This window comes from Aeromonas sobria, assembly GCF_000820145.1.
GTDB lineage: Bacteria > Pseudomonadota > Gammaproteobacteria > Enterobacterales > Aeromonadaceae > Aeromonas > Aeromonas sobria.
Genome location: NZ_CDBW01000018.1, coordinates 1 through 57,671 on the forward strand (window position 1 = coordinate 1; position 57,671 = coordinate 57,671).

Here is a 57,671-nt window from a genome sequence, read left to right on the forward strand (position 1 = left end):
TTTTATGATCAGTTATTTAGTCGCTTGCCGTAGCGCCCAAACGTGAGCCCCTTTTTGCTATGACCCACCAATTCCGCCACGATGTGCTCAGCCACATCGGCCTGTTGCAACTCATCGATAAAGGTATGCCGCAGCCCGTAAATGGTGGGGCGGCCTTTGCCGATGATACCTGCATCATTGAGATGACGCTGAAAGCGACACACAAGGTTATGTGACCAATCGTCATCCTTGCCTGACGGTTTGTCATCGAACAGGAACGTCTGCCCTTGGTGGCGACGATGGGACACATAGTCCAGGAATTGGTGCGCAATCAGCGCATGGTGCAGTGGAATTGTGCGATAGGCGTTGCTGGTCTTGAGGGCTTGACCGACTTCACCGGCCTCCACCACCAGACACCAGATGCCGTCTACCTGTTTGATGTTTTGGGTTTTTAGCTGACAAGCCTCGGAGGGCCGCAGTCCGCCATACAGACACAGCAGCGGCACCCACCAATCCTGGATTTTCAGTCTTTTGCCCTTTTGAGCTTGTTTGCTGCGCAGGCTCGCAAACAGTTGGGCCAGTTGAGGGCGCTGCCAGCGGATGCGCTCCTCATCGGCTCGTCGCGTGACGGGTTTCTTACCGGCGGTGAGTCCGTCGAACGGGTTGCGCGCGCAATATTCTAAGGCCACACACCAGCGGAAGAACTGTTTGAGTGCGGCTAAGTAATCCCCTTTGGTTTTGAAACTGAGCTCAGATTTGCGCAATAGGGCATTACGGTACGTCTGTGCCAATGCGGGCGTCACCTCATCGATTTTGACGCCTTTGGCCCAGGTGACGAAGGCGTTGATCCGAAGTTGGAGCTGGCCCATCGACTTGTGCTGGATCCCCTCACTGGCTTTAGTCTCGATGAATCTCGCCAGTGCATGACTGAGCGTGATCCCACTGCTGGGGCAAGCTGAGGCATCAACAGAAGGTTCACGAGGTGTGGAAGGTGTTTGAGGAGGGATGAACCCCGCAGCCTTGAAAGCGTCAAGATCGGCGCGGATCCAGCGATAGAAACTGCGAGGGGAAGTATCAGCAGGGGTAGCTGCGATAAGTGCGCGAGTACGAGCTGCCACAGCCAGGTTTCGGTCTACAGCGAGCTGCCTATCTTTGGTGCAAAGGGAAGTACGGATAGCGAAGGGCAAGCCACGGTCACGTAATGACTTAGGCAGCGGGAGACGAGTGTAGTAGGTGCCGGAGGCATTTTTGCTCAGATACATGATTGTTCCACCCAGTTGATCCAGGAAAAAAATCACGTAAGTCTAGAAATGAAAAAACCCGTTGAAATTCAACGGGTTATATTTGGCGGTGAGGGAGGGATTCGAACCCTCGATACGTTGCCGTATACACACTTTCCAGGCGTGCTCCTTCAGCCACTCGGACACCTCACCAAATTTTTGCTCACTGCTTTATGTGCTTGAGCTGCACATTCGCTGGCGGGCCATGCCGCGGCGACGGGACGTAATGTAAGGGATACGATGGCTTTTGGTCAATGCAATTTTTTACTTTTTGCGTTCGTTTGCTCAATATCCGAACCAAGTGACCAAAAATATGCCGTTTCGTATCCCTTAAAATCAATTTACTGCCGCTTCGTGCAAATGTTCACCTTTGAGCGCTTCTTCCAGCGAGCCGTAAAACTCCAGCTTGCCGGGCTGCGGCCGCACCTTGGCGCGGGCCAGGGTCTTGAGCGGCTGGAACTGCAATTCGGCCACCCGCAACTCGACACCGGCTTTTGCCATCTGCTTGCCAAACTGCAGGAAGGCAGACAGACCACCCGCATCAAGGATGGAGACCGCCTCCATCTGCAATACCAGCACCTGGTGCCCTTTCACTTGTGCTTCCAGCTCGGCAAAGACCCGTTCGGCCGCAGCAAAGAAGAGCGGGCCGTTGATCTTGTAGAGCAGGCCGTTGTCCGGCACCTCATGGGCATAGCGCTTGTGCTCGGCCAAATCGTGCAGTTTGGTCATCTTGGCGATTTCGCGCATAAAGAGCAGGGACGCCAGGATCACCCCGAAGGTGATAGCGATAACCATGTCGAAGATGACGGTGAGTGACAGGCAGACCAGCAGCACCAGCACATCGGATTTGGGGGCACGACGGATCAGTTCCACCACCTTGTGCGCCTCGCTCATGTTCCAGGCCACGATCAGCAACAACGCTGCCATGGCTGAGAGCGGCAACCAGGAGAGCCAGGGCGCCAGCACCAGAATGGCGGCCAGCACCACCAGCGCATGGACGATCCCCGAGATGGGCGAAGTGGCCCCCGCACGGACGTTGGCGGCAGAGCGGGCGATGGCGGCGGTGGCAGTAATGCCGCCAAAGAAGGGGGCGAAGATGTTGCCAAGCCCCTGCCCCACCAGCTCGGCGTTGGAGCTGTGTTTGCGACCGGTCATGCCATCAAGCACCACGGCGCAGAGCAGCGACTCGATCGCCCCCAGCATCGCCATGGAGAAGGCGGCAGGCAGCAGCCGCTCAAGGGCGGCCAGATCCCACGCCACAGGGGCGCCATCCGGTCCGGGCAAGGCCCAGGGCATCACCAGGGTCGGCGCGATGGGCGGGATCCCCATCCCCTGGCTGCCATCGGCCAGGGTATAGCTGAACTTGCTGCCGATAGTGGCCACATCCACTCCAAAGTAATGGAGGCCAAAACCCAAGCCCACCCCGACCAGCACGGCAGGCAGGTGGCCGGGCACCGGCAGACGCAGCCGCGGCCAGAGCAGCAGCACGGCCAGCGTTGCGACCCCCACCAGGGTATCGCCCCACTGCCAGCTTGGCAGGGCGGCGGCCAGCGCCTCGACCTTGCCCAGATAGGTTTCCGGCATCTCGGGCACGCTCAGGCCAAAGAAGTCCTTGATCTGCAAGGTGGCGATCACGATGGCGATACCACCGGTAAAGCCCAGCGTCACTGACGGCGGAATGTACTCGATCAGGCGGCCAAGACGGGCCATCCCCATCGCCACCAGAAAGAGGCCTGAGATGAGCGTCGCCATCAACAGGCCACCGACCCCGAACTGCTGGGCGACCGGATAGAGGATCACCACAAAAGCAGCGGTCGGGCCGGAGATGGAGTAACGGGAGCCACCGGTCACGGCGATCACGATACCGGCGATGATGGCGGTATAGAGACCGTGTTGCGGCGGCACACCGCTGGCGATGGCCAGCGCCATGGCGAGCGGGATGGCGATGATGCCCACCGTCACACCGGCGATAAGATCACGGCCGAAGCGGGCCATGCTGTAGGGTTCATCAATACAGGACTGGCGTAAGGCTATGGCGAGCTTCACGCTATTTAAAGAGGCTTGCTTGTGCATGTATATCGTAATACCAGAAGAGGGAGATAAAGGCCGGAGAGATCCGGCGCCCGATCATCATCAAGGGCCGGCAGGGCTGTCGACACGGCGATGGTATCCTGCGTAACCTTACTCCAGATCGGCCATTTTTTCGATGGGCAGGATCAATGAAACGCGCACTCACCCCTTATTTGGCCTATTTGTCGCCAAATTGGCGATCTTTCCCGCTACGACGGCTCTTTTAACTGCAAAGATAACCATTTGAGCCTTTATTTATAACTGGCACGTTCGAGGCAACAAGTCGCATTTTCAGGCAAACGCCAATATGGCACAGCGGCGTGACACCGGTTGCCGTGAGGGATGACAAGAGACTGATTGTGCTGAAAATAAACCGTAAAGCGCAAGTTTTGGGCAAACAGTCTGAAAATAGGGTTTTCAACGAGATAGCAGGTTGACACCCGCCCCCTGGGTCATTAATATTCGCCCCGTCTCAACGAGACAGGCAATTCCTCCTTAGTTCAGTCGGTAGAACGGCGGACTGTTAATCCGTATGTCACTGGTTCAAGTCCAGTAGGAGGAGCCAATTCCCTCGTAGTTCAGTCGGTAGAACGGCGGACTGTTAATCCGTATGTCACAGGTTCAAGTCCTGTCGAGGGAGCCATCTTCTAAAGCCCAGCCTTTTGGCTGGGCTTTTTCACATCTGTCACTTTCTCGTTACCAGCCGATTAAGCCCAGGCCAACACGGTTCGCTCACTCCTTGCACAATGAGAATGACTCCCGGCGCAGCAGGGCTTCCCACTGGTCAATGATGCCTTGATAGGTATCAGCGGCTTTGTAATGGGTTGCCGCATGCGCCCGAGCATTGCGCCCCAGTGTCGCGACCACATCGGGCATGGTATTTAACGTCCCCAATACCCGGGCAAGATCGTCCGGATCATCGGGCTGATACTTACAACACTCCACCCCATCGTGCAGGCGTTGATCCCACCAGGCGCCATCGGCGGGGATCACCACACACAATCCCGCTGCCATCGCCTCCAGAATCGAGAGTCCAAAAGGCTCTTGCTGGCTGGTCGATACAAAAATGCCGCACTCAGACCTGATCTCATCGAGGTTCACCGGATTTGCATGCCAGCGGGTGCTTGGAAGCTCAGGCGCAATGTGGCTGCAGGGTTGCAAACTGTTTTTCGGCTGCAGATAGCACACCACCAGCTCGGGGCGCTCGCCACGCATCTGTTGATGAGCGGCCAGCATGGTGTCCAATCCCTTCCAGCGCAGCAGTGAGGCTGCCCACAAGATATCGGTGCCACCGGCGGTAGCGGTCGGCCAGGACTGGGAGCTCAAGCCATTGGTAAATGATTGCCAATGGGGCGGGAAATGGGATTGACCGAGCCGGGTCAGGATCGTCGTCAACGAGGCGCGGCAACTGTCTAGGTAAAACACCGCGCGCGCGCGCCACAAGGCGCGAGCAGATAACCCCGAGCAGCCGACAGGACCATGAATAAATTGCACCACCGGGATCCCCAGTAACTGGCCAGCCCAGTAACAACAGAGATCGACCCCGGGGCCAGACGCTGCGACGAGGCAGCTGACGCCCCCCAAGCGCCACACTTGCCACAGGATCAACAAGGTCTGCCACCCTTGCTTGAGCAGATAGCGCCAACCAGACTCCCGCCCTCGCACGATGGCGGGGATCCACAACCGATGATGTGGGCAATGGGGCCAGGAGTCGGCATCTTCGGTCATCACATGACACGCCATCGCAGGCATCCGCTTGCTCAGCTCCGCAAGCACCACCTCGGTGGCCACCTTGGATCCCCCCCGAAACGCGATAGGATCCACAATCAGCACCTTCTCTGCGCCCATCTGGCTGCTCATCGCTGTTTATCTCCCATTAACTTACCGCCACGTCCGGCTATGAGGGTCGATAACCTGGCCAGCATGGCCTGCCCTTGCGCCGCGACTCGCTGCCACAGCCAACCGGCGATAACCCGGTAAGGTTGGCGTCCCTCCCCCGCCCATCGCCCCGCCAGCGCATCAGACCACACCTCGGTCACCTTGCTGACATAACGGGCCACGGTGAAATGCCGCGCCGCCCGTTGCTGCCCTGCTCGCCCCATCGCACACCTTATTTGCGGATTGCTCAAACGCTGCCAATGGCAAGCCATCTGACGCCAGTCTCCCGGCTCGGCCAGCAGCCCGCTCACCCCATCTTCGACCACCTCAGGGATACCGCCCACCCGATAGGCACTGACCGCAAGCCCCAGCATCCCGGCTTCCGCCAGAGTCAGACCAAACACCTCCTCGCGGGCACCGGATACCAGCACATCAACGCCACCGCGCAAGATGGCTGCGCTGTCAGCCCGCTCCCCCAAGAAGTGCACCCGCGCGGCGATGCCCAGTTCACTGGCCAAGCTGGCTAATGCCTGCTGCTCGGGGCCACTGCCGATCACCAGCAGTTGCGCCTCCTCGCCCAACCGGGTCAGTTCTGCAAGGGAACGGAGCAGCAGGTCCACCCCCTTGCGTTTGATCAGTGAACCGACGGTCGCGATGATCAACTCCCCCGGTGGCAAACCCAGCATACCCATGACAGGCCACTGGGGGCCCTCGTTCAGCCTGGCGGCATCCACACCGTTGGGTATCCTGATCAGCCGCTCTGTACCACAACCATCTTGCTGCCAACCGGTCAACACAGGTTCGCTCACCCCGATCAGCACGCTTGCCTGGTGCACCCTCAGGGTGAATCTGTCTCTGGGTTGATAACGGGCATGCAGATGGCACACCAGAGGAACCTGCACATCGCGACATACACCAGCCAGCCACTGGCAAGGGGCCGCGCTATTGGCATGTACCAGTGCAATCCGGTGTTGCTGGATCAAGCTGGCGGCACGCCGTTGCAAATGGCGATATGCCGCTACATCAAAGCGGGGGGCCTGCCAGCCGAGCAACAGAGAAAAAGGCTCGACCAGCGCCTTCACTCCCAGCAGCGCGACCTCATCTGCCAGCCGCTGGCTATTGCACCAGAGCAAGGGGGTAAAGCGGTCGCGATCAAGATGGGCCAGCAGATCCAGCAAGCAACGCTCGCTACCGCGGATCCAGTTCTCACCGTAGTGCACTAACAGGACCGGAATTGCGCTCATGATTGTGCTCCTGCATTGCGGGTTCTGACCGATCTGACGCCTCATCAGTGGCAACGCGGGCTTGCTGCACATACTTGATGGCCGCGACCGCCAGTGCCAACTCCAGATAGATGGGCCAGGTAAAACCCTGGGTTAAAAATGAGCCCGAGATGACAAACCCGACCATGCTGGCCATCACCCCTTGCATAGCGGTGATCACTGCAGGGGGCATGCCAACTAGCTGACACTGCCAGCAACGGCGTAACGTCAGCGCCACCATGCCGATAAACAGTGCCAGGCCCACGAACCCTGTCTCTGCCAGCACCCCGAACCAGGTCGAATGGACGGCATGATTAAGCCCGTCCCAATGGGGGCTGTAGAAGAAGTAGTTGTAGTAAAAATTGGATAACCCCACCCCCACCAGCGGATGGCCCAGCGCCATCCCCCACGCCGCTTGCCAGGCATAGATGCGGCCCATGGCCGAGGCATCGACCCCGCTCTCGGCGGCGCCGCCAGATGCCCGGTCGCTGATCCCGGCAGCCACAAACAACACGCCAAGTGCCAACCCGCCCGCCATCATCAGCACGGCTTTGGACTTCACCCGCTGCCAGGCAAACAGGCCACTGACCGCACAGACACCCAGCAAGCCACCCCGACTTTGAGTGGCAATAATGGCGGCGGCGGTCAAGGCAAAGCCGAGCCCCCCCAACAAGCGCCACCCGCCCCCATTGCCCTGATTGAGCAGCAAGCTAAGGGAAAAACCGGCAGGAAAGAGCAGTACTAATGCCAGATCGTTGGGATCCCCCAGCACAGAGCCCAGCTCGCGCCCTATGGTCACCCGGGTTTCCTCCACCAGCCCGATACCGCTCGCCTTGTTGTAGAGGGCCACCAGCGCCACCAGGCAGCCCGCCACCACAAAGGTCCGCACCGCCAAGGCAAAATCAGCGGGAGTGCGCACCAGCCAGGCGGTGGCGAGGGTCATCAGGTAGATCTTGCTGTAGCTGCCGGTCCAGGTGGCGATCGCCTCCCCCCGGTTGCTGGCAAACAGCACGCCGATGGAGACCATCAGGAAAAAGGCGCTCAGCCAGCTCAGAGCCGGGTGCCAGTAGGGCTTGATCCGGCCAGTCAGCAGGATGTGCCAAGCCAGGGCGCCAATGGCCGCCAGTGAGAACAGCAATGGGATTTTGAGGGGATAGAGCTGGGGAAACACCTCGTGCAAGCGGAAAAACGAGAAGGTGACAAAGCCCAATACCATCAGAAATGGCCAGCGCAGGGCAAACCAGATGGCGGGGATCGCCAGCCCAATCACCGGCAGCAGTAACGGATGGGGTAATCGCCACCACAGCAGGGCAACGACGAGGCAAATCGCCAATGCCCACAGGGCATGACTCAGGCGACCCATTGCCCACCCCACACCATGGCCAAGGCACAACCTGAGCTGGCCCAAAGGGGGGTCAACCGATAGGGCAACGGCAATAACCGTTGGCTCACCAGATAAAACGCCAGCGCCCGTACCAGATAGACCAGCAGCAAAGTCCAGATCACCCCATCCACCCCAAACCGGGGGATGGCAAGCAAAAAGCCAACGACCCCGAGCAAACTGCATCCCAGATTGATAACCATCTGCGCCTTGCTCTCTTCGCCGCTAAAACAGCCGACATTGAGCAGATCGGAGACGTTGCGCACCGCCATCCCCATTACCAACAGCGGGATATAGGCAATCGCCCCGTGATAGCTTTCCGGCGTGAGCAGCCGGATCAACAGGGGGGCGGTGAGCCCGACCACCCCGGCAGTGGCAAAGCCCAGCACCGAACCCAACACGCTGTAGTGGGCATTGAGGCGCAGACCATCGGGCTCTTGGAGCAGCATAAAACGACGGGGATACCACCACAGGGCAAAAGGTTGCAGCAACAGACCCACCGCCAGCGCCAGCTTGCCCGCCACCGCGTAATAGGCCAGCAGCGCCTCGCCCACCACATCGGCCAGCAGCAGACGATCAAGGCCACTTAAAGAGAACCCCGCCAGCCCGCTCACCACCAGCGGCAAACCATAGCGCAGCACCGGCCGATAATGCTGCCAATCAAAGCGGATCCCGCTATCACGCCATTGCCACAGGCTCAGCAGCAGAGCCAGGGCGATGCAGGTCAGGGTACCGGAGGCCAGCACCCCGCTCACCCCCCAGCCGAGCCAGAGCCACCAGCCGGTCAGCAGCGACTGGATCAGCGCCTTGCCTGCGGTCGCCACGAAAAAGAGCTTGGCCTGATTGCGCATCCGCAGCCACGCCAGCGGCACCCCGATCACCCCTTCAAATGGCAGGGCGCAGAGTACCCAGCGCACATCCGCAAGACGGGTTTCAACCGGCAGCCAGGCTTGCACCACAGGCGCCAGCACCCAGAGCAGCACCAGACTGGCCAGCGCAATGATCCAGACCAGACCGAACATCCGCGCGACCACCTGCTGGCGAGCCTGCTCATCGGTAGCCAGTCCGGCAAAGCGATAGAGCGCATCCACCAGCCCGAACCCGAGGATCAATGAGCCCAGATTAATCAAGGTCAGTAACACCTCCAGCTGACCATATTCACGAGGAACCAGCAGATGAGTCAGCACCGGCAGCATCAACAAAGAGATCCCCTTCATCAACAGCAAGCCCGCGGCATAATAGACAATGGCAATTTGGTTCACACCCAGTCTCATAAGGCCTCCCAGCCACCCTGGTGGCTTAGCCGCCGGGCATCATTGCTTATCTCACTGCTGCAATGATGCAAAGGGCACGCCAGTTAACCCGAATGAGACAGATCCCCGCCCCCTTGCCTCTGCGCCTCATTGCGCCTCAGTACGGCGCCTCAGTACGGCGCCTCAGTACGGCGCCTCAGTACGCTGCGACCAGCCAGCCCAGCCAGCTAGCCCACAATGAGACTGCATATTGGGTGAACGATTGCGTTTTGCACAACCACCGATGCAAATTGCACCCTGCTACGGGATCATCGCCAGCAATCCCTGTTTCACCGCCCCCCTTGACCACGAAAGGACGATGCGCGCGGTTGGCCCGATCCCTGCTAGTACCTCGCAGCACCAGATAAACAGGGAGATATCATCATGCACACCCTCAGTCTGTACCGGGTCAAAGCGTGGGCCAAACAAGGGGAAACCCCGCTGGCCCGCAGAGTGTGGCGACTCGCCAAAGGGGCTCGCAGCTGGTCTTTGCCACTGATCCCGCCACTTCATCGCCTGCTCTATCGCCTCTATCTGGTGAGTAGCCATGGCATCGCCACCCTGATGCGCACCCTCTGGTGGACTCCCCTGTTTCAATCTCGCCTGACAGCACCCGCCCCCCGCCTCTATCTCTATGGCGGCATCCCCTATATCAGCGGCCCCATCGCCATAGCAATAGGGGCCGATTGTCGCCTGAGCGCCGCCATGACCATTAGCGGCCGCACGGCGAGCAAGGCCCCAAGCCTGGTGATCGGCAATAATGTCGGGATTGGCTGGCAGACCACCCTGGCGGTGGGCAGCAAAATAGTGCTGGGAGATAACGTCAGGATTGCCGGGCGCGCCTTTTTGGCTGGCTATCCCGGCCATCCGCTGGATGCCCACGCCCGTGCCCGGGGACTACCGGATGCTGATGAACAGGTCGGCGAGATCGTGCTCGAACGGGATGTCTGGCTGGGCACCGGCGCCATGGTGATGGCCGGTGTCACTATCGGTGCGGGCACTGTGGTTGCCGCAGGCAGCATAGTCACCCGCAGTCTGCCTGCCGGGGTACTGGCGGGTGGCGTGCCTGCCCGGGTGATCCGGCAGTTGGGGAGTCAGGATGACAGGGAAACCCTGTGCAGCGATAGCGAGGAGAGCCCGCAATGACGCAGCATCATAGCAAACCGCAATTGGTGGTATTAGGGGAAGACTGGGGCCAACACCCCTCCAGTACCCAGCATCTGATCAAACGCCTGCTGCCCGATTATCAGGTACTGTGGGTCAACTCCATCGGGCTGCGCCGTCCTCGCTTTAACTTGCGTGACATCACCCGCATCGTGCGCAAGCTGGGCGCCGTGGTGCAGCGCGCCGCCCCCGCCAGTCAACTCGCCCCAAGCCAGAGCCAGAGCCAGAGCCAGGGCCAGCATCAGGTGCAAGCTCAACAGATGCCCGAGATACTGCCGCCGCTGGCGCTGCCACTGCCCGGCAGTCGGCTTGCAGGCAAGATCAATGGCCACTGGCTGGCCGCCCAGATCCGCCGGCGCTTACCCAAACTGGATCGTCCGCTGCTGTGGATCTCCTTGCCAAGCGCGGTGGATCTGATTGGCAAACTGGGTGAGCGGGCGGTGATCTACTACTGCGGTGATGATTTCTCTGCGCTGGCGGGGGTCGATCACCAAGCCATTGCCCGCTGTGAAGCCAGACTGGTGGCACAAGCCGATTTGATCCTGGTGGCCAGCCCGGCACTGGCCAGTCGCTTCCCCCCCCACAAAACCCGCCTGCTGAGCCACGGGGTGGATCTGGATCTGTTTATGCCGCCACAGCCTCGTCCGGCAGATCTCCCCAGCGGTCGGCCGATTGCCGGATTTTATGGCAGCCTGAGCGAATGGATCGATGTGCCGCTGCTGGCTGACACGGCCCGCGCCCTGCCCCACTGGGATCTGGTATTGATTGGCCCCAAGCAGACTGATCTCAGCGCGCTGGAGGGGATCCCCAACATCCATCTGCTGGGGCCCAGACCACACCATACCCTGGCGGCCTATGCCCAGCACTGGCAGGTCAGCCTGCTACCCTTTGTCGACAATGCGCAAATTCGTGCCTGTAACCCGCTGAAATTGCGCGAGTATCTGGCGGTCGGCCGCCCTATCGTCAGCACGGATTTCCCGGCACTGGCGGGTTACCGTGAACTGGTGCACCTGCCGCGAGCCGGTGACAATCTGGCCCACGCCATCAATCAGGCCGCCTGCGATGGCCCTCGCCAAAATTGGTTTCAAGCCAACGAATGGGAAGCCCTGACGGAGCAGGGCGGGCGTCAGGGTCGGCAACAGCGGGTCGCGGGCCAGAGCTGGGATGACAAGGCCGCTGATCTTAAATCCTGGTTGGCAGCGATCTACTGATGGGCCGCGCCACATTCGGGAGACGACATGGGCACAGGGGAAGCTTGGCCACCCTGCTCTGCGGCTGTTCGCTGCTCTATTGCGCATCATTGTTCAGCGCCACGCAGCTGCCTGCCCCCATCCCGCTACCCCTCACTGGCACCCTGACACCCCAGCGCCTCAATCTGACCCATGTGCCCTGGCCTGTGGGCAGCGACGATGAGCTGGTGATCGAGGGTCATAATCCGGGCACACAACCGCAAACGCTGATTTTACGGGTCGATGACAAAGCCTCGGTCAACTACCGCAGCCGGGTCAATCAGGAACGGATGGTCGCCCCGGGCCCCTTCACCCTGCGCTTTGCCTTAAGTGATTGGCGCACCAGCCAACCACGGCCACTGGCCCTTGATGAGATAACCAAGATCTACCTGTTTATGGCCGATAACGCGCCCCCACTGACCATTAAGCGCTGGTACTGGGAACCCGGCTTGACCCTGCCCGAGGGCTCTATTGCACTGGATCTGGGGGCGGCCGCAGCTCCCCGCTTTACCGGCTTTGAGGCCCTGAGCCCGGGGGATCCCCGATTGCTCGGCCACCCCACTCCGGTGTTGCGCCCCTCCGGCGATGCCCTTGTGCGCGATGGCCTGCGCAATCTCGACGGGGTGCGGCTGGACCTAGCCAAGGGGCGCTACCAGCTCACCCTCTGGCTCGATGACCCCGGCGAGTGGGAGTATCTGCCCCACCCCTTCGAGCGCAGCGTGCTGGTCAATGGCGAGCCCATCTGGGCCGAGCAGTGGCAACCGCAAGAATGGCTAACGCAGCGCTATCTGGCGGGGCAGTCCCGCGAGGCGCTGCCAAATCCGGATCCCTGGCGGCTGTTTGGGGCACGTCAGGGGGGGCCAGTTCATATCACCCTGAACCACCCCGGCGGCCCGCTCACCCTTACTCTGGTGGGCCACTCACCGGATGCAAAATACCTGGCTGGCCTGCTGCTTGCCCCCTACCCAGCCGACACTGGCAAGGCCGCTACCCCGAGTAGTGATAAAGGCCACGCTATGCAAGCCGAGGCTAACGCCCGGAGGCTGGCCGACGCGACCGCAATCGTGCTGACCAAGCAGCGCCAGCTGTTTTCGGAAAAGTGGACCCTGGCCCCCTATTCCCCAACGCCTGTTCCGGCGCAGCTCAGCCTCACGCCGATTGCGGATGCTGCCCCGACCCTGCAGATCGCCCCGGCGTCTGCGGCCGATGCGTTGCTGCACGCCTCCCAACCCGTGCTGGCCGCCCGTGGCAGCCAGCTGCTACTGGAGTTTGCTATCCACGCCGCCACCGACGACCCGGCCCCCTTGCTGGTGATCCAGCCCCCCGAGCGCGCTGGCTCGCCGCTGGCGCTGACCCCCTATTACGGTCAGTGGCATCTGGTTCGCCCGCAGGCGAGCGGCACCTTGCTGGCCCCCTCGGATCAGGAGTTGGTCGAAGGGATCGCCGGGCTCACCCTGCTGGCAGGCGTGCCTCGGCGTCTGGTGCTGCAAATCACAGTCCCCCGCGACGCTCCAGCGGGACGCTATCTGGGCAATATTCAGCTGCTCAGCCAGCAGCAACTGGTGCAGTTGCCGCTGACTATCGAGGTGTTGCCACTGACCCTGCCTGCGGCCAGCAAGCCGGTCGGCATCTATGTCGAAGCCCCCCCTTATCTGAATTGGCTGAGCCCCAACCCCGAGGCACTGCAACAGCAAATCGCCACAGCCAGTCGCTGCGATCTGCAGCGGCTCGCCAAGCTCGGGATCAGCGGTCTCTCGCCCGCCCTGCCACAAGATGAAGCCGGGATGCGGGAGATCATCGGAGAAGCGGCCGGACTCGGCTTTGTGCCGCCTCTGCTGGCCTATACCCCGCTCAAACGCTGGGGGGGCGACCCTGCCAGCCAGCTTGAACAGTGGCAGGCGCGGCAACAGGCGCTGACCGCCAGCGGCTTGCCCCCGCTGGCATGGAGCCTGTTTGATGAGCCGGATCTCGCCACCCTGCCCGCTATCACCACCCTGGCGCGGGAGATGAAACGGCGGGATCCGGCAGTGATCCGCGCGGGCCACTTCAACCACCCGGGTCAGGTTGGTCTGCTGGCAGAGGTGGAGATTGCCCTGATCAACGCAGGCTTTGGCGCCGACAAGGATGATGTGGCGCGGGTGCGCCAGCACAAGGTCACCCCCTGGTTTTACAATCTGGGCACCCCGAGAGCCGCCGGGTTTTACCTGTGGCAAAGCGGCGCCGAGGGCTATTTGCAGTGGCATGGCCGCATGCCCACCGCCCTACCCTATGACCCCACCGACGGGCGGGAGAGCGACTTTATGTTGCTCGGCCCGCAAGCCTGCGAGGCGCACCGCCTCTCCCACGATCTGTTGCTGCTGCAGCAAGCCATCGAGGATCTGCGCTGGCTCGCCTGGCTGGAGCAGGAGGCCCGCTATCAGGTAGAAGCCGCCCTGCTGCTGGAGCGCCTGCGGGATCAGCTGCCGACCCGCTGGCAAGTGGCAGAACAACTGCCTTCGGCCGCCTGGATCCAGTGGCGCCGCGAGATTGAACAACTGGCCAAGCGATTGAAAACATTGCAAACTGGTGCCAACTCCTCCTCCTGAAGTGACTGCGTATGGCCAACCAGACTCCCCGCTCCACCGCCAAAGGCAGCGCCCTGCCTCGGCTGTTACCCCTTTTGCTGCCACTGTTGATCCTCAGCGGTTGCGCCCGTCAGGAGCCGGTCAATGAGACCCTGCCGATCCTCAACCAGTTACGGGAACAACAGTTGACCGAACAGCCCCAGCTGCAACTGCAATACCAGCAAGCGGAGACGCAACTTGCGGCCGATCAGGAGCAGCTGCTGCATCAGTTTTTGGGACGCAAGGATCCGGCCCGGATTGCGCTGGTAAGCGGCCCCGGGCTGCAAACAGACATGCTGGAGAGTGCGCGGATGGCGAGCGTGCGGCTGACTGCCCTCACCCGCTTGCTGGGGTCTCGCGCCATTGAGCTGGAGCCCCGCTATGATCCCATGCTGGCCCCCAATACCTTGCTGATCCGCATTCTGCCAAACGGTGAACCGGGGTCTGTCACCCCAGCGGCGGCGCAATAAAGCCAAGGCAGGAGGTCGGCAAGGCCACCCGATAGAGAGGATAAGGGGCCAGCCCCCACAATTTGCGCCAGCCCTGAGTAAAGCGGTAAGAGAGCAGCGGCGGGCGCTGGTGCAGCTCGCCTAAAAACATCACCCCCTGACTCATCCCCACACCCGCCAGCGTCACTGACATCGCCTCGCTATCCGGTGCCACCAGCATCGCCTGCAACAGGCCATCACAGCGGGGATGGGCCAGCTGATAGCTGACATAGGTGCCGCCCAATACCGGCGTGGCCACCCGCAAGCGCCAACCCTGCTGGACCAGCTCCATCAACATCGGCTTTGCCCCCTCATTAACTGCCCGGTTCTGATAACGCCAGCCCATAGCGGCAGCACTGAGCAGCGCCACCAGCAACAGCAGCAGATATCCCCTAGAGAGTTGCATCATGGCGCCCCCTGACGAAAAGAAGCGTCATCACCAGCAGCATGATGGCCCACTGGTAGAGCTGGGCCCAACTGCCTGTGTGCAGCCAGCCATACCAGCGCAGATCCAGGCTCATCAGCACCAGCCGCAACTGATTGGCCCCGATATAGAGCAGGCAGACCAGCAGCAACATGGGCCACTGCCGGTAGAGGGGGCGCTCCGGCGCCAGCCAGCAACAAGAGACCAGCCAGGAGAGCACCACCAGATAGAGTTGGGAGAAGGAGGAGCACCCCTTGAGCACGATCAGCGCATGGCCCCCCAACCGCTCGATGCGATTGCCATCCAGCCGAATGTCCCAGCCCAGCAGTTGCAACCACTGGCCCACCCCCCAGGCATCGAGCGACAACACAGGGCCAGAGAGCAACGCAAACACCTGCTGCCCCCACAACACCGCCACGGTAAAGGCGAGCACAATCTGCAACACCGCCCGCTCATCACTACCCTGGCCACGGCGCCACAGCGAGGCCACCAGCAGCAGACAGGCCAACGCCTTGCAGCTGGCGCTAGGGATCAGGATCAGCAGGATAAACAGGGCGATCGCCAGCGGATGCGGGCGCCAGCTTGGCGCAACCCGCGATGCAATTTGCCACCAGATAGCAATCAGCAACACCACCAGCAGGTTGAAGTGGCCCATATTGAGCCACACCATGCCCCACTGATTGGCCAAACCAAGCAGCAGCCAGTTGGGTGCCCACTGCCAAGGACGGATCTCCATCGCAACTCCTGCCGGTTATCAGCTCTCTTGACCGCTGTCGCAAGTTCCATGCCTGCCCGGCCTCACCCTGATCAAGCCAAGTCAGAGGATTCAACAAAGCTGGCACGGTTTATTCATTCACCCTGTTGGCACTACAGCCAAGGAAAGGAGTGAGCGATGAAACTCAAACCGTTGGCAGGGCTGCTGGGGATGTTGTTGGTAACCTCCCCCGCATACGCCTTGACCGAAGTCGATACCGAACTGCAACTGCTGATGGATGTGTCTGGCAGCGTCAGTTCATCGGAATTCAATTTGCAGTTACAGGGCTATGTGGACGCCTTTTATAACCAGGATGTGCAGAGCGCCATCCTCAATACCAGCGATGGCAAGCTGGGCTCCATCGCCGTGCAGATGGTGATGTGGAGCAGCAGCAACCAGCAAAGTCTGATGACCGACTGGTTCCACCTCTACGACATGACCTCCATCAACAACTTCGCCGCGACGCTGGACAACCTGGTGCGCCCCTATGCGGGGATGACAGCCCCCGGCTCGGCCATGGCCTTTGGTGCCCAGCAGTTTGATACCAACAACTACACCGCCGCCCGCCAGGTGATGGATGTGTCGGGAGACGGGATCCAGAACAACGGGCTGGATACCTCCACCGTGCGGGATCAACTGCTCGCCTCCGGCATCGACACCATCAACGGCATCACCATCGGTCAGGACTATCCCGATGGCGTGCTGCAAGAGTGGTATGTGGACAATATCGCCGGTGGTCAGGATGCGTTCGTGATCAACGCCACCACCTTCGCCGACTTTGGCAATGCGCTGGAGCTCAAACTGGCGGCCGAAATTGAGGGGGGGATTATCCCGGAAGGGGCACTGGCCGCCCCCCTCGAGGAGATCCCGCTGGCCGCCCAGCTGCTGCTCGGCATGCCGCTACTGCTAGCCTGGCGCTATCAACGCCGAACTCAAGGACGCCTGCAGCCCGCCAACGGGCAACTGGCACCCGCCATCGGCTAATTTGTCACCCCGTGTGGAGCGATGAGGGAGCCATGGCTCCCTGATTTTTTGCCGTAACCATGGCTTTCGGCAGGGGCTGCACCACTTCTGGTTTGAATACCGCCCGTAATCAGTCAGCTAACTCAGCTCATTTTTCGAGGCTGATTGACAGTCTGTTTGCTTCGCCGTAATGACAATCAGTGTCGTCCTACGTCATTCAAGTTTTGGCCCCGCCTATAGCTCATGGCACAATATGCGTTTTGTTTTTGATGTGGTGGATATATGATTCCGGAACAGATAAAGCAATATGGTAAGGGATTGGGCCTGTGATTGATCTTCCGTATTCGTTCCTTAGAACCTTGGCCGAGGGTGCATCTGCCATCGGCAAGCTATCACCATATTCTGATGGCGCAGTCGGTGGCGTGTTGAGTGGAGTGTCTGATGCTATCGAGTAAAGTTAAAACCATCATTCGATGGGCCTCGATTGTAATTGTTGGCCTTGGCTATTATTTCTGGCTCGGCCTAGCCTCTTTACCTTTTGGTCATATATCAGAGAAAGAAAGTGTTTTACTTTCTGGGCCAATTACCTTGGATCAGCATCGAGAAATATTGGAAAGTGTTATGGATGCGACTAATGTAGTCTACAGCGCTGCTGTTTGGGGTTTCTTGGTATGTGTCAGCCTTATATTGCTAATTTTTAGCAAGGTACGATAAAACCTGAAAGGCGACATGATTGCCGCCCAGCCCCCCGCCCGAAACTCACTCTCGAATTGGCAGCCAAAGTCACCTGTCAGGACGTACCTTCTAAATTGGCAAAGAATGTAACCGCGATCGTCCGATTACGCCTACTGGCTAATCGAGCCTACGAGCTTTGTTAGCTCATTCTGCCATGATTTTCTCCCATTTATACTGACAGTAACTGCACTTTCCTTCATTGTATTGATCTTCTAGGCCCAACGGCTCTTCGCACAACTCACAGTGGGTGTATTCCATTTCATAGTCACATGCTACACAACAACCCTCTTCGTGAATGAAAGTACTTTTCCCACACTCATGGCATGCATCATAAGGAGAATCTCCACCATCCATTGCATTTCTAATGGCCTCTCCAGCCAAAGAATCATCGATACATTGTTCGACTACATCATCAAAACAGAAGTCATTCCCACATGATTTGCAATGTAAATTGATAGTTGGGTAGATATCATCCGGATATGGGGCTTGTATCAGTGAAGAATGACATTGGTTACAGCGAAGATTCTTTAGCGCTACTTCAACTGAATGATATTTCCAGTCGATTGCATCAATTGTTTCCTTACAAGCTTTCTCTTCGACCGAGTAAACATCACTCACTTCAAGCAAAATTGCCCAGCAATCGTTACCCAGACTTTCTTGAGGATCTTGATCTAAGTGCTCTGATAAAAAATCCCGAATCAATATAAACGACTTAGCTACGATTTCACGGACAGCATCTGGAGATTCAGAGGTATAGTAATGTTCCAAATCGTTTCTTAGTTTGTTAATTTCATCGAATCGACTCCAGTCTACAGCTACGTTTAGGCTGCTGAATCTTTCTTTTATGGACTGAACATCAACCGTCTTGTGGCCTTTACCTTCAAAAACTATTTCGCCGTTTTCATTTTGCACAGGCCTGACATTTTGCTTAATTAGCAGTTCTTTATTGTCGTCCGGAGATAGTTGGCAGAGTTTTTCTTTGTAAAGTAATAAAATTCCAGCCGCAATGTTTCTTACAGCAGAAACACTACGCCTATCGTCATCATTTTGAAAATCTTCAACACCAATTTGGATTGAGTTGACTGCATTTTTGATAATACTCATTGCCTCTCCTGAGAGCTAACGCTTTGCTCACCAGAAAATAACGAGCGCAGCGAGTAATTTTTACGAGTGCAGCATATTTCTATGTTACTTACCGCCTCGCCCAAAAGTAGTAATTCTATTTTCGGTTTTACTAATTCGAATTCTACTATCTTTATGAATCATTCTCTGATGGCAATCTAGACAAAGACTAATCATGCCCTCAACTGTCGATGGGCCGCCTTTTGCATATTCGAAGATATGGTGGGCTTGAACTCTGTTTGTCGAGGCACACAATTGACAAATTTCAAGATCAAGAAGCCTTCTCTGCTTCTGGGCCTTCCGGTGGTCATAAGGTCTGTTCATCGTCATCCTCAAACCAGTCGTCATCGAATGGAATATCATCATCGTCAAACCATTCCTCTTCAGGTTCGTAAGATGCTTGCGGTGTTACTTCTATTCGTGCAGGAGTTGATTCTTCACTAACACCAAGCGCTAAATTTTCAACTCTACGTTTAAGCATTGGCTGAAGAGAATCAAATGGCCCTTCAATTCCAGTTAGATCTTCAATTTCACCACGATCTTCCAGCTGGCTTAATTTTTTTAAGATTTTCTTTACAGTTTCTTCACTTCCCACAAAGGCTACGTTAGTTGCCCACTTTTCATCATCAGACACAGTTAGAAACCCTCTTTAGCGGGGAGTTGAACACTAATACGGGATTTTGAATCATAAACTTCAAGTTTGCCTATGCCTTTACTAAGCAAAATCACAAATTCATTGTTTAATAATGGGATTTTGTTTTTGAAGCCTTCCACCTTGTAAATAACAAGCTTGCCATCTTTTTCAATAACTATCGCTTGGTCGTTAAACTGACTATCTGAGTGGACGGTTAGTTCTTCAAATTGCTTAGAAAAATTTGGTTCGCCCAGATCAAAACCGAAGATTTTATAAACTCTGAAATTACCGCTCTCTCCTTTGATGATCATCTCATTACCGTTAAATGAATAGAGAACATCACCTTCCTTAAGCATCTTAAATCTATATTCTTTCATGTGACTCCAAAATTAAATTAGTAACATAACAGTAATTATATGGAAGGCTCTATTCATGTGTTAGTAACGCCTTTCATCTAACTCCGCACAACCAATCGTCATCACCACCAAAAAATCATTTTAAAATAGCTGCATTATTAACCAGCATATGATTCATAAGTTTATTATCAATGCCTTACATCGGCTCCACTTGTATCACTGGGTAAAACCACAGTCAAGAATCGGAAATAGAAAATGCAGCCTTTCTCCTGTTTTATGGGCTTGCCGCGATGTTTACTCCGCCAAATGCACGATATAAAAAATGCCTCATCACGAGGCCTTATCAGACATATTCAGGTTCCGGCTGGTAGCCAGCTTTGCGGCAATCAGCCTGGCTCGGGAGCCAAGGGCAGCACCTGGCCATCCAGCGCCTGATAACTGTTGGATGGATAGTCCGACACCGGCTCGCAGTAGGGAATTCGGCTTAGCACTGGCGCTTTGATAAGAGAAGCCAGTCGATCACTGCGGCGCAAGCTGGTATCCGCCAACTCGGTCAGCAGGGCCAACCCGCCGCCCAGCCCCAGCCCGCCAATCACCCCGGCCAGCACAAATAGCCACAGCGGGTAGTTGCTCGGTTTGCTGGGGGCGAACGGCTTGTCGATCACCTTGATCCGCGCAGCTTGTTCAAAGTTACCCAGATCGCCGGTCACTTTGGCCTTCTCATAACGCAGCAACAAGTCCTGATAGAGGGTGCGCTTGACCGCCAGATCCCGCTCCAGCTCGGCGAGCTGACGTTCGGTATCGCCCTGGGAGTCGACCACCTTGTCCAGTCCATCCAGCTGGGTCTTCAAGCCTGTGGCGTTTTGCTGCGCATCGGTCAGCTGCGTCTGGGCCAGCTGCCACTCGGGCCCCTGCGCCATATCCGGCTGGGATTTGAGCTGCTCAAACTCCTGCTGCAACTGCTCAATCTGATAGCGCAGACTCTGCACCTTGCTGTGTTCCTCACTGTAGCGGGCTCGCAGCAACACCAGCTCGGTGCGCATCAATTGCAGCTTCTCATCAAGTTGACGGGCCAGCTGACTCTCCTGCCCCAGCGATAGCTGATCGACCCGGGCCCTGGCCTGCTGCAAGAGGATCAGGCTCTCTGCATAACGCTCTTGCAAACCATAGAGCCGGGCAACGTTGGCACTTTGTTGCTGGGGCAAGGCGCTGGCATGTTCCCGTTTGAAGTCGGCCAGTAGCTGCTCGGCCCCTTGCAATTCGCCACGGCGGCTGTCGAGCTGGCTTTGCAAAAAACGCTCGGAGGATTCCGCCGACTGGCGCCCTTTACTGAGCAAGTTGAAAAAGAAACGCCGTGAGATCGCCTCAAGCAGACCGGCACTGTTGGCGGCCGAATCGGCCCTGACCTTGATTTCAATTACCTCGTCCCCGATCAGCCGCAATGAGACCGCCCCTGACAGCCAGTCCATGATGGCATCGCGCTTGACCGGTGGGGTCTCGTCATTGACCAGGCCGCGATCCCGCGCCACCCCATCGAGCACATAGCGGCTGCGCAGCAGGGCTTCGAGCACCGCAAAGCGATCTTTGAGGCTCTCCTGGGTGATCAGATCCTTGAGGGTCGGGGTCTGGTTGGCATCTTGCGGCACCATAAAGGTGGTGCGACTCTCATACTCCTTGGGAGTGAGCCAGCCAATGGCGCCCCCGACCAGCGGCATCACCAGCACCGGGATCACCAGCAGATAACGACGGCGCCAGGCTGCAAACAAGATGAGGTAGAGGTTGTAATAGAACTGGACTGGCATGACATCACTCCCGATGAAGCAGGTAGGGCTGTCATCACTATGCAAGGCTGGTGCCAGTGCAAGGCCGGTGCCAGTGCAAGGCCGCTGCCAGCACCGTTTAGCTCCCGTGGTTGCCGGGCACTGACTTAGCGAACGGCAAGAGTGGTACAAGATTCGCATTAACCGATGGTCCGGGGCCGCGCCCCCTCCCTGTGCTGGAGTGCTCACCATGCTGCCATCGTCCGACCCCCTAATCCCATCAGAGCGCCAACCGGCGGTGGTGCAAATCGTCCAGCACCTGCAGCCCGGCGGGCTGGAGACCATGGTGCTCAATCTGACCCAGGCCAATGCGGGCCACCAACCGATGCATATCATCTCCCTTGAGGGGGACAAGGCGGCGGTATTGGCTGCATGGCCTGCCCTGCGCCCGTTCGCCACGCGGATCCACTGTCTGGCCAAACCGGCCGGTTGGTCCCTGACCACCCTCGGGCGGCTGACCCGCTTGCTACGGCAACTCAAACCGGGGGCGGTGCATACCCACCATCTTGGCCCCCTGCTCTATGGCGGCTTGGCCAGTCGCTTGGCGCAAGTGACAACTCTGGTGCACACCGAACATGACGCCTGGTATCTCGATGATCCTCATCAACGCACTCTGGCCAGTCTGGGGCTACGCACCTTCAGGCCGACCCTGGTGGCGGATGCGACCCCGGTGGCCAACCAGCTGCAGGCCAAGCTGGGGCAGTTGTCCGCACAGGTGATCCCGAACGGCATCGATGAACAGCGTTTTACCCCGGGCGCCGCCCCCCTCGCCCGTCAGGAGATGGGGCTGCCGCAAGGGGTCAAATTGATTGGGTGCGCCGCGCGCCTCGAAACCGTCAAGGGCCATAACTTGCTGCTGGAGGCGATCAGCACCTTGCCGGAAGAGGTGCATCTTGCATTGGCAGGGGTCGGCAGTTTGCAAAATGCATTGCAGCAGCAGTGCCAAGGGTTAGGCATTGCCCATCGCGTGCACTTCCTCGGGCTGGTTGAGCAGATGCCGCGCTTTTATCAGGGGCTGGATCTGTTCTGCTTGCCGTCACTGGCGGAAGGTATGCCGCTCTGTGTGCTGGAGGCCCAGGCATGCGGCGTCCCTGTGGTGATGAGCGCCGTTGGCGCGGCGGCCGAGATAGTCTGTCCGGCCAGCGGCTATCTGCTCGATAAACGAGACCCGCAGCTGTTGGCGCAACTTCTGGCACAGGGGTTGCTCAACTCCAGTAGCCTGCGCGCAGTCACCCGTGAGTTTGTCTGCCAGCAAGGCAGCCTGAGCCAGATGGCACAGGCCTATCAGGCACTTTACCGCCGTTAAGCAGACGGCTACCGGATTAAAGGAGCATCCCATGGAGTGGTACATGATGGCGTTTTGGCTCTGTGCAGCGCTGGTGGTCTACCACCATGTTGGCTACCCCCTGCTGCTCAAATATTTTGGTCAGCGGGCTCGTCAGATCACCCCGCATCCGCAACCTATGACCCGTGGCCTTAACAACAGCCATGGCGATGGGACGCTCCCCACCATCACCCTGCTGATGCCGGTCTATAACGAGGCGGCGACCATCGCGGCCAAGCTGCAAAACCTCGCCAGCCTCGATTACCCCGCCGACAAGCTGTGGGTACATGTGCATTTCGATGGCTGCAGCGACGATAGCTATCCGATTGCCCTGCTCCAGCTCGGGGATCCGGCCCTGCAGCATTTGCAGATCCGGCTGTTTAATCACGATCTCAATCGCGGCAAGGTCGCGGTACTCAACGATGCCATGGCGCTGGTCAAGAGCGATTTGGTGGCCCTGAGCGATGTCTCTGCCCTGCTCCCCATCGATAGCCTGCTGCTGGCCGCCGCCCATTTTCAAGATCCCAAGGTGGGGGTGGTGGGGGAAGCCTACCGTTTCTGGCAAGCGGGCTCCGAGGGCGAAGAGCACTACTGGCGCTATCAGAGCCAGATCAAGCTGTGCGAGTCGGCCCTCGGCAGCATGCTGGGCGCCCATGGTGCTTTCTATGTGATCCGCAGCCACTGCCTGACTCCGCTGGCGAGCGATACCATCAACGACGATTTCATCCTGCCGATGCAGGCCATCGCCAAGGGTTACAAGGCGGTCTATGACAATCGCTGCGCCGCACTGGAGCTGGAAGTATCTGATGCCGCCCTTGAGGCGGTGCGGCGCAAGCGGATCGGGGCTGGCAATACCCAGCAACTGCTGCGTCTGCTGCCGCTACTGCACCCCAAATTTGGTTGGGTGGCTTTTAATTTTGCCAGTGGCAAAGGGCTACGGGTATTGATGCCCCTGTGCCTGATGCTGCTGTGGCTGTGCGCTATCCCTCTGGCCACTGCGTCTGCCTTTTTTGGCGCCGTACTTGCCGCACAACTACTGGGCTATACCCTGGTGGGAGTGATCCAGCTGACCCCGAATTACCGCTGGCCCGGCCCCCTTCGCACTATCCACTATCTGGTGCTTGGCCACTGGTACAACGGCATTGGCACCCTCCACTACGGCTTGCGCACACTGATCCGTTCCACCACTCAGGAGAGAGCAGTATGAAACACCCTATCCCGACAGTGACCCTGGTGGTCAAACGCATCATGGATCTGGCTGGTGCATCCCTTGGCTTGTTGCTGACGCTGCCGCTGTGGCCCTTGATCATGCTGGCTATCCGCCTCGATAGTCCGGGTCCGGTGTTCTTTCGCCAATTACGGATTGGCCGCAGCCATGCCAGCCATACCGAGCTGTTTTTTATGATCAAGTTTCGCACCATGCGCGCCGACGCCGAAGCGGGGACAGGCCCGGTCTGGTGTGGTAAAGGGGATAGCCGCATCACCCGCAGCGGCGATTTTCTGCGTAAAACCCGGCTCGATGAGCTGCCGCAATTTCTCAATGTGCTCAAGGGAGAGATGTCGCTGATTGGCCCACGGCCAGAACGACCCGGCATCGCCAACCGGCTGGAAGATGCGGTGCCCTTCTTTATCGAACGCACCTATGAAGTGGCCCCCGGCATTACCGGTCTGGCGCAGGTCAATCAGGGCTATGATGAGTCACTCGATGACGTGCGCAGCAAGCTGGCCTTTGATCTGGCCTACTCGGTCGCCCTGCTCCACCCGTGGCGCTGGCTGGTGCAAGACCTCCAGATCATCGGCAAGACCATTGCCATCATGGTCGGCAAGAAGGGCCGCTGACCCCCAACCCACTGGTGGATGCACGATCCCCACCAGCCACCACATCCCAACCAGATAGCGCTGGCCATTGCTGATGCAATGGCCTTTTTCTTGATCCCCTCGCAACCATGTAGCGCTATGGTGTCAGCCCCTTATCAACACAGCGTCCACCAAGGGGCGGATGGCACGCTACCCGGGATGCTGCAGCACAGCCAGCCATCAACCAGCGGCGGTGCAACGCACCCGCCAAGGGAATCCCTAAATAGCCCGCTACCCTCGATACCACAGCACCTTAAATCGGGGGCGTTGTGGAGGCTGTGGGCCTTCGCCACGCTGCGGCGGCACACTTCTGAGGCTGCGCACTTCTTCGGTTTCACACGGCGGATCAAGTGCGATGGCACCTTCCGGTAGCCGTCTTTTACGGCAGGTGACAGCCCGTTAAGACGCCAGCCAATCAAGATCGCTGCGCACGCTCATGGCTCATTACCTATTGCCCATAAAAAAGCGAGTGGCCAGGCCACTCGCATTGGTCAATCTCACGGGCTGGTTAGAGGGGATAGAGCGCCAGAATATCACTCACTCTGTGATTGACGCTGTAACCGCGCGCTATGGTTCTGCGCGCAGCCTGACTCATCCTGCCACGCACCACCTCATCACTGCGCAACCAATAATTGACCAGTTCGGCCATGTCGTGCACATGGCCGGGCTCCACCAGCCAGCCATTGGACTTGTTATCAATCAGCTGCACCAGGCCACCCACCGCAAAGGTACAGACCGGAATACCGTGGGCCATCGCCTCCAGCGCCACCAGCGGCAACCCCTCAAACCGGGAGGTGATACAGAGCAGATCAATATGGTGCCACTCGTTGGCCATTTGCCGAAAACCGTGGAGCTGTACACGGTCACCATATTGCTGCCACAAGTCATCTTTCAATGGCCCATCACCGTAGAGATGAAATTCGCCATCGGGACAGAGCGCCGCCAACTGGCAAAAGCTCGCAGGCCCCTTTTCAGCTGACAGTCTGCCAACAAACGCGATGCGATTGCCTTGCACCGATGCCGGCAACGCAGGCATAGGCACGAAGTTGCTGATCACCGTGCTCGGCACTGGCAATCTGCGAGCAATCGCCTCACTCACTGCAATACAGGTCGCAAAACGCGCCGTGACCCGATCCAGCCAGCTGTAAAACTTCAGTAACCCCTGCCCCTCATCACCACTGTGAAAGGTGGAGACTACTGATTTTCCGCTGCACCAGGCGGTCAGACGACCGAGGATCCCGGCCTTGTAACCATGGGTGTGCACCAGCACATCACCGGATTGGCTCGCCAACGTCTGCACAAAATCACGGCTGTTGCGACAGACCCGATAAGGCAGCCCCTGCTGCTTGAGCAGCGCAATAAAGGGGGTCATCCCGTGGTTGCTCACCAGCACTATGGTCGGGTTGAGGCCCCTGCTCAGCAGATCGCGCGCCAAATGGGTAATGTGAACTTCGATCCCGCCTACTTGACGGGCATCGATAGCGAGCCAGATCGGCTGTGTTGGTAACATAAGCGCCCTCCTTGTGTGGCTCCACGCCATGTGCAACATGGCGACTGCGTACTCCTGCATAGATGCATAGAGCGGGCCAGCAACACCAAGGAAGGGCAGGATCAGGCGGCGGGATAAGCGAGCAGTAACAGGGTCATATCATCCAGCGCGGCCCCCTCGGCACGCTCATCAAACCAGTTGGCAATACGCTGGGCCAGCCGCTCCAGGCTCGGCTCGGGCGTCAGGCACAATGTCCGCAATTGATCTTCCCACTGCTGGCGCTCGCTGGCATCACGGCTATCGAGCAAGCCGTCGGTCCAGAACAGCAAGCGCTCTCCCGGTTTAAGCTGACGCTGATTGGTCACAAAATGGGGATCCGGGCGTAAACCGGGCAAGGGGCCGGTCACCCCGACCTGACGCACCGAGCCCGGCCCGATCAGCCAGGGGGCAGGATGACCGGCACTGGCCCACTGCACCCGCCCCTCGTCACCCAGCTCGATACACAAGGTGGTAAGCAGGGTGGCCCCCAGCAAGGGGTCACTGTGGACCGCGTTGGACAAAATGGTCAGCAAGCGTGCGGGGGCGCGCTCCAGATCGTGCGCGGTCAGCAAACCACGCAAATAACCGGCATAGGCATGGGCAAAAAACTTGGCTTCCGCATCGTGGCCCATCACATCCCCAAGCCACAGCACCCGATCTTTGACCAGTAGAAAGTCCCCGCCCCCCACGGTGGCCGCGCGGGTTTGCAACGCCAGCGGGTATCCGTTTATCGAGGTGGCGGGCAATAACGGACGCAGCGCCGAGGTCATCCGCTGATCAAGCTGCTCGCCCCATTGCGATTTGAGCTGCAGCGAGCGTTGCAGCACCCGCGAAACCGCCATCAACAAGTCCTGCTTGGTGATAGGTTTGACCAGAAAATCGTCGATACCCAAGGCACCGGCACGACTCTGGGTCCATTGATCCTGATGGCCGGTGAGAAAAATAAAGGGAACCCCCTTCATCTTGGGATCTTTCATCAGCTGCTGACGCAGCGCAAAACCGTCGATACCTTCCATCTCGATATCGGACAGCACTATGGCGGGCGGCTGTCTTCCCAATACCTGCAAGGCCGCGTCGGGATCTGCATAGGATTCGACCCGGTAGTGCTCCTGCAGATAAGCAGTGAGCAGGGCGCGCATCACCTTGTCATCATCAATGACGGCAATCACGGGTAACGCCTTGATCACCGCATGAGGGCGCAGGGTGACCCGATTGCGCTCCCCCTCGCGGGCAAAGCACACCTCGGCAAACAGCTGGTGTACCAGGGCGAGTCCATAGCCTCCCTCTTGCAGCTCATCGGGCAACGGCATAGCGCTAAGGATGGGCTGGGGCCCGCCATCGTCCTCCAACAACAGGATCAAGCCCTGCTCGTCTTGTTTCAGGGTGAGCCACAGCTGAGTGGCAGGCGGCATGGCATGGCGGACAATATTGGTCGCCAGTTCACTGAAACAGAGCAGCCAGTTGGCTTGCTCTTGCTGGGACACCTGAAACAGGGACAACCCTTGTGCCAGCCGGTGGCGCAGTTCACGCACCGCTTGCAAGCTGGCAGGGGCAGATCGCAACCAATCATCCATACACGCTATCCATCAGCCATCTCCAGACACACTCGCCACCCGCTCCTACTGCACCCGATCAGATCCGGAAGTTAAGTAGCGAACTGCGACGACACCAGCGTTTAAGCCATTCGGTCACCCGGTTACTGGGCAGCCGGTTGAGTTCCCGCAGGATCTCGCTGGCCAGGCCCGGATTGAGCTTGTCGTTATAAACCGCCCCCACCAGATTGGCGTCGGCCCGCGTAAGTTTATCCACCGCACTCTGCACGGAGCTGGTCGGCGTGACCCCGGCCAACACCACCAGCAACGCCCCGTCACAGGCGCCACACACCTGGTCGGCAGGAATGTTGCCCCGATTGAGGGCATTAAGGGGGGAGGTATCGAAGATCACCACATCATAATGTTCGAACCAGCGCTGCAGCAGTTGGCGCAAGGTATCTTTGTTGCGAAACGCCATCAAATCTTTACCGGGTGCGGGCAACAGTGAGAGCGAACGACCATGCGCTACCGGCTCGGGCACATCGTTGGGCCCCCAGGAGAGCGCCGTCGCACGCCCCGGATGATAAAGATTGAGATCCACCAGCAGGGTGCGAAGTCCATCGGCCTCTGCTCGTCTGGCCAGCGCATCGCAGATAGAACTGACCCCTTCCCCCCCTTCGGCAGAGGTAATGGCCAGCGAGCGTATTCCCCGGGCGAGAGTCGCCGCATAGAGCGACTCCAGCTCGAGATATTGAATGGGGATGCTCATATCAAAGCGTCCCGACCAGCGCCACCACCGAGATCGTGGTGAGAATATCCCGCATCCCATCCATGAAAATCGCCCAGTTGCTGCTCTTGCTGTCAGGGATAAAGACGGTGTCACCTGCGCGCAGCACCGGCAACTGACTAAAGTCGGGCTCCTTGGCAAAGCCATCGAGATCGAAGCTGCGGGCCTGATCCCCCTGCCCGCTGGCGGCCATGTTGATCACCACGATCTTCTTGATATAGGCGGTATTGGTCGGGCCACCGGCCTCAGCCAGTAGATCCAGCAGGGTCATGGAGGAGTCAAAACGGTAGCGACCGGGGCGGGCGATGGCCCCCAGTACCCGAATGGTGTTCTCCTTGGGTTCATCCAGCCAGGGGCGATTCTTCTCTGGCAGGTAAATGGAGTCGCCCGGCATCACCTTGGGCAGCAAGGTTTCATCACCGGTTTCAAAGTACATGGCAAGGTCGAGCTTGCTGACCCGCGCCGTGCTGCCATTGCGGTGAGCAATGCGCACATTGCGCAGATCGGCGGCCGCCGTTGGCCCATCGGCAGCCGACAAGATATCGATGAACCCCAGCTGGTCATTAAAGGCATAACGCCCCGGCGCGCCGACCTGGCCGAAGATATAGATGGAGCTGTCCGGTGACTGGCGCACCCATTGGGATTTGTTATCGCTGGGATCGGTGGGCAGCTCGGGGATCATGATGGTGAACCCGGCACGGATCCGGGGCAGGCTGGCCAGCGCCCCGCCCTGATGGAGAAACTTGTCGAGATCAAACAGGGTCGGCGTGGCCTGGCCCCCCTCGGAGGTGAGGATCTGGACTTTGGCGATATCGGCCCGCTCGCTGGGGCCACCGGCGTGGGCAATCAGATCCAGCAGCGACATCTCATCAGACCATTCATAACGACCCGGGATACGCACCGCCCCCATCACCATCACCGCCCGTCCGGGCGCCACTTTTAACCAGGACTTCTCGTTAATGTCGGTCTTCTCCGGCACAAAGATCGCGTCACCGGGTTTTATTTGTGGCAGCGCCTTTTGCAGGCCCTCGGTATAAGCCTGCAGATCAATGGGCTCCACACTGCCATCGGTGCGCAGCAAGCGGATTTGGCGACTCTCGGCATAGCGGGTCGGGCCACCGGCATTGGCCAGAATATCGAGGAAGGAGTCCCCTTCCCGCCCCTCATAGGCGCCGGGTTTGAACACCTCGCCCATGATGTAGATGGTGCGGGCACCGCGTTTGATCTGCTCTTCATCCTTGGGCACGAAGATGGTGGCGCCCGGTGCCAGATTGGGCAGCAGCTTGTTGTTGCCGGAGTCGAGATAGGCTTTGAGATCGAACAGCTCGGGGGCATCGCCATTGATCACCCGGATCCGCTCCACCCCGGCAAAACGGGTCACACCGCCCGCCCGCATCAGCAGATCCACGATGGAGTTGCCACTTTTGAAACTGAAGGCGCCGGGGCTGTTGACCTCACCAAACACCTTGATCGCCTTGCCGGTATCGCCATCCCCGCCCGCCGCCAGGGTCGCCGCATCAAAATCGATCTGTACGTTGCCAATCAACGGGGAGGCAGGCACGAACACCACATCAAGGGATTGCAGCGGTGGCAACACGCTGGCATCGCCGGTATCGAGGTAACGCTTGTAGTCAAAACTCGAGACCGTGCTGCCACGGCGAACTTGCATATTGTTGAGCTGGGCCCCGGGCACCAGACCGCCAGCGGCATCGAGGGCCATCTGCACGTTGCCATCGGGGGCCAAATCATAACTGCCGGGTTTTTTGACATAGCCCATCACGCTGATCAGCAGCCGCTTCTCCAGCAAGGTGACGGTCAATTGAGAGAGGTTGTTGTAAACCGGTGTGAGGGCGCTGCGGATCAGCTCATCCGCCTGTGGCAGAGTCTTCCCCCCCACTACCACAGTGCCAACTTCAGGTAGCGTAATCTCCCCTTGCTTGTTGATCTGGAAAGGCTGATCAAAGGCAGGCTCGCCGGGTTGCACTATGGCCAGCCGATCACCGGGAGCGAGTAAGGTGGAAGCCAGTAACGGGCTAGTAAATAGCAGCAAGAAAAAACCGATCAATCCTTCGATAGCGCCCCGTTTCATAGACATCCTTTTTGTCTGTTACGTTTGCCCCCATTGTCGCAAGGGGAGCCCTGACCAATCAGTGCTACAGCCCGCAACGGTGGTTTGTTGCAGCCGCAAACGTACTTTTTGTAGTGACTGTGCCAACACAGTCTGACGCCAACCGACCTCAGACCAGAGCCGACCATGCATATCCCGTTCGATATCAATGCGTTGTAATTGTAATTGTTTAAGCTCAGCAGGCATACACTCCCTTAGATGAGATTGCTGTAACTGCACAATCTGCGAATCCAGGGTCTTCTGAGCCTCATCATAACGAGACCAGACTTTTCGTTCATCCTCATTCACCGGAATACGCGTCGGTCTTACCTCGGCCAGTCCGCCGTAACCCGCAGGTGGCCACTGAGTACAACCCGACAGCATGATAGATGACAGCAATAGCCCCCATCGTTTCATGATGCGGCCGCCATCATGTTACGAGCACGCATATAGGTTTTGAGCGTGTCATGACAAGGGATCACCCTGTCTATATGTAACATTTCCAACAGGTCGTGGGGTTGACCTGGCCCACAAACAAGGGCCATCTGATGCCCGTTCATAATCAGTCTTTTATAGAGAAAAACCAATGCCCCGATCCCTGACGAGTCGATAAAATGCACATCGCTGATATCTGCCAACACATTGCCGTGATAGGTAGCCAGCTCCTCGAACAACGGACGCAACGCACTGACCGCCATCGCATCGAACTCATTTTCCAGTACCACAACCTGAGTGTCATTAAGGGTGTAAGTCATACTTTCCATGGTTAACTCCTTGTCTATATCCCGGACTGTTCACTGTCATCGCACCCGCCACGTTGCAGCTGTCGTGTTGCAAGTGTTATGCCGAGTCCAGATTAGTCGACCGGATAGCCCGTCATGCTCTCCATATGGTACTCCCCCCACCCTACTCTTTACACATTCAAACCCAATTTCAGTTACCAATTTGCAACAAGACTGCGTATTACCTTGCAAACTGCAACGACAACTGTCACCAAAGACCACAGATAGACTTAACTCGCCTTAAAAATGCGGTGATACACGTGATATGTAACTCGGCCCGAGTTTTGCTTTCCTCCTGTTACCGGGAGCAACAGTGGTTGTTCTGCGTGTCATCATCGAACAGGTTCAAGGAGGATGTTATGAGACTAGGCCTTTATATCGCACCACTGCTGGGCGCCCTCTGCGGCATCACACAAGCCGCCCCGTCCCTTGAAGATGCGCTACTCAAGGTAGAGGGAGCGATCGAAAGCCCCACTCATCACACGTTTTATCTGTGGGATAGCGCCATGCTGGACCAGTTGCCCCAGTATGAAATCAACACCCATACCCCCTGGTATGACAAGGCCAAGACGTTTCGTGGCCCGCGGCTGCAAGATGTTCTGGCCAAGGTCGGAGCAAATGGCACGCAACTCACCATCACCGCACTCAACGACTACTCGGTGCAGGTGCCCGCCAGTGATGCCGCGCAATACCAGGTGATCCTGGCCCGCACCATCGATGGCAAACCGCTCTCGATCCGAGATAAAGGCCCACTATTTCTCATCTATCCATTCGATCAGTATCCGGAGCTGCGCAACAAGCTCTATTACGGTCGCGCCATCTGGCAGATCAGCCAGATCAAGGTCGAGTAGGTCCCACCATGAGATCCCTGGCGGCAAGTCAGCGTTTTCTGGCGGTGGTGCTGTGCGTATTGCTGCTCGCCTTTGCCGGTATTGGCACGATTCAATATCGGCAATTTCAGGATCTGCAGCGCAGCACCAGCCAGGGTGAAGATAATGTGATGTGGAACTACTTCCAGCTCTACAACGAAGCCCTGCGCTTTCAAAATTCGCTACGCCATGAGCCGCAAGCCAAATATCAACTCAGATACGATATTTTGGTGAGCCGCATGGACCTTATTCTGCAGAGCAAGGATCGCTCGCTGCTACAGCAAACCGCGATCTACCAGCAGGCCAGCACGGGGATCCGCCACTATATTGCACTGGCCGATCGCTGGCTGGGGCCGGAAGGTGCTGAACCGTTAGGGCCTGCCGCCCATCAGCAATTGCACCAGCAACTGGCGCTGTTGCTTCCCTTGTTGCATCAACTGACCCTGGAGGTGAATCAACAGGCCACCCTGTTTGACGTAGCGCGTCGTGACGATGTCAGACAGCAGATCATCACCACCACCCTGATCGCCGCCCTGCAATTTTCCCTGCTGTTCATACTGGCCTTGTTAATCTCGCGGCAGATGAATATCTCGTCGAAGCAACACAAACTGATGCAGCAGCTCAACGATAAGCTGACGCGGGCTACCCGCGAGGCAGAGGCGGGCACCCGAGCCAAAAGCAGCTTTTTGGCCAATATGAGCCATGAGATCCGCACCCCGATGAATGGCATTCTCGGGATGCTTTCTCTGCTGGCCGATCGCGATATGGCCCCCCGGGAACGGGATTACCTTGAGACAGCACGCGAGTCTGCCAACCACTTGCTCGGCCTGCTCAACGACATTCTGGATATCTCAAAACTGGAAGAAGGCAAGATAGAGCTGCAGCTCACCCCCCATCACCTGCCACAACTGCTGGAAGATATTCGCGCATTGCTACAAAGCAGCTGCAATGAAAAAGGGATCACCCTCACCCTCACCATTGCCGACGATACCCCCGAATGGTTGATGATCGACCCGCTCAGAGTACGCCAGATCCTGTTTAATCTGCTCAGTAATGCCATCAAATTCACCCATCAGGGCGCAGTCAACATCCATATTGATAGCACCAGGCTGGAGCAGGAACATTACTCCATACGGGTCGCGATCCAGGATACCGGCATTGGTATGAGCAAGTACCAGCTGCAAAACCTGTTTCAGCGATTTGCTCAGGCAGATGTGTCTATTACTCGCCAATATGGTGGCTCCGGTTTGGGCCTTGAAATATCACGCAACCTGGCACGGCTAATGGGCGGAGATATCTCGGTGGCAAGCCAAGAGGGAAAAGGCAGCCTATTTACCTATATCTGGCCAGCTCAAGCCACCACCCCCTCCATTGTCTGCCTGCCCGCCAAGCCTGCGGATCAAGAGCGCTACCGTATCTTGCTGGTGGATGATAATGCCACCAACCGCAAGGTGATCGGTGCCATGCTCGACTCGGTTGGCCATCAGGTCACCCTTGCCGTACAGGGGGCTGAAGCGCTGGAGAAACTGGCTGACGCTGACTTTGATCTGGTGCTGATGGACGTACAGATGCCCATCATGGATGGCCTGGCGGCAACCACACACATTCGGACTTCCCAGCACCCGTGGGCAACTATCCCCATAATCGCCTTAACCGCCGATGCCATGCCCGAGTCCAAGCAGTACTACTTGTCACACGGCATGAATGGCTACATCACCAAACCGATCAATAAAGAAACCCTGCTCAACGAGATCAACAGACAAGTCTCACGGGGCCTGTATCAGCGCAATCACACCCACCCTCGCCACGGATAGTGCCCAGCGTTGGGGCCAAAACCGTATGCCATGAGCAGGGGCTTAAGTGGATGGTGAATTACCATCACCTGAACCCGTCTGAATCGCCCCCACATCACTATCCCATACTGAATCGGCACACCTTGATCCTTCAGGGCAGATCCCGCGTCATAACGTAAGCTGTGGAAATCTGTATCGATGAGACGCTGGTTGCTAAACCACCATTGCTGTATCAATTTAGGTCCGGCGTGTGCGATACCAAATCACTCCACCTGTGGGAGATAGCCGCTTGTCTACTTCGAAGAGCTGGGAACAATGAATGACCTCCCGCCAACTACTACATCCATACAGCTTTGGAGATAATTCTGGCCACCGTTGACCAATGCTATAAATGGCTTCGTTTAACTGTACCCAGCCGTCCTTGGCTAAGGAATACTCTGCAAATTTCAGCTGCTGGATAATGGTGGTATTTTCCCAATTCTCGACAGGTTCACCCGGGATGATGCCGTAGAAATAGAGACTCTCTCCGACAGGTGAGTTAATAAATTCAAGCAGTCTCTTCTTACTTTCTTCAAAAGCGATCAGGAGGGATTGTAGCGTATCCCTATTGCTCTTGATGGTGCTTGCTGCAGTAGACAGATAACTGATTGCCTCTTGGCAACTGGCCTCCGAGTTCAACGTAAAGCGTGACAGGAAATGATGCACCAGCTCATTTCGCAACTCGACCAATTGTTTGAGCTTTTCGCTCATCCATTCCCCGTCTTCCAGACCAACGCTGATGCTGATGTACGCTCGGTTGTGTAGGGCATCATCAATTTCTTGCTCATCGCCCAGCGTAATTCTCTGGCTCCACTGACCAACCAAATGCCCCAGCGTCTTTCCAACTAAAAACTGGCGATAGCGTTCAATGTTGCCAACCAGCTCATCCGAAAATCCGCTCACCTTCATAGTGGGCAGGGCTGCTTTGAGCATCAATTCAAACTGCTGTAGCTGGAGGAGACATCGCCCGTACTCCAACGCAATTTGCTCTTTCAAGTCATTCAAATCAGATTGTGCCGTGTCAGGCCTATTGTGTTCCAACGGAGCTCTTCCTTGTGCTCATTAGCATCCAGCTAATAGTGGCTATTTGAGTTGAAGTACCTATTAGATGTTCATCAATGTAACGCGTTCATAGTGCAGCTTCGATAGCGGCTTGTAACTTCTCGACTGCTACCCCACACCATATCGGTCATAACTGATCGCTCCGTTGGTATGACCCAAGATCGCGGCAGCAAATTGAAGAGGAATACCTTTATCTTTCAGAATTGTCGCTACCGTATGTCTCAAACTGTGGAAATCTTTAGGCACCGGCCGGTTGCGGCTGAACCACTGCCCCCAAAGGTGGCTGTAGCCGTCTTGGCGATGGGGCAGTTCGACGAAGAGCCTTCCCCCCCCCCTCTCTTGCACAAACGCCAGGAAGCCAGCCTCCAGCACCGCCGAATGGATCGGAATGAGCCGCTTGCTGTTGTCTGTCTTGAGCTTCTGGTCGGGTCTACCAGCCTGCACTTTGATACACCAGATGTTATCCACCAGCACCACATCATCGGCATAGAGCTGGCAGATCTCGTTAGCCCGAGCCCCCGTGTAGAGCCCCAACAGGGCTATCCAGCGGCGATAGGGCTCCTGCCTTTTCGCCCATTGGATGAACCTCTGCCTCTCCTCCATCGTGTAACCACTTCTGGCCTTGGTCTCTTTGACCCGCTGTAACTTGAGCCCAGCGAAGTGGTTGATGACCCCCTCCTGATGGTTAGCCAGCTAAATAACAGGGATAGCTTCTGCAGATACTTGTTGATGGTGGCTGGGCTCTTGCCAGAGTTCAGCAACCCCTCCTTGAACTTGACCACATCAGCCTTGCTGTAGTCTGCCGCTGGCTTGTCGCCGAGTGCCTCGATAAAGGAACCGAGATAGTTTTTCTGGTTCTTTCGCTCTTTCGGTGCCCAGGAGAGGGCCTTCTCTTTCTGATAGCGGTCACACGAGACCGACAACAGCGGAGCAAGCGGTTTGGCCGCCGGAACAGCAGGCTTGATATTCGGCTGAGGTTGAGGGTTCTCTGGCTCGCTTGTGGGTTGCACAACTGGCTTAGCTTTGGAACGCACGCAGGCAAACAGCTGGGTCACCTTGTGGCGTGCACAAAGTTTGTCTCGGGTATGCAGGGATTTTTTGATCTCTTTACGACGACCACAGGGGAGCGTGGTGACTTTCCGGTAATACCAGATGCCGTGGGGGCTGAGCCAGAGATTCATCGATGAGCTCCTTGTCGTCCACACAAAGTGGATGACCAAGGGCTTTAGAAAGGTAACTTATTGAATTGCAGAAACAAGTGGTGGCCCTACCAGCCACATCCCGGCACTCGAGTCCCCCACCTTGGCTGCTACCTTCCGGTCCTGACCAGGTCGACGGGTTATCAATGCGAGAGGACCAATAGGACCACCGGCGAGGAGAATAGGCAAACTGGGCTCTCAATGCAACGGCTTTCTACCTTCCAATTGTTCGTTTGCCTTATTTTTCAACAATCTGCCGAATGAATCAGCTATACAGCATGAACTTGGCCCCCACCAGCAGCATCAACAGGGCAAATGCCTGCTTGAGTCGCTTGGGTGACAGGCGGTGTGCCAGTTTGGCGCCAATGCGGGCGAATTGGGTACTGGTCAGCACAATGCCCAGCAGGGCTGGCAGATAGATGTAGCCAACACTCCACTCGGGCAGGTCGGCATGACCCCAACCGGCATAGAGGTAGCTGAGACTGCCCGCCAGCGCGATGGGCATGCTGCACGCAGCGGACGCAGCCACCGCATTGCGCATCGGCACACTGTTCCAGGTGAGGTAGGGTACGGTCAGTGAGCCGCCACCGATGCCAAACAGTGCCGACATCCAGCCGATAAGTGTGCCAGCAATACCTGTGCCCAGCGGCCCCGGCATATGGCGCTCCGCTTTGGGCTTGAGGTTTAGCCCCATCTGCAGTGCCATGCTCCAGGCAAAGCAACCGATGATGATATTGAGGGTGCTGACACTGAGCAAATTGGCGGTCATGCCACCCAGCCAGCCCCCGATCAACATGCCAGCCCCGAGTCGGCGGATCATCACCCAGTCGACGGCGCCGGCCTCCCGATGGGCCCGCAGCGAGCTGAAACCGGTGAAGATCATGGTAGGTAGCGAGGTACCAAGGGCCAGGTGGGTGATGATGTCAGGGTCGACCCCCTGGGCGCGAAACGTCATGACCAGCACCGGCACTATGATCAGCCCGCCGCCAATGCCAAACAGCCCTGCCAGCATTCCCGCAAAAGCCCCCAGCAGGAGGTATCCCATAAACAGCATAAAAATTCCTGTCATAAACGAAAAATGGCCAAAACGGCCCGGCTACAAAACAAGATCAGCATGAAAAAAGAGATGGCCCTTGGGCCATCTCTTTGGGTGCCTGTCAGTTCAAGGGAATGGTACCGTCCATCACCTTGTAGAAGGCCAGCACGGCGCAACCGAGCAGGGCCGCCGTCATCCCCTGCTCCAGCCGGTTAAGGCCGCGCAGACCATGGTGCTGACGCGCCTTCCAGTAGATGAAGATGCCCGGGCTATAGAGCAACGCCACCAGCAGCAGATACTCGACCCCGGCAGCATAAACCAGCCAGCAGCCGTAAACGGTCGCCACCAGCGCCAGCATGAGATCCCGTTTGCGCTGATGAGGCTGACCCTCATAGGTCTCCCCTTTCAGTGCCAGTTTCAGACCATAGGCGCCAGAGAAGACATACGGCACCAGCGCCGCCGAGGTGGCGATATTGACCAATGCCAGATAGGTACTGCTCTGGAAGTAGATGATGATGAGGAACACTTGCACCAGACAGGTCGAGCACCAGAGCGACACCTGAGGTGAGCCGTTCTTGTTCTCCTTGGCAAACCAGCCCGGGAACACGCCGGTCTTGCCCGCAATGTAAGGTACTTCAGCGGCCAGCACGGTCCAGCTCAGCAAGGCGCCCATCACCGAAATGACCAGACCGATGTTGATAAGCCAGGCGCCCCAGGGGCCAACCACCGCCTCGAGGATCATGGCGGTAGAGGGGTTTTTGAGGGCGGCGAGCTGGGGCTGACTCATGACCCCCAGCGAGAACAGAGTCACCATCACGTAGAGCGCCAGCGCGCCAAGCAGCGCCAGCACGGTGGCACGGCCTACATCCTTGCGATGACGGGCACGGGCAGAGACCACCACGGCCCCCTCAATCCCGATAAAGACCCAGAGTGTCACCTTCATGGTGGACTTGACCTGATCCATCACCGAGCCCAGCTCCATATTGTTCTGGCCCCAGATATCCAGGGTGAAGGTGTCCATATTGAACGCCAGCAGCACAGCGACACAAAAGACGATGAGCGGCACCATCTTGGCGATAGTGGTGACAATATTCACCAGCGCCGCAACCTGGATCCCACGCAGCACCAGCGCATGCACCGACCAGATCAGGATCGAGGCAAGGGTAATGGCGACCGGGGTATTGCCATCACCAAAGATGACGTTATCCGGTGTATCAAAGAAGTAGCTCAGGGCACTGAACACCACGATGGCGTAGGAGACGTTGGCCAGCAGTTGGCAAAGCCAGTAACCCCATGCTGCGTTGAAACCGATAAAATCGCCGAAACCGGCTTTGGCATAGCTGAAGATACCGCCATCGAGATCAGGGCGGCGCATGGAGAGGTTCTGATAAACCAGCGCGAGACAGATCATGCCAAGACCGGTGATGGCCCAACCCAGGGCGACAGCCCCGGCACTGGCATGAGCAGCAATGTTTTGTGGCAGACTGAAGACCCCGGCGCCGACCATGGAGCCGACCACCAGCGAAATGAGGGCGCCAAGCCCTAGTTTCTTATCCATCTCAATCCTGTCTACTTAGGCGGCGGCAGAGCATCCGTATTCATACTGCGCGCAATATGGGCGGGGGTAGAAATCCAGACCCCGTGAAAAAGGCGGCAACTATATTGCATGACTATTCCGACCGCAATCCCTCGACCCGTCAATCATGCACAGCCTTGACCGCGCGCAATTCTACAGCACTGATCCAGATGGCCTGTGAGCTGGCTCAAATTAACCAAGACTTCTTGATATTTATCAGTTTCTGCTGTGCGGGACTAACTCGGATGAACCCCATGCATCCTCATGCAGCTTGCTGTTGTATAAATAATCTGCATAAAAAAGCCCCGGTGGAAACACCGGGGCTCATTGTGTAAAGCGCTATAAACGCAAACCGCCATCCAGTTCTATCATCCGGCCCGACAGATAGTCGTTGGAAAAAATAAAGCTGACCGTATCGGCCAGTTGCTGCGCCTCGCCAAGGGTGCCGACCGGAATGGCCTGCTGCATCCGCGCCATCGCCTCCGGCTTCATCGCCGCCGTCATGTCGGTGGCAAACACCCCGGGGGCGATCCCCATCACCCGAATACCGTGGCGCGCCAGCTCCCGCGCCCAGGTCACCACCAGCGAGGCCACCCCCGCCTTACTGGCGGCATAGTTGCTCTGGCCAATATTGCCAGCGCGGGCAATGGAGGAGATGTTGATGATAACGCCCCCCTGCCCCCCTTGCGCCATCAGCGCCGCCCCTTCGCGACCGCAGAGGAAGGTTCCGGTGAGGTTGACGTCAATCACACTCTGCCACTGGGCCAGCGTCATCTTCTCCACCAGCTCGCCCTCTTTCACTTTGATCAGCATGCCGTCTCGCAAAATGCCGGCGCAGTTGATGAGGCCATGCAGCACGCCAAAGCGCCCCTTGATGGCGGCAAACGCGGCTTCAACCTCGACTTCGCTCGCCACATTGCAGACAAACAGCTCGCACTGGCTATCTTGATCGCACGGATCATTCTGGCTGCGCACCATGGCGGCGGTCGCCTCCAGATCGGCGCGATTGATGTCGAGCAGCGCCAAGGTCGCACCCTGTGCACCAAGGGCAAGGGCGATGGCTCGCCCCAACCCTCGTCCGGCGCCGGTAATAACGATGACCTTATCTTTGATATCCATCAATGCTCCTTGTAGCAGGCAGATGGGAGATGCCTCGAAGAGAGGTGGCCCGTCAGGCGGGATCCTGTGTATCCAGATAGAGTTCGACGATGCTGGAGAAATCCCGGCTCCCCTGCCCCTGGGCAGCATGCAGGTTGAACAGGTTGCGAGCCAACGCCCCCATGGGCACCGCGCTGTGGCCATGCTCGGCCAGCGCCATGGCCAGCCCCAAATCTTTCACCATCAGGCGAGTCATAAAGCCCCCCTGATAGTTACGGGCGGCAGGCACATTCTCCATCACCCCGGGCCAGGGGTTGTAGCGCTCCAGACTCCAGTTGTTGCCGGAGCTCTTGCCCATGATGGTGGAGAGCACGGCGGGATCCAGCCCCTCCTTCACCCCGAGCGCCAGCGCCTCAGCGGTGCCCGCCATGTGGATCGCAAGCAGCATGTTGTTGCACATCTTGGCGATCTGCCCCGCCCCCAGCGCCCCTGCGTGAAACAGGTTCTGCCCCATGCTGGCGAGCAGGGGTTTCGCCGCCTCGAAATCCGCCCCGTCGCCGCCGACGATAAAGGTGAGCGTCCCGGCTGCCGCGCCAGCGACACCACCCGACACGGGGGCATCGATAAAGCGCAAACCGCGTGCGCGCGCCGCCGCGCCGACCTGACGGGCCGAGTCGACATCGATGGTGGAACAGTCGATCACCAGTGCGCCAACCGGCAGGGCTGCCAGCAGATCCTGCCCGCCCCGCTCACCATCGCTCTCGCCCAACCAGAGGGAGCGCACATGCTCACCAGCAGGCAACATGCTGATGACGACATCACAGCCGGTCACCGCCTCGCGGGCATCCCCCGCAGCGATGCAACCAGCCGCGATGGCTCGCTCGACACTTTGCGCAACCAGATCAAACACCTGCACCCTGTGCCCAGCTCTGGCCAGATTGGCCGCCATGGGGCCACCCATGTTGCCGAGCCCGATAAATCCTATCCTTGTCATCCCGCTTGCTCCTTGCGTTGCTGATGGCGGCGTGCGCCGGTTCTACCCCTTATAGGCCAACGGATTACTCCCCTGCGGCCAGCGATAAAACTCGTCCAGCCACTCCCCCTCCGGGGGCAACTGCTGCCAGCGGGGATCTTTATCCTTGTCGATCAGCAGTGCCCGCACCCCTTCCACAAAATCCCCCTTGAGCACGCAGTTGACCGAGAGGGTCAGCTCATCGGCAAATACCTCGGCCAGGGAGTGGCGGCGAGCCTGCCAATACTGGCGCCACAAAATGGCGCGGCTGATGGGACTACCGGTGCGGCAAATCTCCTGCGCCTGCTGGAGCACCGCCTCCTGTTCATTGAAATCGGCGCTGAACAGCCGCGCCAATACCCCTTGCAGCGTGCGGCCCGCTAGCAAGGCATCGATTTTCTGTTGATGGGGCAACAGCACTGGCGCAGGCAAGCGGGCCGCCACCTCACCATGCAACCCCCTGAGCAGCAGATCGATCTGCTCACAGGGATCACCACTGGCAGCCCAGTCGAGCACGGCGAGGCGTGACAACAGCGCACTGCGCTCGTCACTGGCGATGGCGTGATCCGCCAACCCAACCCCAAGGGCATCGGCGCCATTGAAGCGGGCGCCAGTCAGACCAAGCCAGAGCCCGAGTCGCCCCGGCATCCGGCTTAAAAACCAGCTCGCCCCCACATCGGGGTAGAGGCCGATGGTCACCTCCGGCATGGCGAACAGGCTCTTCTCGGTCACCACCCGAAAATCGGCACCGGCAAACAGGCCAATACCGCCCCCCATGCAGATACCGTCCGCCACGCAGATCAGGGGCTTGCGGTAAGAGTGGATGTGGTGGTCGAGCCGGTACTCTTGCTCGAAAAAGTCGCGGGCATAGCCAAACAGTTCCGCCTCGCTCGCCTCCTGCTTGCGGTAATAGAAGGAGCGGATATCGCCACCGGCACAAAATGCCTTCTCACCCGCCCCCTGCAACAGCACACAGACGATGGCGGGATCCTGCTCCCAACGGGTCAACGTCTGTTGCAGGATCTGGATCATCGGCAGGCTCAATGCGTTGAGAGACGCAGGGCTGTCGAGGGTCAACACCCCGATCTGATGGCCATCTTCGGTGGGATGGCTGCTAACCTTGACCGGCTCACTCATAAACGGCTCCGTATGGATTTATTCTGTTGGGCCATATTGCCAGCGTGGTGAGCGTTTCTCCAGAAAGGCGGCCACCCCTTCACGCTGGTTGGCATCGGTAAAGAGATCGAGGAACAGCGCCCGCTCAAGGGGCAAGGCGGCATCACGCGGGCCGCTGCGACCCTGATTAATAAGGGTTTTGCAGGCACGCAGGGCGCTCGGGCTCTGGCGAGCCACCAGCTGCGCCATCTGGTGCGCAGCCTCCCACGCCTGACCGGTTTTTACCACCTCCTCCACCAGCCCCATCTCGTAGGCCAGCGAAGCACTCACTTTCTCGCCGCAGAGGATCATCCGCTTGGCCCAGCCAGGCCCCACCAGCTCGGTCAGGCGCTGGGTACCTCCTGCACAGGGGAGCAAGCCCACCGATGCCTCCGGCAGTCCCAGCAGCGCCTGCTGCTCGGCGATGCGGATATCACAGGCCAGCGCAACTTCCAGCCCGCCCCCCATGGCATAGCCATTGATGGCGGCGATACTGACCCCGTGAAAACGGGCCAACGCCTCGAAGGCCTTGCCAAAGGCGTCGACCACCTGGCGAGCCAGCTCGACATCCCCCTCGACAAACATATTGAGGTCGGCACCGGCGCAGAAAAATTTGTCGCCCGCACCGCGGATCACCAGCGCCACCACATCGGGGCGACTATCGAGCTCCACCATCATCTGCAAAAAGGCTTGCAGGCTGGCGAGGGTCCAGGTGTTGGCAGGGGGATGGTCGAGGGTGATATAGGCAACGTGGCCATGGTATTCGAGTCTGATCCTTGTCATAACATTGTCCTTGTCGATGAAGCTGCAGCCATGATGACAGGCTTGAATGACACCAACCTGTGGCTGGCTCACAAAGCCGAAACCAGCATGGCATGGCGCAAATCGGGTGGCAGGCCACATACCCTTGATGCGACCACCGGTTAGCCCAGCGACAAGCCGGGATCGGCCAGCAGGCGGCGAGCGATGATGAGTCGCATCACCTCGTTGGTGCCCTCCAGAATGCGGTGTACCCGGGTATCGCGCAGATAGCGCTCGAGCGGATACTCGCGGATATAACCATAGCCGCCAAAGAGTTGCAGAGCCTCATCGCAGACCCGATAACCCACATCGGTGGCAAAACGCTTGGCCATGGCGCACCAGGCACTCTTGTCCGGCGCCCCGCGATCCAGCTTGTCGGCGGCCTGACGCACCAGCAAACGGGCGGCAGCCAGCTCGGTGGCCATGTCGGCTAGGCGAAACTGCACGCTCTGGAATTCGCTGATCGGGCGCCCAAATTGCTGACGCTGCTGCACATAGGCCAGCGCATCATCCAGCGCCTGCTGGGCGGTGCCCACCGAACAGGTGGCGATATTGATGCGTCCCCCATCAAGGGCCTGCATGGCGAATTTGAACCCTTCCCCCTCCTCACCCAGCCGGTAGCTGGCGGGAATACGCACCCCGTTGAATACCACTTCCCGGGTCGGCTGGCTGTTCCAGCCCAGCTTCTCTTCGGGCTTGCCATAGACGATGCCCGCGCTGTCGGCCGGCACCATAAAGGCGGTGATACCACTCGCCCCTTCACCACCGGTACGGGCCATCACCACCAGCACATCGGTACTGCCCGCCCCCGAGATAAAAACCTTGGTCCCCTCTATGAGGTAGCTGTCACCCTCGCGCACCGCCCGGGTCTTGAGGGCCGCCGCATCGGAGCCTGCCCCCGGTTCGGTGAGGCAATAGGAGCCCAGTAATTCGCCGCTGGCCAGTTTGGGCACCCACTCTTCGGCGACATGAACAGGCAACCAGCTGCCCAGCATCCAGCTCACCATGTTGTGGATGGTCAGATACGCCGTGGTCGAGGTACAGCCCATGGCGAGGCGCTCGAAGATGAGACTCGCATCGAGGCGGGGCAGCCCCAATCCGCCAAACTGCTCCGGGGTATAGAGACCGCAAAAACCTAGCCCGGCCGCCTGCTTGATGGTCGGGATCGGAAACTCATGCTCCTTGTCCCAGCGCGCGGCATGGGGTTTGAGCGCCTCATCGGCAAAGGCGGCGGCCGCCTCCACATACGCCTGTTGATCATCGGTCAGGGTAAAATCCATCTTGTTGTTCGCTCCCTTGTTGCCCCGCGCTTATTGTCCCGCGCTTATTTTCCTAAGTTAGTGCTTTATGACGCGGCGCCCACACACTGGTCATTCGGATCTGCCACTATGGCGCTGTTGTCGTGGTAGCTGATGACGCTCTCACTACCCCCTCTCTATCGACACACAACAGATTAACAATTGATTTACGTTTACGCTAACGTAAACTTATGGCAGAAGTGAAGTACAAAAATGGACCGACCACTGCCAGCCGTAACGCCGAGTCAGCCGGTCGAACCAACCTTCCTACCCGACTGTCATATCCGCAAGGAGAGCATGGATGCAGATGGATGAGACCCTGAATGCCCTGACCGAACAAGTTGCGGCCTTCTGCCAGAAAGTGATCGCCCCGCGCGCCAGCGAGATCGATCAGAGCAACGCCTTTCCCCGTGATCTCTGGCCCCGGATGGGTGAACTGGGGCTGCACGGCATCACGGTGGCGGAGGAGTATGACGGGGTGAACCTCGGCTATCTGGCCCACGTGCTGGTGATGGAACAGGTAAGCCGCGCCAGCGCCTCGGTCGGCCTCTCCTACGGCGCCCACTCCAATCTCTGCATCAATCAGATCCACCGCCACGGCACGCTGGAACAGAAAGCGCGCTACCTGCCCCCGCTGGTAAACGGCGAGCATGTTGGGGCGCTGGCCATGAGCGAACCGGGCGCGGGATCCGACGTGGTGAGCATGCGACTCACCGCCGTGCGCGAGGGCGATCACTTCGTGCTCAATGGCAACAAGATGTGGATCACCAACGGCCCGGATGCCGACACCTTCGTCATCTATGCCAAGACCGATGCAGCTGCTGGTCCCAAAGGGATTTCCGCTTTTATCGTTGAGGCGGGCACACCCGGTTTTTCTACCGCCCAGAAGCTCGACAAGCTGGGGATGCGCGGCTCCAGCACCTGCGAGCTGGTGTTCGACAACTGCCGAGTGCCGCAGGAAAACCTGCTGGGCACCCTACACGGCGGGGTCAAGGTGCTGATGAGCGGGCTCGATTACGAGCGGGTGGTGCTGGCTGCGGGCCCCCTTGGCATCATGCAGGCCTGCATGGATGTAGTGCTGCCCTATGTGCGTGAGCGCAAGCAGTTTGGTCAAGCCATCGGCGAGTTCCAGCTGGTGCAGGGCAAGCTCGCCGACATGTACACCCGCCTCGCCAGCAGCCGGGCGCTGGTCTACTCGGTGGCGAGTGCCTGCGATCAGGGCCGCACCAGCCGTAAAGATTGCGCCGCCGCCATCCTGTTTGCCGCCGAAAATGCCACCCAGATGGCGCTCGATGCCATCCAACTGCTCGGCGGCAACGGCTACATCAACGAATACCCCACCGGTCGCCTGCTGCGGGACGCCAAACTCTACGAGATCGGCGCCGGCACCTCGGAGATCCGCCGCTGGCTCATCGGCCGCGAGCTGATGGGGGATAACCTATGAGCAGGATCCACTCCCGTCTCGACACGGCGAGTCCGGAATATGCGGCCAATCGAGCCGCCATGCAGGGGCTGGTCGACGATCTCCATGCCCGCATTGCCGAGATCGCGCAAGGGGGTGGCGCGGCCAACAACGCCCGCCATCAGGCCCGTGGCAAGCTGCTGCCCCGCGAGCGCATCAACCAACTGCTGGACCCGGGCTCCCCGTTTCTGGAACTGTCGGCGCTGGCTGGCTGGCAGGTCTATGACGAGCCGGTGCCTTCCGCCGGTATCATCACCGGCATCGGCCGGGTCTCGGACCGGCTCTGCATGCTGGTGGTGAACGATGCCACCGTGAAGGGTGGCACCTACTACCCGCTCACGGTGAAAAAACACCTGCGCGCCCAGGCCATCGCCGAGCGGCTGCGCCTCCCCTGCCTCTATCTGGTGGATTCCGGCGGCGCCTTTCTGCCGATGCAGGATGAGGTGTTCCCCGACCGGGATCACTTTGGCCGCATCTTCTACAACCAGGCCCGCATGTCGGCCCAAAACATCCCCCAGCTGGCGGTGGTAATGGGGCTCTGTACCGCCGGGGGTGCCTACGTCCCCGCCATGGCGGACGAGTCGATCATGGTCAGGGAGCAAGCCACCATCTTTCTGGCGGGCCCGCCGCTGGTCAAAGCCGCCACCGGTGAGGAGATCAGCGCCGAGGCTCTGGGCGGCGCCGAAGTGCACTGCGCCCACTCAGGGGTGGCGGATCATATGGCCCGCGACGATGCCCATGCGCTGGCCATCGCCCGCACTCTGCTCACCCATCTGGGCAGTGACCATTCTCCGCTCTCGGGTTTGGCATCGGGCAGCCCAAGTTACGATGAGCCAGCCTACCCCACTCCCTGTTACCCGATAGATGAGCTCTACGGTCTGGTAGGCACCAGTCTCAAGCGCCCTTACGACGCCCGCGAACTGATCGCCCGACTGGTGGATGGCTCTGACTTTGACGAATTCAAGGCGCTGTTCGGCACCACCCTGGTGACCGGCTTTGCCCGCATTTGTGGCATGGAGGTGGGGATCCTCGCCAACAACGGCGTGCTGCACAGCGACAGTGCCCAGAAGGGGGCCCACTTTATCCAGCTCTGTAATCGCCGTGCCATCCCGCTGCTCTTTTTGCAGAACATCACCGGTTTTATGGTGGGGAGTAGCGCAGAAAAAGAGGGGATCGCCAAGCACGGCGCCAAGCTGGTGACCGCGGTGGCCTGCAGCCGGGTGCCCAAGATCACCCTGATCGTCGGCGGCAGCTTTGGTGCCGGCAACTACGGCATGTGCGGCCGCGCCTATGAACCCGATTTTCTCTTTAGCTGGCCCAACAGCCGCATCTCTGTCATGGGGGGCGAGCAAGCTGCCGGGGTGCTGGTGCAGGTGCGTCGGGACAAGCTGGCTGCCGAGGGGAAAAGCTTGAGCGAACAGGAAGCGGCCGCCATCCGTGCCCCGGTGATCGAGCAGTATGAGCGCCAGGGTCACCCCTACTACGCCAGCGCCCGCCTCTGGGATGACGGCGTCATCGACCCGGCCCAGAGCCGCACCGTGCTGGCGCTGGCGCTCGCCGCCTGTCAGGGTGCCCGCATTGAACCCGAGCAGTACGGCATCTTTCGGATGTAAGGAGCAAAACGATGTCAGATCCACTTACTTCCTCCCAGAACCCGTTTCGGCTGGAGCGGCACGGCCCGCTGGCCGAGCTGGTGCTGTCGCGCCCGGCCCGCCACAACGCCTTTGATGCCGACCTGATGCTGGGGCTGCTCGACTGCCTCGATGATCTGGCCCATCTCCATGGTCATGATCTCGCCGAACGCCCTCACGCCCTGCTGCTACGTGCCGAAGGCAAACACTTTTGCGCGGGCGCCGATCTCAACTGGATGCGCAATCTGGCCCACGCCGATTTCGAGCACAATCGCGAAGATGCCCGGGTACTGGCGCGGCTGATGCAGACCCTCGACGAGCTCCCCTTCCCTACGGTGGTGCTGGTGCAAGGGGCCGCCTACGGCGGGGCGCTGGGGCTGATCTGTGCCTGCGATATGGTGCTGGCCAGCGATGATGCCCGCTTCTGCCTCTCAGAGGTGAGCCTGGGTCTGGTGCCTGCGGTGATCAGCCCTTACGTGGTACGTGCCATGGGAATGCGTCAGGCGCGCCGCTACATGCTCAGTGCCGAGCCGTTCGATGCCATTACCGCCTGTCGGCTCAATGTGGCACACCAACTCTGCAAACCGGATCAACTGCTGGCGGAGGGGCGGGCGCAAGCCCTGCGTCTGTGCCGCAACGGGCCGGAGGCGATGAAAGAGACCAAACGGCTGCTGGCGGCAATAGAGGCTCATCCTTCCCGCCTGCACGAAGAGAAAACCGTCGAGACCATCGCCCGGGTACGGGTGGGGCTCGAAGCCCAGGAGGGGATGCAGGCCTTCTTCGACAAACGTCCTCCCGCCTGGCGCCCCCGTTTTAAGGATGAGACATGACCCATTACACCCCGATTAAACGTCAGCTGATCGCCAACCGCGGCGAATATCACTGGCGTGTGGATCAACACGCTTCGTACTTGTGCACCTTGAGCAGCAGGGAGCCCAAATGACCCATCACACTCAGATTAAGCGCCTGCTGATCGCCAATCGCGGCGAAATCGCCGTACGGATCATCAAGACAGCGAAACGCCTCGGCATCCACACCATCGCCCTCTACTCCGATGCCGACGCCCATGCCATGCACACCCGTCTGGCCGATGAGGCCTGGCATTTGGGGCCCGCACCGGCCAGAGAGAGCTATCTCGACACCGGCAAGGTGCTGAAGATTGCCAAAGAGGCGCGTGCCGATGCCATTCATCCCGGTTATGGCTTTCTGTCGGAAAACAGCGATTTTGCCACCGCCTGCGAACAGCGCGGCCTGCGCTTTGTCGGCCCAAGCGGCGCCGCCATTCTCGCCATGGGCGACAAATCGGGTGCCAAGGCGCTGATGCAGGCGGCTGGTGTACCTGTGCTGCCCGGCTATCACGGGACGGATCAGCGGCCAGACTTTTTGCGCGATCAGGCGAGCCAGATTGGCTTCCCGCTGCTGATCAAGGCCGCCAGTGGCGGCGGTGGCAAAGGGATGCGCCGAGTCGATCAGCTGGCTGACTTTGACGAATCGCTGGCGGCAGTCAAACGGGAGGCCAAGGCCGCCTTTGGCAACGATCTGGTGCTGCTGGAGCGCTATCTGCCCCAGGCTCGCCATGTGGAAGTGCAGGTCTTTGCTGATAGCCTCGGCAACGCCATCTATCTGGGGGACAGGGACTGCTCCTTGCAGCGACGTCATCAAAAGGTGATCGAAGAGGCGCCCGCCCCCGACATCCCTCGGGCTTTGCGGCGTGCCATGGGGGATGCAGCCGTGGCCGCAGCCAAAGCCATCCACTATCAGGGGGCAGGCACCATCGAATTTCTGCTCTGCAATGATGCGTTCTTCTTTATGGAGATGAACACCCGGCTGCAGGTGGAACATCCGGTCACCGAAGCGGTGACCGGGCAGGATCTGGTGGCCTGGCAGCTGGCCGTGGCCGAAGGCAAGCCGCTGCCACTCACCCAAGATGAGGTGGTACTGCGCGGCCATGCGGTGGAGGCGCGCCTCTACGCCGAGGATGTGGCGGCCGGTTTTCTGCCCGCCAGTGGCCCCATCCACTGGCTCCACTGGCCAAATGGCGTGCGTATCGACACCGGCGTTACCGCTGGTGATGAGGTCAGCCCCTATTACGATCCCATGATCGCCAAGCTGATCGCCCACGGCCAGAGCCGCGCCGAGGCGTTCGCCCAACTGGCCGATGCGCTGGCAGCGCTGGATCTCGGCCCGCTGGTGCACAACGGCCCGCTGCTGCTGCGGCTGTGTGAAGAGCCTGACGTCCTGGCCATGGGCCACCATACCCAGTGGCCCATCCCCACCACAGCACAATCCATTCCCGACTTTGCCTGGCCGCTGGCCACCCTCTGGCTGGCGAGCCGCCCCGCGGGCACCTCCCCCTGGCAGCAAACCTGCGGATTTCGGCTGGGACCGGATCGCAGCTGGACGGCGGCTGTTCGCATCGGTGATGAGCGCCGGGTATTGACCCTTAACGATCATGACGGCCAGTTTGAGTGGCAAGGGGAGACCTGTTGCTACCAGAGAGGTGACGATCATATCCGGCTGCAACAGAGGGGCTGCTGGCAGCAGGTCCCCGTCCAAACGGTCGCAAGCACAGATGCAACCTTCATCATGACCCTGGCGGGCCAGCGCATCCGTTTCGCAGCCGATGATCAACAGCACAGTCACCACCATGATCAGACAAATGAGAAGGCGCAGGGCGCCATCGCCCCCATGCACGGCATAGTGGTGGCCGTGATGATCGAACCCGGCCAAACGGTCAGCAAGGGGCAACCCCTGCTGGTGCTGGAGGCGATGAAGATGGAGCACCAATTGCGCGCTGAGCGGGACGGGGTGATTGAGGCCCTGCAGTGCAAGCAGGGCGAGCAGGTGAGCCAGGGGGCCGTGCTGGTGCGCTTTGTCGATACCGATACCGATGCCGCCCCGGAGCATAACGCCATCAACCAACAAGCGAGCAACCCATGACGAGAGGATCCGCGATGCAGGATGACAAGGTCAGTCTGGTGGAGATGGGGCCGCGTGATGGCCTGCAAAATGAAGCCAGCCCGCTGGCACTGATCCAGCGGCTGGAGCTGATCCAGCGACTGGCCGACAGCGGCCTGCAGCGCATCGAGGTGGGGGCCTTTGTCTCTGCCAAAAAGGTGCCGCAGATGGCGGACTCCGCCGCACTTTTTCAGGCATTGCCGCGCAAGGGGCCGACCCGTTACGGCGCGCTGGTGCCCAACCTGCAAGGCTTGCAGGCCGCCATTGCCGCCCGCGCCGACGAGATTGGCCTCTTCACCGCCTGCTCTGACGGCTTTACCCGCGCCAATATCGGCATCAGCGTGGAGGAATCACTGGTGCGCTTCGCCCCGCTGGTACAGGAGGCGCGCCGCCTCGGCATCAAGGTGCGCGGTTACCTTTCCACCGTCATCGCTTGCCCGTTCGATGGCCCGACCCGCCCGAAACGGGTCGCCGCCATGGCGGAACAATTGCTGGATCTCGGCTGCCACGAAATTTCGCTGGGGGACACCATAGGCGTTGGCACCCCGGGCACTGTAGTCCCCATGCTGGATGCGGTGCTGCACGAGATCCCGGCGGGGCGGCTCGCGGTCCATTTTCACGACACCTACGGCCAGGGCTTGGCCAATTTGCTGCCCGTGCTGGAGCGCGGTATTCGCACCATCGACTGCTCGGTGGCGGGCCTTGGTGGCTGCCCCTATGCACCGGGGGCCTCCGGCAATGTGGCGTCAGAAGAGGTGGTCTACCTGCTGCATGGCCTTGGCATGACGACCGGGGTGGATCTCGACAAACTGGCGGCTGCCGGCCAGTGGGTCAGCGAGCAGCTCGGCCGCCCCAACGGCTCGCGAGTCGGTCAGGCCCTGCACGCCAATGCCGAGCGGCTGCGTGCCCGCCTCTGCCAGCCATCTTCCTACTGAAAGGAGGTATCACCATGTCCCGTTCCCAGCCCGGCAAGGAGATCACCTACAGCATCTCGGAGCTGGCCCACGAGTTCGATATCACGCCGCGCACCATCCGCTACTACGAGGATGAGGGGCTGCTCACCCCGCAGCGGGAGGGGCAAACCCGTATCTACAGCCATAGGGAGAAGACCCGCCTGAAATTGACCCTGCGCGGCAAGCGGCTGGGGTTTAGCTTGGCCGAGATCCGCGAGCTGTTCGATATGTACGACACCGACCGCTCGAGCAAAACCCAGCTCCACTCCATGATCCAGCTCATCGAGGAAAAGCGCGGCGCCCTGCTCCAACAACTGGAAGATATCCAGATGGTGATGACCGAGCTGGAGGCGGCGGAACAGCGCTGTGTTAATTCCCTTAACAGCTTGAAAAGCGGCGCAGATTAACCGAATCTGGGAACAAGCTATTGCCCTGGGGATCCCATGAGATATTGGTGCTGGTTTTTGCTCTTGTTCAGCCTACCCAGCTGGAGCCACCCCCTCATCAAGGTTGGCGGTTACCCCTATGCCCCCTTCGTGGTCAAGCTCTCCGATTCCCACTATGAAGGGCTGACCCTAGATCTCATCGACCAGCTCAACGAGATCCAGCAGGAGGTGAAATTTATCTTTGTCCCCACCTCGGCAGCCAACCGCTACAAGGCGCTTGATATGGGCCGTTTTTCCCTGATGCTGTTTGAAGACAGCAACTGGGGCTGGCAAGCCGATAAATACAAGATGACAGCCCCCTTTCTCGGGGGCGGTGAAGTCTATGTCGCGCTCCAGAAAGCGGGCCGGGATCAGCGCTTTTTCGACGATCCGGCCAGCCATCACCTCATCGGGGTGACCGGCTATCACTATGGCGTCGGTCAATTCAATGCCGATCCCGCCTACCTGAAGCGCACACTGAATATCACCCTGGTTAAAGACAATATCAGCGCCCTGCAAGCTCTGCTCAAAGGGCGTGGCGAGGTGGCCATTCTCAATGTCTCATACCTTAACCAGTATCTGCTGGCCCATCCCGACACTGCCGACCAGCTGCTGATCTCGCAAAAATGGGATCAACAGTATCAACACCGCACCATTCTTCACCCTGCGGCCCCCATTACCCCTGCCCAGTTGGAGCAGTGGCTGGCAGCCCTGCAGAAAAAGGGTGAACTGGATCGCCTTTGGACAAAGTACGGCGTACAACAGCACGCAACCCCATGATTACTATCCCGCTTTTCTGTACCATAGAGGGAACCAAATGGGAGTGCATCATATGAACACCACCAAGCCCGCGTTCCCCAAGCTTCGCCTGTTGCGCTACCTTGCCTACGCTTTCCTGCTTCTGCTGATCCTGATCACCCTGCTGTTGTGGCAGACACCTCGACTGGTCCAGCGCTATCTGCCCGGCTGGCTGGCCGAACACTACGGCCTGCAGCTGACCCTGGGGGAGATTTACGTAGGCTTGCGCCACCCTTCCCTCACCCTTGGTGCCACCGCCCTGCTCGATGCCAAGCAGCAGCCAATCGTCAGTTTTGAGCAGCTCTTGATCACCCCCAACCTGCAAGCCAGCTGGCAGCAGAAGGGGATTGTCCTCTCCGCCGTCACCCTGACCAAACCTGTGGTACTGCTGCAACGGCTGGCAGACAAAAAAGGGGACGTTCGACTCAATCTGACCGATGCGCTGGCCACAGTGCTCGCCCCTGCGCCCTCCCCCGAGCCCGAGACGGCGAGCGCTCCGCTGCTGGTCGATATTGCCAGCATCGCTGTCACTGACGGTCATGTGCGCTATCAGGATCAACGCAAGGTGAACGAGCCCGGCTGGCTGCCACCCCTCAATCTGGAGAAAGTGACCCTTAAGCTGGATAACCTGCGCACCGAGGCAAATCACCCGACCGCCTATCAGCTCAATGCCGCCATCAACGGCAAAAGCAGCCTCGTCGCTCACGGCAAGCTCGATGTGATGAGCGGCATGGGTCAGGGCAAGATAAGCCTCAAGCAGGTCGAACTGAAACCCTTTGCCCCGCTCTGGGCCCCCTACCTCAAGCTGGATCTGACCAAGGGACACGCCAACGCAGAAGTGGAATACCAGCTCAAAGAGAGCAAGCAAGGAGTGCTGTGGCAATTGTCGAAAGGCAAGCTGACCCTGGACAACTGGCAGCTTAAAAAACACAAGGGCGACGAGTTTGCCCGCTTCAGCCAACTGGCCCTCAGCGAACTGGCTATCGATGGCCAGAAGCAGTCACTGCAGATCGGCAAGGTGACCCTGCAGCAACCCCTCCTCAAGGCCACCCTCAACCCACAGCAGGAGCTGGATCTGACGGATCTGCTTATTGAACAGCCCCCCGTCAACCCAGTCAAAGAGGCCAACGCTGCAAACAAGGTGGCCAAAAATACGGCTCCCAAGTCGGCACCAAAAGCAAAGGCCGCCGGTAACGCCAAACAAACCGCGGCAGACAAACCCTGGCAGTGGCAAATCAAACAAATCGCCATCGACAAGGGTGATCTCACCCTTACCGAATCGAGCAGCGGCAAACCGCTGGCACGCCAGCTCTCCGGCCTCAAGCTGGCGCTGGGGCCACTAGGCAGCAAGGGGGAGCAATCGAGCAAACTGACCCTGGCCACCCACTTCAACCAGAACAGCCCCCTCACCTTTGCCGGTCAGCTGACCCTGATCCCCTTCACCCTGAGCGGTGAGATCAGCCAACAGGGGCTGCCCCTGGCGCTGGCGCAGCCCTATCTGGCTAATCTGCTGCGCATCAAGCTGCAAAATGGGCAGCTGAGTAGCAAGACCAAGCTTGATCTCGCCACCACGGCGCAAGGGGCGCTGGGCAAACTGACCCTGCAAGGAGGTCTTGATATCAGCGGGCTCAAAGTGGTCGATCGGGCTGACAACCAGCGACTACTCGAGATCAGCAATCTCCAGCTCACCGGCCTCGATTATGATGGCATCAGCCAGCAGATGCGGATCAAGGACATTGCCCTGAGCAAACCCTTCGCCCGCATCGAGATCAACGAGGATGGCATCACTAACCTGCAACAACTGGTGCTGCCGCAACCTGCGTCGGGCAAAGGCACTCAAGCGGCTGCAGGCAGCAAGGGCCCCGACTTTCGTTTCACCATCGACCAGTTGCGCACCGAGCAGGGTAACCTGCGCTTTGCCGATCGCAGCCTGAGTCAGGATTTCGTGGCCGATATCGCCTCGCTGGGCGGTCAAAGCCGCCATATCAGCAATATTCCGGGGCAACGTTCTGATCTTGCCTTCAACGGCAAGGTGGATCGCTATGCACCAGTGACCATTCGTGGCGGCACCAACCTGCTGGTCGCCAACCCGATCCTCGATATCGCGGTGGCCTTCCACAATCTGGAGCTCACCACCTTTACCCCCTATTCGGGCACCTATGCCGGTTATGCCATCGACAAGGGCCAGCTCTCCATGAAGCTGCACTACAAGCTGGAGGGCAACCGGCTGGAGGGGGATAACGACATAACCATCAAGAAGTTGCAGTTGGGCGAGAAGATCAAGAGCGAGCAGGCCAAAGATCTGCCGCTGGGGCTGGCCATCGCCCTGCTGAGCGATGCCAACGGGGTCATACAGATGAACCTCAAGGTGAAGGGCGATCTGGATCAGCCGGACTTTAGCATCGGCAATATCTTCTGGGATGTGCTGGGCAACACCCTGAGCAAGGCGATCACCTCCCCCTTCTCGCTGCTCGCCTCATTGGCCGATGGCACCGAAGATCTCGATGAGCTCCCCTTCCTGCCGGGAGACCCCGACCTGACCCAAACCCAGCTGGACAAACTGGCCAAGCTGGCGCAGGCCCTCAAGGATCGGCCAAAGCTCAGCATGAACATTCGCGGCAAGGTCAATTTCAACGAGGAGCGCCCCATACTGCAACGGCAGAAACTGGAGCGAGTGCTGGCCAAGCTCACCGGCAATCAGGCTGATCTCGACCTGCTGGAGCAAGATCCCGACCTGCAGGAGGCGCTAGCGAAAGCCTATGAAGAGCGCTTTGGCGAAGATCTGGAAGATCTGGCCGACCGCCTCAGCCTGGATGAAGAGAGCCCCGCCTTGCGGGCCCAAGCTATCGCCCTGCTGCAGGAGCAACAACTCATCACCGCCAAATCCCTGCGCAATCTCGCCATGCGCCGCGCCCAAAATACCAAGGAGTTTCTGGTCGACAGCCAGGGGATCGCCCCGGAACGGCTGTTTGTACTCGACAGTCAGGTCAAGGAGGAGGACAAGGAGGCGAAAGTGGTGCTGACGCTGGATCAGTAAATCAGCCCCTTTTATCATTGCGTAATAAAAACACACCCTTTCAACTTTTTTGACACCTTTTGCTCACCAAACAACCTGATTTGGTGAGCATTTAGCCTGCCACACAAATAATCACGTAGTTTTTTTACGTTTTTTGCCTCTTCCCCCCTTGCAGGAGATCTATCCCCTGCTTAAAATCGCGCGTCTTTTGTTAACCCCCCACCTCTATTTTTGGAGAACGCCACGTGAGCGAAAAATTGGCCAACCCTGCCCCTCTGGGTCTGATGGGTTTCGGTATGACCACTATCCTGCTGAACATCCATAACGCAGGTTTCTTCCCCATCAGCGCCATGATCCTGGCCATGGGCCTGTGCTACGGCGGTATGGCCCAGATCGTCGCGGGGATCATGGAGTACAAGCGTGGCAACACCTTCGGTGTGACCGCCTTTATCTCCTACGGTTTCTTCTGGTTGAGCCTGGTGTTCCTGCTGGTGATGCCGACCATGGGTCTGGCCGAAGCCACCCCGCACGCCTACATGGGCTGGTATCTGCTGCTGTGGGGTGTCTTCACCCTGTTCATGCTGGTAGGTACTGTCAACTACCCGCGTGCCAAGCAGTTCGTGTTCGCCTCCCTGACCGTGCTGTTCTTCCTGCTGGCCGCCCGTGACTTCACCGGCAGCACCCTGATCGGCACCATCGCCGGTTTCGAAGGCATCATCTGTGGCGCCAGCGCTATCTACCTGGCCATGGCCACCGTGATCAACGAGCAGTTCGGCCGCACCGTGATGCCGATCGGCGATCACAAGAAAGCCGCCACCGTACAGCTGAAAGCCGCTGCCTGATAGGCAACCGATTCAGATTGTGAAAAAAGGCACCTTCGGGTGCCTTTTTGCTATTGCGAATAAACCATCTGCTGATCGGTTGTCAGATAAGTGCCCCTGCGTCCGCCTCCCCCGCCAGCAAGCGGGTGGCGGGAAAACGTAGGGCGGGATCCTGACTGAAAAACTGGCTCAGTTGCCGGTATACCGCCGGATAGACCTGCTGCAACCGCAGCGGATCGGTAAAGAAGCACTCGCAACTGACGGCGAAAAACTCCGCGGGATGTTCAGCGGCATAGGGATCGATGGCGGTCACTTCATCCCGGTCGAGCTGCTGGCTGAGCGCATCGAAGGCGGCCTGAAAGGCCTGCTGCCACAACTGGCTGCTCATCGGCCCCGGCAATGGGGGCGTGCCGTCCGCCTCACCACCCAACATGTCGAGCTTGTGGGCCAGCTCGTGGATCACCAGATTAAAGCCGTCCCAGTCACCGTCCTGTTGCAGGTCACTCCAGGCCAGCACCAGCGGCCCTTGCGGCCAGGATTCACCGGCGTTCTCCTCTTCCACTTCGCTCACCAGCCCGAACTCATCTTGTACCTCCTGCCTGCGCGTGACAGGTTCGGGAATGATGATGATTTCGTGAAAGCCGCGATACCAGTCAGCCCCAAGATGCAAAATGGGCAACGCCGCCTGCAGCGCCAGCACCGCCTGTTGACGGGGGCTGAGCTCTACCCCGATCAGGGTCAGGGTCTTGCGCTTGAGCAGCTGTTGCCCCAACCCGATAAGCGTGGTCTGCTCGGTTTCGCTGAGCCCTTGCAAGATAGGCACTGCCGCCAGCCCCTGACGCCACAGCGCCAGCTCATCTTCGCTCATGGGCGTTTGCGGGCGACCACCCAGCCATTTGAACCATCCCAGCACGCCAACTCCTTCTTTTTATGCAAAAAACCAGATCACAGCAGTTTGACGAACCGTTTCGGCCGCTCCTGATACGCCTGCGCCAGATAGAAACGGTGGGCAGCCTCACGCTTGAGGCTGCTGGAGAGCTCCAGCTGAGCGCAACCTGCGGCCCGCGCCATCTGTTCGACTCCCTTGAGCAAGGCTGCGCCAACTCCCGCCCCTCTTGCCCCTTCATCGACAACCAGCGCCGAAATCAGGCCCCACGCTGGTGCAACATGCAGCGGTGCCAGCCTGTGCCACACCAGCACCCCGACCACCTTGTCGGCCAAGGTGGCCAGCAACACCGCACTGGCAGGATCCGGCACCAGCAGGCGCGCCGTCACGTCACCGCCCTCGGCAGGATACCCCAATTGGCTGAACAGGTGG

The 57,671-nt window shown here is 58.9% G+C and carries 49 protein-coding genes, 3 tRNA genes and 1 other RNA gene (1 of these 53 running past the window's edge); 21 read left to right on the forward strand and 32 right to left on the reverse strand.

Features of this window, described 5'->3' with window-relative positions:
* Positions 1–8: 8 nt before the first annotated feature.
* From BN1135_RS10170 to dauA, 3 genes are all read right to left on the reverse strand, one after another.
* The gene (locus BN1135_RS10170; RefSeq protein WP_042020798.1) at positions 9–1,241 is read right to left on the reverse strand and encodes a tyrosine-type recombinase/integrase; all 1,233 of its coding nucleotides are present in this window, start codon (positions 1,239–1,241) and stop codon (positions 9–11) included.
* Between the two features lie 83 nt (positions 1,242–1,324).
* Positions 1,325–1,412, reverse strand: a tRNA-Ser gene (locus BN1135_RS10175).
* Between the two features lie 183 nt (positions 1,413–1,595).
* A complete protein-coding gene (dauA, locus tag BN1135_RS10180; RefSeq protein ID WP_042020800.1) occupies positions 1,596–3,332 on the reverse strand; it encodes a C4-dicarboxylic acid transporter DauA in 1,737 nt (578 codons plus the stop codon).
* A 486-nt stretch (positions 3,333–3,818) separates the two neighbouring features.
* On the opposite strand from dauA, the gene BN1135_RS10185 reads away from it, so the two are divergent.
* Both BN1135_RS10185 and BN1135_RS10190 read left to right on the forward strand, forming a co-directional pair.
* Positions 3,819–3,894: transfer RNA gene (locus BN1135_RS10185), tRNA-Asn, on the forward strand.
* 2 nt (positions 3,895–3,896) lie between these two features.
* A tRNA-Asn gene (locus tag BN1135_RS10190) sits at positions 3,897–3,972 on the forward strand.
* 89 nt (positions 3,973–4,061) lie between these two features.
* Here BN1135_RS10190 and BN1135_RS10195 read toward each other — a convergent pair.
* From BN1135_RS10195 to BN1135_RS10210, 4 genes are read right to left on the reverse strand one after another with little or no spacing between them, the layout of a single operon-like run.
* Positions 4,062–5,189, reverse strand: coding sequence for a glycosyltransferase family 4 protein (locus tag BN1135_RS10195; RefSeq protein ID WP_052443825.1), 1,128 nt, complete (start codon positions 5,187–5,189; stop codon positions 4,062–4,064).
* Positions 5,186–6,451: a glycosyltransferase family 4 protein gene (locus tag BN1135_RS10200; RefSeq protein WP_042020801.1), complete on the reverse strand. Its 1,266-nt coding sequence runs from the start codon at positions 6,449–6,451 to the stop codon at positions 5,186–5,188. Before BN1135_RS10200 ends, BN1135_RS10195 begins: the two co-directional genes overlap by 4 nt.
* Positions 6,414–7,832, reverse strand: coding sequence for an O-antigen ligase family protein (locus BN1135_RS10205; protein ID WP_042020803.1), 1,419 nt, complete (start codon positions 7,830–7,832; stop codon positions 6,414–6,416). Before BN1135_RS10205 ends, BN1135_RS10200 begins: the two co-directional genes overlap by 38 nt.
* A complete protein-coding gene (locus BN1135_RS10210) occupies positions 7,820–9,124 on the reverse strand; it encodes a lipopolysaccharide biosynthesis protein (protein WP_042020805.1) in 1,305 nt (434 codons plus the stop codon). Before BN1135_RS10210 ends, BN1135_RS10205 begins: the two co-directional genes overlap by 13 nt.
* Before the next feature lie 402 nt (positions 9,125–9,526).
* Here BN1135_RS10210 and BN1135_RS10215 point away from each other — a divergent pair, with 402 nt between their 5' ends.
* The 4 genes from BN1135_RS10215 (at position 9,527) to BN1135_RS10230 (ending at position 14,608) form a co-directional block, all read left to right on the forward strand.
* Positions 9,527–10,288 (forward strand): acyltransferase, encoded by a 762-nt coding sequence (locus tag BN1135_RS10215; RefSeq protein ID WP_042020807.1) that lies wholly within the window; start codon positions 9,527–9,529, stop codon positions 10,286–10,288.
* On the forward strand, positions 10,285–11,517 hold the full coding sequence (locus BN1135_RS10220) for a glycosyltransferase (protein ID WP_042020809.1): 1,233 nt from the start codon (positions 10,285–10,287) through the stop codon (positions 11,515–11,517). Before BN1135_RS10215 ends, BN1135_RS10220 begins: the two co-directional genes overlap by 4 nt.
* Before the next feature lie 71 nt (positions 11,518–11,588).
* The gene (locus tag BN1135_RS10225; protein WP_396027169.1) at positions 11,589–14,120 is read left to right on the forward strand and encodes a hypothetical protein; all 2,532 of its coding nucleotides are present in this window, start codon (positions 11,589–11,591) and stop codon (positions 14,118–14,120) included.
* A gap of 11 nt (positions 14,121–14,131) precedes the next feature.
* Positions 14,132–14,608, forward strand: a complete 477-nt coding sequence (locus BN1135_RS10230; RefSeq protein WP_042020812.1) for a hypothetical protein — start codon at positions 14,132–14,134, stop codon at positions 14,606–14,608.
* On the opposite strand, the gene BN1135_RS10235 is transcribed toward BN1135_RS10230, so the two are convergent.
* Together BN1135_RS10235 and BN1135_RS10240 are read right to left on the reverse strand one after the other, a co-directional pair.
* Positions 14,586–15,035 carry a hypothetical protein gene (locus BN1135_RS10235; RefSeq protein WP_396027168.1) on the reverse strand — a complete coding sequence of 150 codons (450 nt, stop codon included), beginning with the start codon at positions 15,033–15,035 and terminating at the stop codon, positions 14,586–14,588. The genes BN1135_RS10230 and BN1135_RS10235 overlap by 23 nt on opposite strands.
* Positions 15,019–15,786: a hypothetical protein gene (locus BN1135_RS10240; protein ID WP_042020813.1), complete on the reverse strand. Its 768-nt coding sequence runs from the start codon at positions 15,784–15,786 to the stop codon at positions 15,019–15,021. Before BN1135_RS10240 ends, BN1135_RS10235 begins: the two co-directional genes overlap by 17 nt.
* A 156-nt stretch (positions 15,787–15,942) precedes the next feature.
* Here BN1135_RS10240 and BN1135_RS10245 point away from each other — a divergent pair, with 156 nt between their 5' ends.
* Entirely contained in the window at positions 15,943–16,788 is an 846-nt protein-coding gene (locus BN1135_RS10245) for a DUF1194 domain-containing protein (protein ID WP_042020814.1), read from the forward strand.
* Positions 16,789–17,646: 858 nt separating this feature from the next.
* Here the strand turns inward: BN1135_RS10245 and BN1135_RS10250 are convergent.
* The 5 genes from BN1135_RS10250 to BN1135_RS10265 form a co-directional block, all read right to left on the reverse strand.
* Positions 17,647–18,606, reverse strand: a complete 960-nt coding sequence (locus tag BN1135_RS10250; RefSeq protein ID WP_042020815.1) for a hypothetical protein — start codon at positions 18,604–18,606, stop codon at positions 17,647–17,649.
* An 84-nt stretch (positions 18,607–18,690) separates the two neighbouring features.
* Positions 18,691–18,990, reverse strand: coding sequence for an HNH endonuclease (locus tag BN1135_RS22655; RefSeq protein WP_082186771.1), 300 nt, complete (start codon positions 18,988–18,990; stop codon positions 18,691–18,693).
* Positions 18,932–19,258, reverse strand: a complete 327-nt coding sequence (locus BN1135_RS22090) for a hypothetical protein (protein ID WP_042020816.1) — start codon at positions 19,256–19,258, stop codon at positions 18,932–18,934. Before BN1135_RS22090 ends, BN1135_RS22655 begins: the two co-directional genes overlap by 59 nt.
* Positions 19,259–19,260: 2 nt before the next feature.
* Positions 19,261–19,635 (reverse strand): hypothetical protein, encoded by a 375-nt coding sequence (locus tag BN1135_RS10260; RefSeq protein ID WP_042020817.1) that lies wholly within the window; start codon positions 19,633–19,635, stop codon positions 19,261–19,263.
* A gap of 365 nt (positions 19,636–20,000) precedes the next feature.
* Positions 20,001–21,416 (reverse strand): GumC family protein, encoded by a 1,416-nt coding sequence (locus BN1135_RS10265; RefSeq protein WP_042020818.1) that lies wholly within the window; start codon positions 21,414–21,416, stop codon positions 20,001–20,003.
* Positions 21,417–21,624: 208 nt separating this feature from the next.
* Between BN1135_RS10265 and BN1135_RS10270 the strand changes: the two genes are divergently transcribed.
* From BN1135_RS10270 to BN1135_RS10280, 3 genes are read left to right on the forward strand one after another with little or no spacing between them, the layout of a single operon-like run.
* Positions 21,625–22,740, forward strand: coding sequence for a glycosyltransferase (locus BN1135_RS10270; RefSeq protein ID WP_042020819.1), 1,116 nt, complete (start codon positions 21,625–21,627; stop codon positions 22,738–22,740).
* A 31-nt stretch (positions 22,741–22,771) separates the two neighbouring features.
* Positions 22,772–23,965 carry a glycosyltransferase family 2 protein gene (locus BN1135_RS10275; protein WP_042020822.1) on the forward strand — a complete coding sequence of 398 codons (1,194 nt, stop codon included), beginning with the start codon at positions 22,772–22,774 and terminating at the stop codon, positions 23,963–23,965.
* Complete coding sequence (locus BN1135_RS10280; RefSeq protein ID WP_042020824.1) at positions 23,962–24,597, forward strand: sugar transferase; 636 nt, start codon at positions 23,962–23,964, stop codon at positions 24,595–24,597. The genes BN1135_RS10275 and BN1135_RS10280 overlap by 4 nt, the downstream gene beginning before the upstream one ends.
* A gap of 526 nt (positions 24,598–25,123) precedes the next feature.
* Here BN1135_RS10280 and BN1135_RS10285 read toward each other — a convergent pair.
* The 5 genes from BN1135_RS10285 to BN1135_RS10305 form a co-directional block, all read right to left on the reverse strand.
* Positions 25,124–26,125, reverse strand: coding sequence for a glycosyltransferase family 4 protein (locus tag BN1135_RS10285; RefSeq protein WP_042020826.1), 1,002 nt, complete (start codon positions 26,123–26,125; stop codon positions 25,124–25,126).
* A 101-nt stretch (positions 26,126–26,226) separates the two neighbouring features.
* A complete protein-coding gene (locus BN1135_RS10290) occupies positions 26,227–27,717 on the reverse strand; it encodes a SpoIIE family protein phosphatase (protein WP_042020828.1) in 1,491 nt (496 codons plus the stop codon).
* A gap of 58 nt (positions 27,718–27,775) precedes the next feature.
* Positions 27,776–28,444 (reverse strand): P-loop NTPase family protein, encoded by a 669-nt coding sequence (locus tag BN1135_RS10295; protein ID WP_042020830.1) that lies wholly within the window; start codon positions 28,442–28,444, stop codon positions 27,776–27,778.
* 1 nt (position 28,445) lies between these two features.
* Complete coding sequence (locus BN1135_RS10300) at positions 28,446–30,551, reverse strand: SLBB domain-containing protein (RefSeq protein ID WP_082186772.1); 2,106 nt, start codon at positions 30,549–30,551, stop codon at positions 28,446–28,448.
* Between the two features lie 431 nt (positions 30,552–30,982).
* Complete coding sequence (locus BN1135_RS10305) at positions 30,983–31,333, reverse strand: STAS domain-containing protein (protein ID WP_042020833.1); 351 nt, start codon at positions 31,331–31,333, stop codon at positions 30,983–30,985.
* A gap of 377 nt (positions 31,334–31,710) precedes the next feature.
* Here BN1135_RS10305 and BN1135_RS10310 point away from each other — a divergent pair, with 377 nt between their 5' ends.
* Both BN1135_RS10310 and BN1135_RS10315 read left to right on the forward strand, forming a co-directional pair.
* Entirely contained in the window at positions 31,711–32,202 is a 492-nt protein-coding gene (locus tag BN1135_RS10310; protein ID WP_042020835.1) for a putative pterin-binding protein, read from the forward strand.
* Between the two features lie 8 nt (positions 32,203–32,210).
* Entirely contained in the window at positions 32,211–34,034 is a 1,824-nt protein-coding gene (locus BN1135_RS10315; RefSeq protein WP_042020837.1) for a response regulator, read from the forward strand.
* 216 nt (positions 34,035–34,250) lie between these two features.
* On the opposite strand, the gene BN1135_RS10320 is transcribed toward BN1135_RS10315, so the two are convergent.
* From BN1135_RS10320 to BN1135_RS10360, 11 genes are all read right to left on the reverse strand, one after another.
* Positions 34,251–35,093, reverse strand: coding sequence for an OST-HTH/LOTUS domain-containing protein (locus BN1135_RS10320; RefSeq protein ID WP_042020839.1), 843 nt, complete (start codon positions 35,091–35,093; stop codon positions 34,251–34,253).
* 129 nt (positions 35,094–35,222) lie between these two features.
* Positions 35,223–35,717 carry a site-specific integrase gene (locus BN1135_RS22410; RefSeq protein WP_223290117.1) on the reverse strand — a complete coding sequence of 165 codons (495 nt, stop codon included), beginning with the start codon at positions 35,715–35,717 and terminating at the stop codon, positions 35,223–35,225.
* Positions 35,654–36,295 carry a phage integrase N-terminal SAM-like domain-containing protein gene (locus BN1135_RS22415; protein WP_223290118.1) on the reverse strand — a complete coding sequence of 214 codons (642 nt, stop codon included), beginning with the start codon at positions 36,293–36,295 and terminating at the stop codon, positions 35,654–35,656. Before BN1135_RS22415 ends, BN1135_RS22410 begins: the two co-directional genes overlap by 64 nt.
* Positions 36,296–36,379: 84 nt before the next feature.
* An RNA gene (gene ffs, locus BN1135_RS21555) (signal recognition particle sRNA small type) lies at positions 36,380–36,476 on the reverse strand.
* Positions 36,477–36,578: 102 nt separating this feature from the next.
* Positions 36,579–37,367, reverse strand: coding sequence for a sulfite exporter TauE/SafE family protein (locus BN1135_RS10330; RefSeq protein ID WP_042020840.1), 789 nt, complete (start codon positions 37,365–37,367; stop codon positions 36,579–36,581).
* A 103-nt stretch (positions 37,368–37,470) separates the two neighbouring features.
* Positions 37,471–38,907, reverse strand: a complete 1,437-nt coding sequence (arcD, locus tag BN1135_RS10335; RefSeq protein WP_042020842.1) for an arginine-ornithine antiporter — start codon at positions 38,905–38,907, stop codon at positions 37,471–37,473.
* A 357-nt stretch (positions 38,908–39,264) separates the two neighbouring features.
* Complete coding sequence (locus BN1135_RS10340; protein WP_042020844.1) at positions 39,265–40,044, reverse strand: SDR family oxidoreductase; 780 nt, start codon at positions 40,042–40,044, stop codon at positions 39,265–39,267.
* A 52-nt stretch (positions 40,045–40,096) separates the two neighbouring features.
* The gene (mmsB, locus tag BN1135_RS10345) at positions 40,097–41,017 is read right to left on the reverse strand and encodes a 3-hydroxyisobutyrate dehydrogenase (protein ID WP_042020845.1); all 921 of its coding nucleotides are present in this window, start codon (positions 41,015–41,017) and stop codon (positions 40,097–40,099) included.
* A 42-nt stretch (positions 41,018–41,059) separates the two neighbouring features.
* Positions 41,060–42,172, reverse strand: coding sequence for an enoyl-CoA hydratase/isomerase family protein (locus BN1135_RS10350; protein ID WP_042020846.1), 1,113 nt, complete (start codon positions 42,170–42,172; stop codon positions 41,060–41,062).
* Positions 42,173–42,190: 18 nt separating this feature from the next.
* Positions 42,191–42,973: an enoyl-CoA hydratase gene (locus BN1135_RS10355; RefSeq protein ID WP_042020902.1), complete on the reverse strand. Its 783-nt coding sequence runs from the start codon at positions 42,971–42,973 to the stop codon at positions 42,191–42,193.
* A gap of 140 nt (positions 42,974–43,113) precedes the next feature.
* On the reverse strand, positions 43,114–44,271 hold the full coding sequence (locus BN1135_RS10360) for an acyl-CoA dehydrogenase family protein (protein WP_042020847.1): 1,158 nt from the start codon (positions 44,269–44,271) through the stop codon (positions 43,114–43,116).
* A gap of 319 nt (positions 44,272–44,590) precedes the next feature.
* Between BN1135_RS10360 and BN1135_RS10365 the strand changes: the two genes are divergently transcribed.
* The 9 genes from BN1135_RS10365 (at position 44,591) to BN1135_RS10405 (ending at position 56,374) form a co-directional block, all read left to right on the forward strand.
* Entirely contained in the window at positions 44,591–45,733 is a 1,143-nt protein-coding gene (locus tag BN1135_RS10365; RefSeq protein WP_042020848.1) for an isovaleryl-CoA dehydrogenase, read from the forward strand.
* Positions 45,730–47,364 (forward strand): carboxyl transferase domain-containing protein, encoded by a 1,635-nt coding sequence (locus tag BN1135_RS10370; protein ID WP_042020849.1) that lies wholly within the window; start codon positions 45,730–45,732, stop codon positions 47,362–47,364. The genes BN1135_RS10365 and BN1135_RS10370 overlap by 4 nt, the downstream gene beginning before the upstream one ends.
* 11 nt (positions 47,365–47,375) lie before the next feature.
* The gene (locus BN1135_RS10375) at positions 47,376–48,212 is read left to right on the forward strand and encodes an enoyl-CoA hydratase-related protein (protein ID WP_042020851.1); all 837 of its coding nucleotides are present in this window, start codon (positions 47,376–47,378) and stop codon (positions 48,210–48,212) included.
* A 109-nt stretch (positions 48,213–48,321) separates the two neighbouring features.
* A complete protein-coding gene (locus tag BN1135_RS10380) occupies positions 48,322–50,322 on the forward strand; it encodes an acetyl/propionyl/methylcrotonyl-CoA carboxylase subunit alpha (RefSeq protein WP_042020852.1) in 2,001 nt (666 codons plus the stop codon).
* Positions 50,323–50,336: 14 nt separating this feature from the next.
* Positions 50,337–51,275, forward strand: coding sequence for a hydroxymethylglutaryl-CoA lyase (locus BN1135_RS10385; protein WP_139245238.1), 939 nt, complete (start codon positions 50,337–50,339; stop codon positions 51,273–51,275).
* Positions 51,276–51,289: 14 nt separating this feature from the next.
* A complete protein-coding gene (locus BN1135_RS10390; RefSeq protein ID WP_042020856.1) occupies positions 51,290–51,700 on the forward strand; it encodes a MerR family transcriptional regulator in 411 nt (136 codons plus the stop codon).
* Between the two features lie 36 nt (positions 51,701–51,736).
* The gene (locus BN1135_RS10395; RefSeq protein ID WP_042020858.1) at positions 51,737–52,498 is read left to right on the forward strand and encodes a substrate-binding periplasmic protein; all 762 of its coding nucleotides are present in this window, start codon (positions 51,737–51,739) and stop codon (positions 52,496–52,498) included.
* A gap of 52 nt (positions 52,499–52,550) precedes the next feature.
* Complete coding sequence (locus BN1135_RS10400; RefSeq protein ID WP_042020859.1) at positions 52,551–55,553, forward strand: DUF748 domain-containing protein; 3,003 nt, start codon at positions 52,551–52,553, stop codon at positions 55,551–55,553.
* 224 nt (positions 55,554–55,777) lie between these two features.
* Complete coding sequence (locus tag BN1135_RS10405) at positions 55,778–56,374, forward strand: acetate uptake transporter (protein WP_042020860.1); 597 nt, start codon at positions 55,778–55,780, stop codon at positions 56,372–56,374.
* An 82-nt stretch (positions 56,375–56,456) separates the two neighbouring features.
* Here BN1135_RS10405 and BN1135_RS10410 read toward each other — a convergent pair whose 3' ends face one another.
* Both BN1135_RS10410 and BN1135_RS10415 read right to left on the reverse strand, forming a co-directional pair.
* Positions 56,457–57,221: a M90 family metallopeptidase gene (locus tag BN1135_RS10410; protein WP_042020904.1), complete on the reverse strand. Its 765-nt coding sequence runs from the start codon at positions 57,219–57,221 to the stop codon at positions 56,457–56,459.
* 77 nt (positions 57,222–57,298) lie between these two features.
* Positions 57,299–57,671 carry the 3' portion of a GNAT family N-acetyltransferase gene (locus tag BN1135_RS10415; protein WP_042020862.1) on the reverse strand. It continues 65 nt past the right edge of the window, so only the last 373 of its 438 coding nucleotides appear in the window; its start codon lies beyond the right edge, outside the window; its stop codon occupies positions 57,299–57,301.

What these genes read in the sequence shown, in the direction of transcription:
- BN1135_RS10265 (WP_042020818.1), bottom strand. Translation starts at nt 21,416, where the DNA reads ATGCCAGTCCAGTTCTATTACAACCTCTACCTCATCTTGTTTGCAGCC.
- BN1135_RS10235 (WP_396027168.1), bottom strand. Translation starts at nt 15,035, where the DNA reads ATGATGCAACTCTCTAGGGGATATCTGCTGCTGTTGCTGGTGGCGCTG.
- BN1135_RS10295 (WP_042020830.1), bottom strand. Translation starts at nt 28,444, where the DNA reads ATGAGCATCCCCATTCAATATCTCGAGCTGGAGTCGCTCTATGCGGCG.
- BN1135_RS10315 (WP_042020837.1), top strand. Translation starts at nt 32,211, where the DNA reads ATGAGATCCCTGGCGGCAAGTCAGCGTTTTCTGGCGGTGGTGCTGTGC.
- dauA (WP_042020800.1), bottom strand. Translation starts at nt 3,332, where the DNA reads ATGCACAAGCAAGCCTCTTTAAATAGCGTGAAGCTCGCCATAGCCTTA.
- BN1135_RS10205 (WP_042020803.1), bottom strand. Translation starts at nt 7,832, where the DNA reads ATGGGTCGCCTGAGTCATGCCCTGTGGGCATTGGCGATTTGCCTCGTC.
- BN1135_RS10300 (WP_082186772.1), bottom strand. Translation starts at nt 30,551, where the DNA reads ATGAAACGGGGCGCTATCGAAGGATTGATCGGTTTTTTCTTGCTGCTA.
- BN1135_RS10250 (WP_042020815.1), bottom strand. Translation starts at nt 18,606, where the DNA reads ATGAGTATTATCAAAAATGCAGTCAACTCAATCCAAATTGGTGTTGAA.
- BN1135_RS10380 (WP_042020852.1), top strand. Translation starts at nt 48,322, where the DNA reads ATGACCCATCACACTCAGATTAAGCGCCTGCTGATCGCCAATCGCGGC.
- mmsB (WP_042020845.1), bottom strand. Translation starts at nt 41,017, where the DNA reads ATGACAAGGATAGGATTTATCGGGCTCGGCAACATGGGTGGCCCCATG.
- BN1135_RS10360 (WP_042020847.1), bottom strand. Translation starts at nt 44,271, where the DNA reads ATGGATTTTACCCTGACCGATGATCAACAGGCGTATGTGGAGGCGGCC.
- BN1135_RS10350 (WP_042020846.1), bottom strand. Translation starts at nt 42,172, where the DNA reads ATGAGTGAGCCGGTCAAGGTTAGCAGCCATCCCACCGAAGATGGCCAT.
- BN1135_RS10355 (WP_042020902.1), bottom strand. Translation starts at nt 42,973, where the DNA reads ATGACAAGGATCAGACTCGAATACCATGGCCACGTTGCCTATATCACC.
- BN1135_RS10285 (WP_042020826.1), bottom strand. Translation starts at nt 26,125, where the DNA reads ATGTTACCAACACAGCCGATCTGGCTCGCTATCGATGCCCGTCAAGTA.
- BN1135_RS10365 (WP_042020848.1), top strand. Translation starts at nt 44,591, where the DNA reads ATGCAGATGGATGAGACCCTGAATGCCCTGACCGAACAAGTTGCGGCC.
- BN1135_RS10375 (WP_042020851.1), top strand. Translation starts at nt 47,376, where the DNA reads ATGTCAGATCCACTTACTTCCTCCCAGAACCCGTTTCGGCTGGAGCGG.
- BN1135_RS10305 (WP_042020833.1), bottom strand. Translation starts at nt 31,333, where the DNA reads ATGGAAAGTATGACTTACACCCTTAATGACACTCAGGTTGTGGTACTG.
- BN1135_RS22415 (WP_223290118.1), bottom strand. Translation starts at nt 36,295, where the DNA reads ATGAATCTCTGGCTCAGCCCCCACGGCATCTGGTATTACCGGAAAGTC.
- BN1135_RS10215 (WP_042020807.1), top strand. Translation starts at nt 9,527, where the DNA reads ATGCACACCCTCAGTCTGTACCGGGTCAAAGCGTGGGCCAAACAAGGG.
- BN1135_RS10270 (WP_042020819.1), top strand. Translation starts at nt 21,625, where the DNA reads ATGCTGCCATCGTCCGACCCCCTAATCCCATCAGAGCGCCAACCGGCG.
- BN1135_RS10395 (WP_042020858.1), top strand. Translation starts at nt 51,737, where the DNA reads ATGAGATATTGGTGCTGGTTTTTGCTCTTGTTCAGCCTACCCAGCTGG.
- BN1135_RS10310 (WP_042020835.1), top strand. Translation starts at nt 31,711, where the DNA reads ATGAGACTAGGCCTTTATATCGCACCACTGCTGGGCGCCCTCTGCGGC.
- BN1135_RS10210 (WP_042020805.1), bottom strand. Translation starts at nt 9,124, where the DNA reads ATGAGACTGGGTGTGAACCAAATTGCCATTGTCTATTATGCCGCGGGC.
- BN1135_RS10170 (WP_042020798.1), bottom strand. Translation starts at nt 1,241, where the DNA reads ATGTATCTGAGCAAAAATGCCTCCGGCACCTACTACACTCGTCTCCCG.
- BN1135_RS10400 (WP_042020859.1), top strand. Translation starts at nt 52,551, where the DNA reads ATGAACACCACCAAGCCCGCGTTCCCCAAGCTTCGCCTGTTGCGCTAC.
- BN1135_RS10230 (WP_042020812.1), top strand. Translation starts at nt 14,132, where the DNA reads ATGGCCAACCAGACTCCCCGCTCCACCGCCAAAGGCAGCGCCCTGCCT.
- BN1135_RS22410 (WP_223290117.1), bottom strand. Translation starts at nt 35,717, where the DNA reads ATGGAGGAGAGGCAGAGGTTCATCCAATGGGCGAAAAGGCAGGAGCCC.
- BN1135_RS10410 (WP_042020904.1), bottom strand. Translation starts at nt 57,221, where the DNA reads ATGAGCGAAGATGAGCTGGCGCTGTGGCGTCAGGGGCTGGCGGCAGTG.
- BN1135_RS10280 (WP_042020824.1), top strand. Translation starts at nt 23,962, where the DNA reads ATGAAACACCCTATCCCGACAGTGACCCTGGTGGTCAAACGCATCATG.
- BN1135_RS22655 (WP_082186771.1), bottom strand. Translation starts at nt 18,990, where the DNA reads ATGATGATATTCCATTCGATGACGACTGGTTTGAGGATGACGATGAAC.
- BN1135_RS10195 (WP_052443825.1), bottom strand. Translation starts at nt 5,189, where the DNA reads ATGAGCAGCCAGATGGGCGCAGAGAAGGTGCTGATTGTGGATCCTATC.
- BN1135_RS10290 (WP_042020828.1), bottom strand. Translation starts at nt 27,717, where the DNA reads ATGGATGATTGGTTGCGATCTGCCCCTGCCAGCTTGCAAGCGGTGCGT.
- BN1135_RS10385 (WP_139245238.1), top strand. Translation starts at nt 50,337, where the DNA reads ATGCAGGATGACAAGGTCAGTCTGGTGGAGATGGGGCCGCGTGATGGC.
- BN1135_RS10370 (WP_042020849.1), top strand. Translation starts at nt 45,730, where the DNA reads ATGAGCAGGATCCACTCCCGTCTCGACACGGCGAGTCCGGAATATGCG.
- BN1135_RS10200 (WP_042020801.1), bottom strand. Translation starts at nt 6,451, where the DNA reads ATGAGCGCAATTCCGGTCCTGTTAGTGCACTACGGTGAGAACTGGATC.
- BN1135_RS10330 (WP_042020840.1), bottom strand. Translation starts at nt 37,367, where the DNA reads ATGCTGTTTATGGGATACCTCCTGCTGGGGGCTTTTGCGGGAATGCTG.
- BN1135_RS10240 (WP_042020813.1), bottom strand. Translation starts at nt 15,786, where the DNA reads ATGGAGATCCGTCCTTGGCAGTGGGCACCCAACTGGCTGCTGCTTGGT.
- BN1135_RS10260 (WP_042020817.1), bottom strand. Translation starts at nt 19,635, where the DNA reads ATGAAAGAATATAGATTTAAGATGCTTAAGGAAGGTGATGTTCTCTAT.
- BN1135_RS10245 (WP_042020814.1), top strand. Translation starts at nt 15,943, where the DNA reads ATGAAACTCAAACCGTTGGCAGGGCTGCTGGGGATGTTGTTGGTAACC.
- BN1135_RS10340 (WP_042020844.1), bottom strand. Translation starts at nt 40,044, where the DNA reads ATGGATATCAAAGATAAGGTCATCGTTATTACCGGCGCCGGACGAGGG.
- BN1135_RS10390 (WP_042020856.1), top strand. Translation starts at nt 51,290, where the DNA reads ATGTCCCGTTCCCAGCCCGGCAAGGAGATCACCTACAGCATCTCGGAG.
- BN1135_RS10220 (WP_042020809.1), top strand. Translation starts at nt 10,285, where the DNA reads ATGACGCAGCATCATAGCAAACCGCAATTGGTGGTATTAGGGGAAGAC.
- arcD (WP_042020842.1), bottom strand. Translation starts at nt 38,907, where the DNA reads ATGGATAAGAAACTAGGGCTTGGCGCCCTCATTTCGCTGGTGGTCGGC.
- BN1135_RS10275 (WP_042020822.1), top strand. Translation starts at nt 22,772, where the DNA reads ATGGAGTGGTACATGATGGCGTTTTGGCTCTGTGCAGCGCTGGTGGTC.